This window comes from Oceanicaulis sp. (assembly GCF_965284345.1).
Taxonomy (GTDB): domain Bacteria; phylum Pseudomonadota; class Alphaproteobacteria; order Caulobacterales; family Maricaulaceae; genus Oceanicaulis; species Oceanicaulis alexandrii_A.
In genome coordinates this window covers 1,729,670-1,785,563 of record NZ_OZ260073.1, presented here as the reverse complement: position 1 = coordinate 1,785,563, position 55,894 = coordinate 1,729,670, and the positions used below count along the sequence as shown (strand labels likewise).

Below are 55,894 nucleotides of genomic sequence, written 5' to 3'. Positions count from 1 at the left end.
GGCGTTGAGCCGCCCCGCATCAGGTTCTTCAGATCATATGGACGGCGGCTGAACATTTTAGCCGATCTCCTACCCCGCTCAACATGTGAGCATGGGCGGAAAACTGGCCCTCACGCCAGCGAATCCGGGCGTGAGGGTTAACGGCGCAATAAGCCCGTCAGTCCCCGTGTTCAGGCAGAAAGATCTCGCGCTTGCCGGCATGATCGGCCGGGCCGATCATGCCCTCATCCTCCATACGCTCGATCAAGGTCGCAGCGCGGTTATAGCCAATCTGAAGGCGGCGCTGGATATAGCTGGTGGACGCCTTGCGATCACGCGCGACCACGGCGACGGCCTGATCAAACAAATCATCGCCCGACCCGCCGCCCACCAGATCGAGCGCGCCCTCGCCGCCCTCTTCATCGAGATCCTCGGTGACCGCGTCGAGATATTCCGGCGTGCCCTGGGATTTGAGGAAATTGGCCACATCCTCAACCTCGCGATCGGAGACGAACGGGCCGTGCAGGCGCCGGATGCGGCCCCCGCCCGCCATGTAGAGAAGATCCCCCATGCCCAGAAGCTGCTCGGCGCCCTGCTCGCCCAGAATGGTGCGCGAGTCGATCTTGGAGGTGACCTGATAGCTGATCCGGGTGGGGAAATTCGCCTTGATGGTGCCGGTGATCACGTCCACGGACGGACGCTGGGTCGCCATGATCAAATGGATGCCCGCCGCCCGCGCCATCTGCGCCAGGCGCTGGATGGCGCCCTCGATATCCTTGCCGGCGACCATCATCAGGTCCGCCATTTCGTCGATCACCACGACGATATAAGGCATGGCGTCAGGCTCGATGATCTCGGTCTCATAGACCGGCTCGCCGCTTTCCTTGTCAAAGCCGGTCTGGACGGTGCGGCTGAGCACGTCATTGTCTTCACGCGCCTGCCGGGCCTTCTCATTGAAGCCCTTCATATTGCGCACGCCGACCTTGGACATCTTCAGATAGCGCGACTCCATTTCGCGCACGGTCCATTTCAGCGCCGCCACCGCCTTTTTGGGATCGATCACCACCGGGCTGAGCAAATGCGGAATGCCGTCATAGACCGACAATTCCAGCATTTTGGGGTCGATCATGATCATCCGGCACTCTTCAGGCGGCAGCCGGTACAAAAGCGACAGGATCATCGCATTCACACCCACCGATTTACCCGACCCGGTGGTGCCCGCGATCAGAAGGTGGGGCATTTTGGCGAGATCGGCGGTGAAGGGTTCGCCGCCAATGGTCTCCCCTAGCGCCATGGGCAGCTCCGCCTTGGCGGCCTCGAAAGGCTTGGAGGCTAACAGCGCGCGCAGGAACACCGTCTCGCGATGCTGGTTGGGCAGCTCGATGCCGATGGCGTTGCGCCCCGGCACGACCGACACCCGGCAGGCCACCGCCGCCATGGAGCGGGCGATATCATCGGCCAGATTGATCACGCGGCTGGTTTTCACGCCGGGGGCGGGCTCCAGTTCATACAGCGTCACCACCGGGCCGGGGCGCACCTGAACCACTTCACCCTTCACGCCGAAATCCGCCAGCACGCCGGTCAGAAGCTCGGCGTTCTGGGCCAGGGCGTCTGCATCCACCGTGTCGGCCCGCGGCGGCGCCGGCGACAACAAATCCAGACGCGGCAGCTCAAACCCGGACGAATCGCCGCTGAACGGCAAGGCGCCCTGAGCCTCACGGGCTTCGCGATCTGATTCGCGCACGCTTTTCTTGCGCGCCACCTTCACAGGGCTTGGACGCGCCGGTGCGCCCGTGCTGGGCATGGCCGCATCGTCATACCCGTCATCATCGTCTTCAGACACAGGCTCGCGATTAATGCGCGGCGCAGCTGTGTCTGCCTTGCGCGCACGCTTGAGAAACGCCGGCGCAGTTTCCGCGCGGCCATCCGGCGAAGCGGGGGTCTGCACCTCGACCTCGCCGCGGCCCCAGGCGCGCGGAATGGCGCCCAGAACCTGATCGATCCAGACCCGGACTGTCGCCCAGACCAGCTCAGCGGCGTCGCGCGCCGCGGTCAGGTCACGCACGGTCAGGCCAAAGCAGAAAAACACGCCGAACACCGCCAGCGTCAAACCCAGACCGCCTGCGATCACCCGTCCGCCCGGCGCACTGACCTCTTGGGTCAGCGCCTGGATCAAGCCCAGCAACCCGTCGCCGATCAAGCCGCCCAGACCGGTGGCGAACGGCCAGTTCGCGGGCATGGGCAAAGCTGAAACCGCCATGGCGAACCCGCATACGCCCAGAAGACCCGAGATGATCCGGAAGGCTGAGACCGTCTTGGTGCGGCCTCGCGGACCCCGAACCAGCAAGATCAAGCCCCAGCCCATCAACGCCAGCGCCGCCGCAGCGCCCGCCCAGCCTGACACCTGCAAGACAAGATCAGACGCCACTGCGCCCGGTCCGCCAAGCCAGTTGGTCGCCGCACGATCGGTCGCCGCGTTCAAGCTGGGATCCAGGGGATTATGGCTCAGCATGGACACGATCACGAACACGCCCAGAGCGGTCATGACAGCGCCGATCAATGCGGTGCGGACACGCGCGATCAGCCCCGGTCTGCGTCGCACCGGGGTTTCAGACTCCAAAGAGGGATCAGCCGCCATGGTCATGGCCTCCAGACTGCCTCAAAGAGTCTTCCCGACGGGTTAATCGGCGTTAACCGACGACAGTTTTTACGGGATCGGAAGCGCCAGGATCACCGGAGACCGCCGCGGTCCGTCCGGCGCCGCGCCATCGGCCGGAAACTGGTCCCAGGGCGCATCCGCATTCACAAACAGACGATCATCCGCGATCCGCGCCGTGGTCGGCTCGCCCAGACGTTCATCCCCGGTCAAAACCGGCTCAAGCCCGACCAGCTGGTTTGCGTCATCAAACACCAGCTCAAAGACACCAAAAGGCGCTGCGCCATTGCGCACCACGAACAGGCGCCCCAGCCGGTCCGCCACCAGACCGTCCATACCGATCAGGCTGGCGCCGTCGGGGCTGGGTTGCAGATGCGCGACCCGGCTGACCGGATCAATGCGCCACAATCCCACTGCATAATCGACGACCCACAACGCCCCGCGCGCCTGAGCCAGACCTTGCAGAGACGCAAAGCGCTCATCCTGCGCATAAAGCTCCAGCTCGGCGCGGGGACCGTTGAGGCGGTAAATGCGCCCAGCCTCTGCATCTGAGACGAACACCACCCCGTCGCGCACGGTCAGATCGCCCATGCGCGCGGCGCCCTCGATCGTATGGCGCGCAATCAGCTCCCCGGTCTCAAGGTCCAGCACCAGCAAGGCCGTGCCAGACGGCTCTCCCGGGGCGAGCGGGGTCTGGTCCACCACGCCCTCAACCGCATAGAGCCGGCCATGGCGTCGGTCTGCGGCGAGCCCGAAGATGGAGCCGATGGGCTCATCCTCGCCCGCGAACACTTCAAACTCATCGGGCGCAAACGGTTCGACCCGATAGATGCGGCGCTCGGCGACCCCGCCCAGATACAGACGCTCGGTTTCGTTATCGACCGCCAGCGCTTCGATCAGTGCATGGGGCAAGGGCGGCGTGGCCACTGCGACCGACTGGCCCACAGGCGCGGCGTTTTCAACAAGCGCCGCGCGAATGGCGTTTAATCGCTCAGGATCAGCGGCTTCAAGCTGCGCCAGATTGCGAACCGCTGCATCCAGATCATATCTGAGGCCAGCACGCGCGATGGTTTCAAGCGCTTCGAACTGATGCTCTGTCTGCCCGGCCATGGCGCCCAGCAGCACCGCATTGTTCAGTAATCCCGGATGGCCGGGCTGGAGCTCCAACGCCGCCGCATTCATGCGATGCGCAGTTTCGAAATCCTCGATCTGAGCGGCGGCCCGCATCTCTTCACGCAGCAAGCGTGACAGGTCGAGCGCAGATTGCGATTGAGCCGGAGCGGAGGCCGAAGCGCCCAGAATAAGGGCGATTGCGGCGAGAGAAGAGGTTAGCGCTTTCATCACACCAGTTTGCCCAATCTTGAAAGGCGCTAGCAAGGCGGCAAAACGGCAAGAGGGTGCAAAACTGTCGCCTGCAATCTTGCAGCATCTCTAAACTGTCTTGATTATCAAGACTTCAAGCGCCTTGCGGCCCTCTTCGGGGATGGGCGAAGGCTTTTTCCCATCCGTGTTCACCAGAACAGATTCGCTGGCGCCGATGCACCGCCCGTTCTGAAACAGACCCTGGCCGATCGTGTAGCTGGACCCGCCGATGCGCAATATCCCGGACCCGACCACCAGATCGTCAGGATAAAACGCCTCATCCAGATAGGCGATGTGAACATCCGCAATCACCATGCGCATCTTGTTGGCCTTGCGCAGATCAAGCGGAAACGCCTTGCGGTTCAGCGCGCCGCGCGCTTCTTCATAAAAGGCGCCGATCGCCACATTGTTGATATGGCCCAAAGGGTCGAGATCCTGAAACCGGCTGGGGACGGACACCACCAAGGGATAAGTCTCGAGTTTGAGGCGATACGCGTCAGGCTTCATGTTGATCTACCGGGAACTGAGTGTGCTGCAGTGCGTTATGCCGCTCTGGCGACAGATTGAAAAGGTGCAGGACTTGCCTGCGCTCAACGAGAAGGCTATCGCCAAACCATGACCCAAGCGCCAAAGCCTCGTAAAAAACCCGTCAAACGCCGCCCGCCCGGACTGAACAAAGAGCAGGCAGAGGAAATCTTCGCACGTCTGGCCGAGGATCGCCCCGAGCCAGAGACCGAGCTCAATTACTCAAACCCGTTCACCCTTGTGGTCGCCGTAGCGCTGTCTGCTCAGGCCACCGACGTAGGCGTGAACAAGGCCACCGACAAGCTGTTCAAGGTCGCGGACACGCCCGAAAAAATGTTGGCTCTGGGCGAAGAGGGCGTGCGCGAGCACATCAAGACGATCGGCCTGTTTCGCAACAAGGCCAAGAACGTCATCGCCCTGTCGAAAATGATCCTGGAGGAGTTTGACGGCGACGTGCCGCAAACCCGTGACGAATTGATCCGCCTGCCCGGCGTCGGGCGCAAGACAGCCAATGTGGTGCTCAACGAAGCCTTCGGCCAGCACACCATCGCGGTGGACACCCATATCTTTCGGGTCAGCAACCGCACCCGTCTGGCGCCGGGCAAGACGCCCGACGAGGTGGAGGAGCGTCTGGAACGCATCACCCCGCCGCACTATCTCAAGGGCGCCCATCACTGGCTGATCCTGCACGGGCGCTATGTGTGCAAGGCGCGCAAGCCCGAATGCTGGCGCTGCGCCATCGCCGACATCTGCAAGTTCAAGGACAAAACGCCCGCGCCTTGAGTGAGTAGGAAGCCTGTCGGCTTCCGATTACGGGGGGTTTTCTGTTCTCTCTCGCTCCGCTCGGTCGATCCTCGCTTCGCTGCGGGCGCAGGATTGTTTCTGTTCTCCCTCGCCTCCGCTCGGTCGATCCTCGCTGCGCTGCGGACGCGCATTCGCGCTTGCGAACCTTCGGTTCGGGGAGGAAACTTGTCCATGCTCTCGCCCACGAGCCCTTAGGGCTCGCAAAGCCAAAGGCCGCCCGCAGCGCAGCGAGGATCGACCGAGCGGAGCGAGGGAGCACAGAAAAAGTCCCGCTTTATTCCGCCGCCAGCGCTTCGGGCTTGGTCTGGCGGCCGCCGCTCCAGCTTTCGTGACGCAGCGCGCGGCCCAGGGGCGTCCGGCCTGCTGCAGGGGTGAAATCGCCCTGCGCGTAAACCGGCTCGCCCGCCACCAGCACTGTCGTCACCACCCCGTCAGAGCGATTGACCATCTGCTCGTGGCCGTAATCCTCGCGCCAGATAAACCGGCTGCCGGCTTCTGAATCATAGCGCGCCAACGCCTCGGGATTGACGACGGTCACATCGGCGCAATCGCCGAGTTCGATCCGGCCCGCCTTGACGCCCAGAAAGTCCGCCGGCTCTCGCGTCAAACGCCGGATCTGGCTCGCCACGCGCTCCAGACCTTCCTCTTGCGCCAGCTTGAGCGCCCGCAGATTGCCGTCATAAAAGGCCATATTGGTGATGTGAGCGCCGGAATCGTTGAAGCCCGGCAAGGTCAGGGGGTGGTTGATCAGCTCCCGGATCGTCTCGGGATCGCGATTGGCGGACACCGTCCACCAGCGCAGCCCCAGATCAAATTCTTCAAACAAGGCCAACACAAAGCCGGCTTCGGTCGCAGCGGTGTCGGGCAGGCGCTCAAACACGCCTTGTTCCGCATGGGTGCGGGCGAAAGCCGGATCGACGCGCCAGGCGCGATAGCGATCAAAGACCTGCTGGAAGCTCTCGCCCGTCCAGATTTCCGGACCGCCAGAGTGAAAGATCATCTGCTCGAAATCGCGGTCGAACGCCAGGCTCTCCATCTTCATCATGCGCTTGAAACGGGCGGGTCCGAACCCGGTCTTGCCCGTCATCCACATCTTCGAGAAGCGCGCCTGGAAGGCCGTGTCTTTCAACAGCGCCTTGCGCCCGTCCACGTCCTCAAGATCCAACTCGTTAAGCTCACGCAGGGCCGGCACTTCTTCGGCCAGAGGATTGATGGGCCCGTCCCAGAACACCTTGAAGGGCGCAGCCAGGGCCTGAAACCGAAAATGCCCCTTCAAAAGCTGGGAGTTGAACAGATGGCTGAGGATCATAGCCAGTTTCTTCAGCGACCGGTTCGCCGCCACGTCCAGCGCCGCCACCGCTGTCACTTTCAACGGACGGCCATGCAAGCGCCCTGAGGTCAGAAGGAAATTCCGGAACACAGCCAGCGGCTTATCCTTGGGCGGAGTGGCCTGCCAGATACGGTCATTGCGCCGCAAGATCGCGGTCAGGCGCTTGAGCTCTTTATACTGACCAAACTGGGACGGGATCTTCACCCGGCGATTGGGGTCTTCAGACAGGAAGTGGAAGGGCAGGGAATCGGTTGAAAAACCGGCATACCCCTCGGTCATCGCCTGTTCGAGCAGCTCTTCCATGCCGCGCAAATCCGCCTCGCCGGCGGTACGGCTGACCGAGCCGTTCAGCCCCATCACCTGGGCGCGCAGCATGGAATGCGGGATGAGCGGGATGACATTGCAGCCCAGCGGCAGATCATCCAGATGAGAGAAATAGCCCGCTGAGGTCGTCCAGCTGGCGCGCTCGGCGACCTTGCGCAGGACCGGCTTGGGCATGTTCTCGACCCGGGCGAAGCAATCCACCAGCGGATCTTCGCCATTGCGGCGCTGATTGCCGTAAGCGAGGCCGAGCGAGCAATTGGACATCAGAACAGTGGTCGTGCCATGGCGCACCACTTCGCGCAGGGCCGGATCAAACTCCACTTCCAGATCGAGATGGGTATGGATGTCGAGCAAGCCCGGCATCACCCATTCGCCATGCGCCTCGATGACCGTTTCCGCCTGTGTGCGATCCAGATCAGGCCCGCGCGCCGCAATACGGCCGTCCTTGATGGCGATGTCCTCGACTGCCGGAGGCGCTCCGGTTCCATCAAACACAAGCCCGCCGACAATCACCCTGTCCCATGGATGGGTCATGGCGCTCCTCCCAATTGAAGGGCCCTGTTATCGAGCCTTGGGCATAGCGGACTGGAAATTCATAAATCCGTCAAGCACGGCCTTGGGGTCTTCCCAATGCGGATAGTGGCCCACATGAGGCAGGACGAGAGTATCCGCATTCGGAACAAGCGCGCGATAGCGCTCCACCATGTGTGCACCGGAGACCGGATCCAGGCCGCCATCGATCACTTTCATCGGCAGGGTCGAATTGACGAGCGCGCCCACCCAGCGCTCGCGATGCTGGCGGCGTTCTGTGATATAGCCCAATAGCTTATGGCCGATGCGCGGCATGCCGCCCTTTTCCTGCGCAAGCGCCCAGAAGGCGTCCATGTCTTCAGGGTCAGGCTGGGTGTCAGGGCCGAAGACCTCACTCAGCCCTTTGGCGAATTTATCCCGCGTCATCAGGCGCGCCAGAAACGGGCCGAGCGGCGAATGGAGCAGTTTCTGCGTCAGTGTGGCGCGATGCTGTTCGGGGAACAGGCCGCCATTGAGAAAACAGATCGACTGCAGCGTCACCGCCGACGCATCCCCTTGCTCGAGATGCCGCGCCAGCAATTCCTGCGCGACCGTGTCGCCATAATCATGGACAAAGAGATGGCAGGCCTTGATCTCGAGATGCGCAAAAAAGGCGTCATGCAAATCTGCCTGATCCATGATTGAATACGCGTATCGGACCGGTTTGTCGGAATAGCCGAAACCGATCATGTCCAGAACGGCGACCCGGTAATCCCTACACAGATCATCCCAGAGCTGCACCCAGTCCCAGCTGGCGGTGGGAAAGCCATGGATCAGAACCAGAACCGGCTTGGAATCCTCGGACCAATCCCCGCCTGTGCGATAAAAAATGTCGTGGCCGCGATACTTGAAAAACGCGCCCGCGGCGCGCCAGGCTTGCAAACTCGCCTGTGCCTGCATGATATCTCCCCTTGTGCGAACCGCTTTGTTTCCGGCGGCTTGTCTGGGAAGAGCATGGGGCGCAGACGCGCCTTGTTCAATAAAAACCCCGCCGCAATGGCCTGCGGCGGGGTTGTTTGACCGTCAGAACGCCGAGTGCGGCTAGCGCATGACGGCGAGCGACGCCTGCGTAGACGCCGTGTTCAGCTCGGCCCGGTTCATCGGATAGCTGTCTTGCGGCGCGGCGCTGGGATAGGCCTGAGCCAGCAAAGCCAGAGCGTCGCGAATGCGCGCCGCACCTTCAGGCAGCTCTGCGTCGATCATGGCTTCATGGCCCTCAAACGCAGTCTTGCCGGCGATGTAGAAGCCATAACCATCCAGATACGGGCCATAGGCCGGATTGTCCTGGGCGATCCGATACATATCCACTGCGCGGTCGATCTGGTCTGCGGCGACGCCAGCCGCGATCCGGGCCTGAGACGTGCCGTCATCGGGCGCCTGGGTCATCGCCTGGCGCAAGGTCGCGATGATAGCGTCCGTGCGCGCAACGATCTCGTCATGGCTGGCGTCATTGAAGACCGCCGCTGACGCATCCAGAAACTGGCCTTCAAACGGTTCGACGCCCAATTGCTGGAAGGTGTCTTCCATATCAAACAGCACTTCGCTGGCCGGGTGCGCGAACATCTCGCCCGCCGCGTCGATCTCACCCATGGCGTGAGCGTCGCGGGCGGCGATCACATGAGCTTCGGCTACGGCCAGAGCCGCGCCATAGACCACTGGATCAGTGGCGGCGTCTTCCACCACAACCCCGCCTTCGCCCTCGCCGGTCATACCAGGCGGCGTTGCAGAGGGCTCAGGGGAAGCAGCGGCGTGTGCGTCATCAGGCGCGGACTGGGTGGCGGGAGCTTGAGCGCCAGTCTCAGAGGCGGGCTCGCATGCAGCGACGAGGCCGCCGGTCAGCACAAGGCCCAGGCCCATGGCGGTGACGCGTTTGAACTGCTGTTTCATGGGAACCCCTGTTCACCCCGAAATTGGAAGGATAAAGTAGAAACTGCAAATCGTTCGCAGGAAGTCAACATGCATCTGACAATCGGTAGCATCTTGAGTGCAGAGAGTTTGGCGGAGGCCCGCGCCCTGATGGACCAGCTGCGCTGGAGCGACGGCGCCAAAACCGCCGGCCCGACCGCACGCCGGGTCAAACGCAATCGACAAGCGGATTTGAGCTCCAACACCGGCGCCAGACTTAAAACCCTGCTTGAATCCGCGCTCGCCGCACACGTTACATTCAACGCGGCCACACGTCCAAAGCGCTTTTCAAAACTTCTGGTCACCGAGACGTCAGATGGCGGCGAGTATGGCGCGCATGTGGACAATCCCTTCATGGGACGCGGCGAGGCGCGCATTCGCACCGATGTGTCGTTCACCCTCTTTCTGTCGGATCCGGACAGCTATGAAGGCGGCGAGCTGGTCATCGACCAGGCGGGCGCCACCCAATCGGTCAAAGGTCAGGCCGGAGACGTTTTCGTTTATCCCTCGACCTATCTGCATGCGGTGTCGCCCGTCACGTCGGGCGTGCGCCGGGTCTGTGTGGGATGGATTGAGAGCGATATTCCGGACGCTGGGGATAGAGAGTTATTGTTCGACCTTGAAAACCTGCACGCCAGCTTGAGCCGTCAGCATACGCCACACTCACCGGAAATGCTCACCGTGACGAAGCTGTTCGCCAATCTCAGCCGACGCCTCTCGCGCTGATCAGGCGGGCACGCGGAAGCGCCGCAAGCCGTCTACGCTCTCTGGCAAGCGGCCGCAGCACGGCTCGGGCTCGAGCGTCTGCGCCAGGGCCTGAGCCTCTGTTAACGCGGCCTGCATCATCGCCTTGCCGCCCGTCAGCGAAGCCAGACCCGTCTCTTCCCCCTGTCGCCGGTTACGCCAGGCGCCGGTCTCAGCGTCAAAGCTATAAAGCGGCAGGAATTTCGCCCCCTGCTCGGCGATGAACAGCACCGCCGCGATCAGATAGTCGATCTCGGCCTTATCCATAACCCAGTGCAGGCTGAGCCGGCACCATCCCGGACGCAGGCCGGTATAACCTGACAGGACAGCGCTGCGATGTTCGCTTGTGGTCTGTTCATCCAGATCCAGCAAATGATGCGCATACGGCCCGGCGCAGGAACAACCCGCCCGCGCCTGAACGCCAAACAGATCATTGAGCAAGGTCGCCACAAACCGGGGATGCAGCATTTCGCCGTCCCGGGATCCGATATTGAACGAGACAATGCCGATGCGCCGGTCTGGATCGCGAGACCCCAGAATGTTGATCGCAGGGTGTGCGCGCCAGGCGTCGAACGCCCGTTTCAGGGCCGCGTGTTCACGATGCTCTATGCGCTCATAACCCAATGCGCCCAGCGCGTTCAGCGACAGCGCCGCGCGCATCATCTGCATCACGCCCGGCGTGCCGGCCCTCTCACGCGCGGCGATGTCGGTGATGAAATCATGGCTGTCCGGCGTGACATAGGTGACGGTCCCGCCCCCGGGCAAAGTCGGCGGCAAGTCGCTGCGATAGAGCCTCGCCTTGAACGCCAGAATCCCGCACGCGCCGGGCCCGCCAATCAATTTGTGGGGCGAGAAGTAGACCGCATCCGGCGCTGACTCAGGCTCCCCCTCAGGATTCATGTCGATTGGCAGATACGGCGCGCTCGCCGCGCAATCGAGACACAAGATCGCGTCATGGGCGTGCAGCAGTCGCGCCAGTCGCGACACGTCCGTGCGCATTCCGGTGACATTGGAGGCCGCTGAAAACGCGCCAATCTTTCTCCGATCCGCATAAGCGGGGTCCGACAGAGCACGGGCCAGATGGTCGAAATCCACGCCGCCCTCGGCATCCAGCCCGATGCGGACGATCTCGACCTGCGCCTCACGCCAGGTCAGCTCGTTGGAATGGTGCTCATAGGGCCCCACGAACACGACCGGCGCGCGCGCGTTCAGCTCAGCCTGAACGCGCTCGGCTTCAGCCTGACCCAGGATCTCGACCAGCGCCTGTTGGCGCGCGGCTTTTGTGGCGGGCGCTTCAATAACACCCAAAATCTGTTGCAAACGCTCAATGGCGCCCGTAGCGCCAGAACCGCACGCGATCACCACATCGTGGTCGCCCGCATTGATCGCGGTCTTTAACAGGGCTTCGGCGCGATGAAGCCAGGCCGTCGCCTCACGCCCGGTCGCGCTGTCATCACTGTGCGGGTTCGCATACAGAGGCTGCAGCGCAACTAGCTGGTCTTCAATGCGTTGATCGCCCCGCCCTGAAGCCGCGTAGTCGGCATAGACCAGAGGCTTGAGCCCGAAAGGCGTGCGCAAGACGGCGTCCCCGCCGATCAAGGCGTCGCGTGCCGCGTCAATCGGATCCGGGGTGAGCGCATGAGTCATGACAGGGCCTTTCCGCTGCCCCCATGAAACACTCCTTCCCTGAGTGATAATCGCTCAATTCTCTACTATATTGCCCCGCACGTAGAGAAATTCACTCCGAAAGGCGAATCTGATGACGCTTGACGACTATGACAAAAAGCTGCTGCGTCTGATGCAGGATGACTCAGACCGCACCGTGCAGGATTATGCGGACGCCATCGGGCTGAGCGCCACGCCCACCGCGCGCCGGATGAAACGGCTGAGCGACGCCGGCGTGATCCGCAAGCAGGTCAGCCTGCTGGATCCGGACGCCTTGGGCCTGAAAACCACCTTATTCGTCTTTATCCGGACGAGCCGACATGACGGCGACTGGCTGGACGCGTTTTCCAAAGGCGTCAAACGCATGCCCGAAGTGGTGGAGTTCTATCGCATGGGCGGGGACGTGGATTACCTGCTGAAGATCATGCTGCCGGAAATCTCGGACTATGACGCGGTCTATAAACGCCTGATCGCGATCGCGCCCCTGTCAGACGTCTCCGCCTCCTTCGCCATGGAAGCGCTCAAGAACACGACGGAATTACCGCTCTGAACATCACATGAAATACCAAGGACGGGCGCCTGGGCCCGCCCTTGCTGCATGCGATCCTTACTGTCCCAGGCTGAGCGGGAAGCGCACATTGAAGCGGGCTGAGTTCGCTTCAAAATCCGATTGTCCGATTCCGGACATGCCCACAGAGACCTGCAAAATGGCGCCATTGCCCAAGATGGCTGAAACTCCGAGCTCGCCGTCCGCGCGGAAATCTGAACCCTCGTCAGTGAACAATCCGCTTTCGGTCAGAAGATCCGCCGGCTGGTAATCCCAAACCGCCCTCACACGCGAGCTCAGCTCCCAGCGGGCGCCATTGCTGCGCTCATGCCGCCAGATCAGCTCAGGTCCAGCGGACAGACGCCCCAGCTGGACGCTCTGACCCGGTATCGTGATCCCCAGGCTGTCGGTGTAGGCATCCTGGTTTTCTTCAAAATGGGTGAGCGTCGCCTGCGGCCGCACCATCCAGGGACCGCGCGCGTACTGGCCGGTCAGGTTGGCGCGCACCATCCAGCGGTCTGTCTCGAACTCATCCTCGTAAAGCCCTAGAGGATTGACGGTGTTCGAACTGGTCCCATACATCGCCAGACCATCAAAGATGACCCGGTCAGCCATGCGCCAGACCATATAGGGTCCGGCCATCCAGCCTTCGCCGTCAACGCGTGCGCCGGCTATGGCGCCCGCCTCTTCAAAGACCTCCCGAGCGGTTTCATCCATCCAGTCAAACTGGACCATCGCCCCGATCAACACATCATCGGACAGAGCCCAGTCAGCACCGAGCTGCGCCACACCGAAATCACTCTCTGCGCGCTCACCGGCGCGATCATCGGTGACGCCGGAAACCTCCGCCGACAGCCAGACGTCCAGTCGTCCCTCATCATCTCGCACATGCGAGGGCATGCCCGGCGCGTCCGCGTGACGGGACTTGGCCTGATTGCGCGCGCCTGCGAGCGACGCCGTCAGGCTCATATTATACCGCCCACGATCCACATCGGCGGAATACAATCCCGCCCCGGTTTCACGCCGCGCCCCCAGCCGCGTCGACAGATCGGGCGCCGCATCAATGATGCGGTCGGCCCGTCGCAGCATGAAATTGCGGATGGCGCGCTGTGTGGCGAGCCTGACCACATCCTCGTCACGCGCATTCTCGAAGGTGCACACAAGGGTTTCACCCGGATCAAGATCAAGGGTCAGAACGCCATTGGCCAGATCGGCTGTGGAGCCGCCATCCAGATCGCCCGCGCAGCTGATCGCTTCAACACGCCATCCCGCCGGAGCGCTTTGGCGGACCTCGTATACACCCTCATCAAGCTCGATCGACGCGCTTTGCGCCTGACCGTTCGCCGTCGACAGCTGCAAGCCGTCAAATGCGGCGATGCTGGAGGCATACACGAAGTCTGCATCCCCCGAGACGCCCGCCGGCGTCGTTGAAATCAGCTGGACTGCGCCCTTGCGGGTGGTCAGCACCAGAGTGATGGGGAACCGCGCCAGCACCACCTCTTCAACCGCCTGCGCGCGGGACGCCCCCGCAGAAGCGGCTGAGGCCGGACCGCTGACCGCTTCACGCACAATCGTCACGGTGCCGGTATAGGAGCCAGCATTGAGCGCCGCCGCCTGGTCATTCACTGCGACCGAGAAATCGATGTCAGACTGCGCCGGGATCACGCCTTCCAGAGGTGTGACGGTCAGCCACTCCACATCGACGCTGGCGCGGAACCGAACCAGCTCGGTGCCTGGATTGGTGACCCTGGCGGTCGCCGCGACGCCCACGGGATCATTCTGATCGATATCGACCTCAACCTCGACCTCGACATCCTCAGCCACCGCGTCAACGCGAAGATCAGAAGCCGTGCTCGAATTGCCCGCGTCATCGACACTTGCGCCAGCCGCCAGTGAAAGGGCGATCTCGCCATAGGTTTGCGGTACAATGCGCACTGTATACGTCTGGGCGTCTATCTGCGTCAGAGTCGACGCGGCGCCGTTCTCGACGCTCAAAGCGCTCAGATCCGGTGTTGTAACCGCCTCGTTGAACGCCAGGGTCAGATCAAAAGGCCCGGTCACTTCAGGGGAATCCGTCGTCAGCTCCGCAATCGGCGCCGTGTTATCGAAGCGAATGGTGGATTCATCTGTTCCCGTCGGCCCCTCACCCTCATAGGCAAAGCCGGACAAGTCCTTGATCGAGCTCGAGGCGTTGATTGACAAACGCACCGCGCCATCGAGATCCGGCAGCCCGCCGCCCGACGCGATAACCTGATAGTTCGCCCCCGAGCCAGACACCGACACGACCGCGCCCCCAGCGCCCGACAGTGAGAAACTGGATGCGCTGACGCCTGTCACAGCTTCATTGAATTCAACACTCCAGCGCACTGAATCGGCATTAGTGACGAGCCCGGTTTCAGCCGTAATGTGCGTCACAACAGGTGGGCTTTCATCCACTTGAAACGACAAGACGTCAGACGCCAGGTTTGGATTGCCCAAGCTGTCCGTCACCGTATCGGGCAGCAAAGCAATGCTCAGATCCCCAGATGCGGGCGGTGTGATCAGGACCGTAAAGCTAGTCTCCGATTGCGTGACCAAAGGTCCGCTGGACGCGTTCACGATCGCCAGATCCGACAGGTCAAACCCGGTCACCGCTTCATCAAAGCTGATGGTGACGGTAAAGGGTTCAAACACTTCGGTGACAGGACTGGCCAGGGTTGCGACCGGGCCCGCATTATCAAGCAAATACGTCTCCGCCCCTGACGGTGTGCCGCCTGTCAGAGGATTGGCGGCGGCATCTTCAATGCTGGCGCCGCCAGAAAGCGCCAGCCCGACCGTGCCGTCCAGTTGGTCCAGGTCACCGCCAGACGCGGTCACCTGATACGCGGCGCCGGATCCCGTAACGCTCGCCACACTCGCGGTCGTTCCGGACAGGGTGAAATCCTCCGCCCCGACATTGACCACATCCTCGCTGAACGCGACGCGCCAGATCAGCGTGTCTGAATTGGTCAGCGCTTCAGCAGGCGTCAGACGGGTGATCGCGTTGAGCACAGGTCTCGTGGTGTCGACCACAGCTGAATCATCTGTGGTGATCGTCCCCGTCGCCGTTGCATCGCTTATTGTGGCGTTGCTTGGATTGGACAAGGTCAGCACCAGCGTTTCGTCCGGTTCGATCACGGCGTCGCCAGCAACTGTGACAGTGACCGTTTTGGTGGTTTCCGAAGGCGCAAAGGTCAGCGTTCCGGTGGCCGCCGTGTAATCGCTGGCGCTGAGCGCCGTGCCGTCAGAGGTCGCGTAATCCACCGTGATGGTCAGGGGCGAAGCCGGGGCCAAGGTCACGGTGAAGTCCAGGTTCGCTGTGCCGGCATCGCCTTCAACAACGCTTGCGTCACTCACGCTCAGCACAGGCTGGGACACCGTCAAACTGGCCGAAGCCGTACCGGAATTTCCCAGATTGGACGTCAGAGCGCCCGTTGTGTTCGCATAGGTGTTCACGCTCGCTGAACTGACATCCACCTGCACGGTGCAGCTGGCGCCTGTATTCACAGACCCGCCCGAATAACTGATGGTTCCCGCCCCCGCCACAGCGGTCACACTGCCCCCGGTACATGTGGTGCTGGCGTTGGGGGGCGTGGATATAGCCAGCCCCGCTGGAAGCGTATGGGAAAACGCCAAAGACGATGCGGAAACCAGACCCGCATTATTATCAATCGTGTAGGTGAGCGTTGACGCCTGCCCCGCAAGCGTCGTCGCGGGCGAGAACGCCATCGAGAATGCGGGAGGCGTGGCCGATTTGGTCACGGTTGCGGCTGCGGTCTGGTTGGTGACGTTCCCTCCCGCATCCGTCAGCGTGGCGGTCAGCGTCAGGGTTCCGTTCGCAAGCCCGGAGACATCAATCGTCACGTCTTGAGTGGCGGTGGTGATGGCCGCACTGCCGGTCACCGTCGCTGCAGCGCTGTCGGTCACCGTGTAGGCATAGGTCGTCCCGACCTCCGCCGTTGTAAAGCGGATATCCGTGGCCGCCTGATTGGTGGCGGTGATCAACGCGTCCTGCCAGGCGACGCCGAAGGCCGCCGGCGCTACACTGTCCACGGTGTGAACCGCGCCGGACGTATAGGCGTTCGGACCGGAATTGCCGGACGCGTCCTGAATATCGGTCGCTGCGTCCAGATCCAGCCGGATCGTGCCGGCGCCGGAAATTGAATTCACCGTGACAGTGACGCTGGTCCCGCTGGATGAAGAGACAGAGGCGATCGTGCCCGCCGCCGAACCGGTCGTCGTCAGCGAGAAGTCGTCAGTCGTGATATTGGAGGCAGCTTCAGTAAAGGCGACGGTGAATGTCACGCTTGTGGCATTGCCGGCGGGAGACCCGGCCAGCGTGATCGAATTGATCTGCGGCGCTTGCGCTTCCTTGGTCGTGGTGTCGGTGGCGGCGCTGCCGGTATTCCCGGCCGGGTCGGTGAGCGTCACAGAGAGGGTGAGCGTGCCGTCGGGTAATCCGGACACATCAATGCCGGTGATCTGATCGGTCGCGGTCGCAATGGTTCCTGTATTGGACACCGAGCCCGCCCCGCCGGACGAGGTGATGGTATAGCTGTACCCGGCCCCCACTTCCGCACTCGCAAAGGTGAACGACGCCGCCCCCTGATTGCCGGAATTCACAGGGTCCTGGTCGAGCGTCGCCGAGTAGCCGGACGGCGCAGTATTATCGAGCGTGTAGGTCTCTTCAGACCCTGGCGTGGTGTTGCTGAGCGCATTGCCGGCCGTATCGGTGATGTCCTGACCGCCAGCGAAGCCGAGATCCACGGTTGCGTTCAGGCTCGCCATGTCGCCGCCGGAAATTGTGACGTCGTAGATGAGCGCGGATGCCGCACTCACGCCGATGGAGGCGCCGCTTGGACCGCTGACACTGAAGTCCGCCGCCCCGACAGCGGTTACGGCCTCGGCGAACGTCACCCGGAATACGACACTGTCGGCGTTGGTGTTTTGACCCGCCGGGGTCTGACGCACGATAGACGTGATCGTCGGCGCGGCGACATCAATTGAGATGACCAGACCGCCGGATGCGGACGAGACATTGCCGGACTCGTCTGTGGCCGTGGCGGTGATCGTGTGCGACCCCGAGGAAAGCGCCCCGGAGGTGTATGTCCAGTTGCCGGAGCCGTCACTTGTGGTCACGCCCAAAGTCCCGTCTGCGGACGAGATCACCGTCACTGTCGCATTAGCTTCCGAGGTTCCCGTGAAGGTCGGCGTGGTGTCCGATGTCAAATTGTCCGTATCGCTCGAGCCCAGATCCGAGGCGGCGGTCATGTCCGGTGCTGAGGGAGCGGACGGGGCCGAGGAATCGATCGTGATGGAGAGGCCCGAAGACGCTGACGACACATTCCCCGCCGCGTCAGTTGCGGTCGCAGTGATCGTCTGAGCGCCAGCTGGCAAAGCTCCGCCAGGGGTGAAGCTCCAATTGCCCGCCCCATTCGCCGTGGTTGTTCCCAGCGAGCCGCTGACGGATGAGCTCACGGTGATGGTTGCGTTCGCCTCTGACGTGCCCGTAAAGGTCGGCGTCGTGTCGCTTGTGAGGTTGTCAGTATTACTGGTCCCTGTATCCGTCCCCGCCGTCATGTCGGGGGTGGAGGGGGCGCTGGGGGCGTCGCGGTCGACCGTATGCGTCGCGCCGGAGGTGAACGCGGAAGGACCGGAATTGCCTGACGCGTCAGAGATATTGGTGCTGCCGTTCAGGTCCAGCCGGATCACGCCCGTGCCGGTGATGCTGTTCACAGTCACGCTGATCGGATCACCGCTGGAGGCGGAGACGCTGGCGATGGTTCCGGTGGCGGAGCCCGACACCGTCGTCAGAGTGAAGTCGTCCGTGCTGACATTATTGGCCGTCTCGTCAAAATCGACCGAGAACGTCACGCTCGTCGCGCCCGCCCCGGGAGAGCCGGATCGGGTGATCGATTGCACAGCCGGCGCCGTGGTGTCGGGCGCCACGGGAACACCAAAGGCGAAGGTGTCCAGAACCCCGGAATTAAACCCTGCACTCGCCTGAATGATGACGTGATCGACGGAATTGAAATCCGAATCCGTCATCGTCAGCGTGCTGGCGCCGGTATAGCTGTTGAAGGTGTCCCGAGCGACTTCAGTTCCAGAGCTGTTATGGCCGGTGACGGTGATGTTCGTCGCGCCCCCCTGATTGTCATACCAGAAGGAATTAAAATCGAAGTTGTCGCCGGAATAGTCGATGCGGATGGTTTCATTCGGCGTGTCGTCAAATCCGAAAATACCAGAGGTGCCGCCTTCGCCTCCTCCGCTGTCGCTCGCGAAGGTTCCTCCGCTGTAGGTAAAGGAAAAGCTGCTATCAGTATAAGGGTTTGCGATCGCGCCAGTAGAGCCGAAGCTGAACGTTACGGTTGTTGGCGAGCCCAGATCCTGCGCCTGAGCCGCCGTGACGGAGATCGCCGTCAACGCCGCGAAAAACGCACTCCGAGCGTAAGTCTTTATTATAGCAAGCATCTGATCCCCCCCAGGCACACAAATATCGCACGCCACGACCCAAAATTGAGCACCGACAGGATAATAGGCGAGCGCAGAAAGTAAATTCCCCCTTTGGGAGATTTTACCGTGCCAGTGACTTGTCTGGCAGATCGTTCAAGAGCCCGCACGCGTTCCGGCCTGATAGATGGACGCACGCCGTCTCGCCGCTAATCCACGCCGAGATCGATATCGTCATCGCCGTCTTCGCGACGCTGGCGTTGTTGCTCGAGCCCCATGCCGACCGCGACACCTGCCCCCGCAGCGTCCTGCACGTCTTGCCTCGGTCGCGACTGGCGCATCAGAAAACGGTACAACACCACGGGGACGAGCACTGCGCCCGCGGCGAACATCGCAAACACGATCCAGCCGCCCGGTCCGACCGGCTCAATCTGCAAGAGCACCGCCAGCAGAACGATCAAGATTGCGCCAGACAGGACCAGCGCCAAGAGTCGTGTGAAAAACCGTTTCATGGTCTCATGATAACGCGGTTAACGCCCGAAAGCTCCCGAATTTTATGACGCTCAGGCGGTTTTCGCTTCGTCCGCCTGATAGGTCAGCGCCAGGAAGACGTCTTCCAGGTCCGGCTCTTCAGTGCGCAAATCGGCGATGCGGGCGCCCGAGGCGCGATAGGTCTCGATCATGTCCGCCACCGACGCTTCGCCAAACTTGTAGGTGATGGCGAGCGAGCCGTCAGGACGGATGATCGCGTCCTGCGCCTCGAACCCGGCCGGAATGGCGGACAACGGCTCGACCGGTTCGATCACCAGGGTCTTGGAATCCAGACGCTTGAGCAAATCCGCCTTGGGCTCGCAGGCGACCACTTCACCATGATTGACGATGGCGATCTGGTCGCACAGCTCTTGCGCCTCTTCGAGATAGTGCGTGGTCAGAACGATGGTGACGCCCTGCTTGTTGAGCTCCAGCACATATTCCCAGAGCTGGCGGCGCAGTTCGATATCCACGCCGGCGGTGGGCTCGTCGAGCACCAGAACCGGCGGATTATGCACCAGCGCCTTGCCCACCAGCAGGCGGCGCTTCATTCCGCCTGACAGCTGACGCACATAGGCGTCGCGCTTGTCGTCCAGCCCCAGCGCGGTGAGAATCTCTTGTGTGCGACGCTCGGCTTTGGGCACGCCGTAAAAGCCCGCCATCAATTCCAGCGTCTCAGACGGCGTGAAGAACACGTCCATATTCAGCTCTTGCGGCACCACGCCGATAGCGGCGCGAGCGCGGCGCGGATCCTTGTCGATATCCACGCCCCAGATCTTCGCCGTGCCTTCAGACTTGGTCACAAGGCCCGCAAAGATATTGATGAAGGTGGATTTCCCCGCCCCGTTCGGACCCAGCAGCCCGAAGATCGAACCGCGCGGGATCTGCAGGTCCACACCCTTGAGCGCCTCTTTGGCGGGCGAACCCTTGCCGCCGGGATAGGTCTTTTTCAGACCATAGGCTTCAAGGGCGAATTCAGGCTGGCTCTCTGACATGGAGGGGCTCATGATCTGCAAGCGAAGAGGGCGGGCCGCGCGTGCGCAATTGACGCCTGCACGCCGCGCGCCTTAAGACAGAGCGGACCCTAGCGGCGTGCGCGAGCCTCGTCCACGCCGCACCGCTGTCTATCTTCTTTCACCGGACCCTCTCACAGACCGGCAGAGCACATCATGACCGATACCGCAAACGCCTCCTCCCTGCCCGCCCCCGAAGTGATCGTGGTCGACCAGAAGCGCGTCATGTGCGATGGCGGCGGCGGCGCGCTGGGCCATCCGCGCACCTGGTATGAAATGGGCGATGAAGACTTCGTCGAGTGCGGCTATTGCGACCGCCGTTTCGTGCTGCGCGGCTCGAAAGCCGACCCCAAGGCCTAAGCGCCTTCCCCAAAAGACATTGAATTATTCCGGTTTCGATTGATCGCGGAAACGCTGTCCCTATACCTGTTTGAAACAACAGACGGGGGAGCGCGATGAGCCAGGCCAATGCGTCGGCGATGCGTCAGCGTATCGGATTGATCACCGGATTGGTGATCGCGGTTGGACTGCAAGTCCTGCCTGTGCCCGAAGGCCTCGACCGCTCCGCCTGGCTGTTGGCCTCCTTCGCCTTGATGATGGCGTGCTGGTGGGCGACCGAAGCCATTCCCATCGCAGCCACCGCGCTCGTCCCTCTCGCCCTGTTTCCCGTGGTCGGCATCCTCAGCATGCGGGCGGCGTCTGCGCCCTATGCCGATCCCATCGTTATGCTGCTCTTGGGCGGCTTTATTGTCGCGCTCGCCATCGAGCGGTGGAATCTGCACACCCGGATCGCGCTCAACATCGTCGCCGCCTTCGGCTCGCGCCCCGCCTTGATGATGCTGGGTTTCATGACGGCGACCGCCGTTTTGTCCATGTGGATCTCCAACACCGCGACCACGCTGATGATGATCCCCATCGCGCTGAAAGTCGCCGATGCGCTGAAAGACGAAGGTGTGGACGCCCGCCAGTTCGCGCCCGCTCTGGCGCTGGCCGTCGCTTATTCCGCGTCTGTGGGCGGCATCGCCACGCCGGTGGGTACACCGACGAACCTGATCGCCATGGGCTTTATGGAGCGCGAATACGGCGCGGTGATCAGCTTTCCCCAATGGATGATGATCGGCCTGCCCGCCGCCGCGCTGATCATACCCACCATGTGGCTGATCCTGACCAAATGGGTGTTCAAGGTGGACGGCCATGCGCCCAATGAGGCGGGCCGCGAGATCATCTTGGCGCAAAAGGCCGAGCTTGGGTCCATGACCACGCCGGAGTTTCGCGTGGCGCTGGCGTTCGGGACTGTCGCGCTGTTGTGGATGGGCCGGACCCTGCCCGGCTTCCTGATCGGCCAGCCCGAGCTCACCTTTGGCTGGAACCCGCTGCTGGCCTGGATCAGCGCCCAGCTCGAGCTGCCGATCATCCTGAGCCTCGGCAACGCCCAGATCGCCATGGCGGGCGCGCTCGCCATGTTCCTGATCCCGGCCGGCGGCAAAGCCGGCAAGGGTCAGGCGCTGATGGATTGGGAGACCGCCAAGCGCATTCCCTGGGAAGTGATCTTGCTGTTCGGCGGCGGGTTGTCGCTGGCGGCGGCCATTCAGGCGACCGGGCTCGCGGGCTGGATCGGCGGGCATCTGAACTGGGTCTCAACCCTGCCTCTGCCGCTGACCGTGCTGATCCTCGCCTTCATCGTGGTGTTCCTGACCGAGCTGACCTCGAACGTCGCCACGGTGTCGGGCTTCCTGCCGGTACTGGGCGCCGTCGCGGTCTCCGCCGGGGTGCCGCCCGAGCATCTGATCGTACCCGTGGCCCTGTCGGCCAGCTGCGCCTTCATGCTGCCCGTCGCCACAGCTCCCAACGCCATCGTCTATGCGTCTGGCGCGGCGAGCATGACCCAGATGATCAAGGCGGGTTTCCGCATTAACTTGGTGGCCGCGCCGCTGATCGCGTTGGTCAGCAGTCTGATCAGTTCGGTGGCGTTTCCGGGTTAGGAACGGCGCACTTCGATCAGGGTTTCACCGGCTTCAAGCGCGGAGATTATCGCGGGCCAGACCATTGGCCATCGCGCTGACAATGCCGCGTGAGTCGTATTGCCCATGCGGACCCAGATTACGGACACGCCCGGCCCCGGCGGCCTTGAGAAATCGGCATCTTTTGTAATGAGAACCGCACTCCGACGCTGGGCTTCCGCCGCAATCTCAGCATCCGGAGCAGACGAGAGCCCGATCCGCCGGACATGCTCGGCCTCTTCGCCTTGATCAGATATCCAGTCAGCGAGCCAGACCGGCAGCATCTGATCGACGAGAAACCTCATTCCGCCGCGATCACCGGATGGTTCAGCGCCTGACTGGCATAGGCCAGCGCAGCAGAGATATCTGCATCCTCAAGGTCTTCATAACTTTCAAGGATGTCGACCCGACTGGCGCCGTCAGCGAGCATGTCGAGGATATCCACGACGCTGATCCGCAAACCGCGCACACAGGGGCGCCCGCCCAGCACGCCGGGCGTGATCGTGATGCGGGACAGAAGCGTCTTATCAGTCATGAACGCAAAATACTGCGAATTGGCCTCCGGTTCACGTCTTTTCCGATACGCCCCCAACGCACCCGCCCGATTGCCCCCTCACCCGACGCCGCATAGGGTGGCGCTCCCTCGCCCAATTGCCGCCGGAGCGCTTGTTATGGCCGTTACTCGTCCTGTTGATTCATCCAGCCATGTCTATCTGGTGGACGGGTCGGGCTATATCTTTCGCGCCTATCACGCCCTGCCGCCGCTGACCCGGTCGGACGGCACGCCCGTGGGCGCGGTGCAGGGCTTTTGCAACATGCTGTGGAAGCTGCTCGAAGACCTCAAGGGCGAGGACCAGCCGACCCATCTGGCGGTGATTTTCGACCATTCATCCAAGACCTTCCGCAATGAGCTTTACGACCAGTACAAGGCGAACCGGCCCGAGCCGCCCGAAGACCTGGTGCCGCAGTTCAAACTGATCCGCGAAGCCACCCAGGCGTTCGAGCTGCCCTGTATCGAGATGGAAGGGTTTGAAGCCGACGATCTGATCGCGACCTATGCCCGCCTCGCCGCCGAGAAGGGCGCGCGCGTCACTGTAGCCAGCTCTGACAAGGACCTGATGCAACTGGTCAATGACCAGGTGACCATGCTCGATCCGATGAAGTCCAAGCGCATCGGCCATGACGAGGTGGTCGAGAAGTTCGGCGTTGCGCCGGACCGGGTGATCGACGTGCAATCTTTGGCGGGCGACAGCGTCGATAATGTGCCGGGCGTTCCGGGCATCGGCATCAAGACCGCCGCCCAGCTGATCAATGAATATGGCGATCTGGATGCGCTGCTGGAGCGCGCGGGAGAAATTAAACAGCCCAAGCGCCGGGAAAAGCTGATCGAGCATGCCGAGGACGCCCGCATCTCGCTGAAACTTGTCACCTTGGAACCTAACGTTCCAATCACGGATGAGCTCGACGTGTTCGGCGCGGCGGAGCCGGATGCTGAGAAGCTCGTCGACTTTCTTAAATCCATGGAGTTCCGCACCCTGACCCGCCGGGTCGAGGAAGGGTTGGGCGGCCCGGTCGCCGATGAAACCGGCGACGCCACCGCGCCCATCGACCGTTCCAAATACGAAACCGTGCAGACCGTCGAGGCGCTCGAGCGCTGGATCGAGAAATCCAAACGCGCCCGCGTCATCGCCGTGGATGTAGAGACGGACGCCCTCTCCGCCGTCGCCTCGCGACTGGTGGGCGTGTCGCTCGCCACCGCCCCGGGCGAAGCGTGCTACATTCCGCTCGGCCATGAAGGCGGCGATCTGGCCGATGGCGGCGGCAAGCCCGAACAGATTGACGAGGGCGAGGCGCTGGGCCGCTTGAAAGCGATCCTGGAAAACGACGCCATTCTGAAAGTGGGTCAGAACTTCAAATACGATCTGGCGGTGTTCCAGCGCTATGGCGTCCGCGTCGCGCCTTATGACGACACCATGCTGATCAGCTATGTGCAGGCGGCGGGCCTTCATAATCACGGTATGGATGAGCTGTCAGAGCGTTATCTTGGCCATAAATGCATTTCGTTCAAAGAAGTCTGCGGGTCCGGCAAATCGCAAAAACGCTTTTCCGAAATCGATCTCAAAACCGCGACCGAATACGCTGCCGAAGACGCCGATGTGACGCTGCGCCTGTGGGAGCTGTTGAAAGCCGGGCTCGCCGGCAAGGGCCTGTCCACCGTCTATGAAACCCTCGAACGCCCGCTGCCGCAGGTTCTGACCGATATGGAGCTGGCGGGGGTGAAAGTTGACGTCGCCCAGCTGTCGCGCCTGTCATCGGACTTCGCGCAGAAAATGGCCGAGGCCGAAGAGACCGCCCACGGTCTGGCGGGCCATAAATTCAATCTCGGCAGCCCCAAGCAGATCGGCGAAATCCTGTTTGGCGAGATGGGCCTGCCCGGCGGCAAGAAGACCAAATCCGGCGCCTGGTCTACGGACGCCGCCGTGCTGGATGAGCTGGCCGAGCAAGGTCATGACCTGCCGCGCGCACTTCTGACCTGGCGACAATTCGCCAAGCTCAAATCCACCTATTCGGACGCCCTCAAAGACGCGATCAATCCCAATACGGGCCGGGTTCACACCAGCTTCTCGCTGGCCGCGACCACGACCGGGCGCTTGTCGAGCTCGGACCCGAACCTGCAAAACATCCCCATACGGACAGAAGAAGGCCGCAAGATCCGCGAGGCCTTCACCGCCGAGCCCGGTCATGTGATCGTCGCGGCGGACTATTCCCAGATCGAACTGCGTCTGCTGGCCCATATCGCTGATGTGGAGGCCCTGAAGCAGGCCTTCCGCGAAGGCCAGGACATTCACGCCCTGACGGCGTCTGAAATGTTCGGCGTGCCGCTTGAGGACATGGACCCAGGCACCCGCCGCAACGCCAAGGCGATCAATTTCGGCATTATCTACGGTATTTCCGCCTTTGGCCTCGCCAATAATCTCGGCATCGGGCGCGATGAGGCCAAGCGCTATATCGACAGCTATTTCGAAAAATTCCCCGGCATAAAGGCCTATATGGACGCGATGAAGGAGGAGGCGAAGGCGAAGGGCTGCGTCAACACCATCTTCGGTCGCCGCATCCATTTGCCAGGCATCAAGGACAAGAATCCCTCAGTCCGTCAGTTCACGGAACGCCAGGCGATCAACGCGCCGATCCAGGGCGCCGCCGCCGACATCATTCGCCGCGCGATGGTGCGCATGCCCGCCGCCCTGGCCGATGCGGGGCTGAAAACTCGCATGCTGCTGCAAGTGCATGATGAACTGGTGTTTGAAGCGCCGGAAAGCGAAGCCGATCAGGTGATCAAGCTGGTCACCGAGGTGATGATGGGCGCCGCTGCGCCGGCTCAGTCCCTGTCCGTGCCGTTGGAAGTCGAAGCCAAGGCTGCGAGCACCTGGGGCCAGGCGCACTAGCCATTGCCGTCCCCCACAGTCGAGCGTAGCGTGTCATATCGTTATAACCTGCACTGGGGAACACTATGCTGGCACTTTCAATCGTCGCGCTGTTGATGGCTCACCCCATGCATGCCGAAGTTCGTCATGCGGACAATCTGGACGATCTCGGCTTTCCAATCCATCAGACTGTCAAACTCGCCGCCCGCGCGGACACCGAGAGCGGCGTGTCGGTTTTCGAATTCGTCCAGCCGCCCATGAGCTTGGGAGCGCCGCCGCACCAGCACCTGCATGAAGACGAATTTTTCTATATTCTGGAAGGCGAACTCACCACGCTGCTCGGCGACGAAACTGTCGCGGTCGGCCCAGGCTCCTTGTTGGTCCTGCCGCGAGGGGCGCCGCATGGGTTCTGGAACGTCGGCGATGAGCCCGCTCGGGTTCTGCTGGTCGTCAGCGGATCAGACTTCGACGGCTTTTTCGAGGCCGTGGCTGCGGAGTTGGCGCAAGCTGGGGCTAACGCCAATCCCGGCGCGGTGATGAACGCCGTCGCTGCCGACTATGATATCGAAATGATGCCTCACCTCATTCCAGAAGACGCTTTGTCATTGCTGCCACCGCGGCCGCAGGATGACTAGCTCAACGGATCGAGCGCGCCGCCCACGCTGGCGTTCACCCGGAACCAGCCCGGTATGGCGTAGCGCACGGCGTGCGACAGGCGCACCTCGTGCGGGATGGCTTCTGAGAGCATCAGCACCAGGCCTCCGCCTGAAGGCTGCAGCTCGGCGGCAGGAGGCAGGGCGTCCAGTCGGCTGAGCTCAGGGCGGCCTGTCTCATCCAGGGGCGTCGTCTCCCACACCGCCAATTGACCGCCATCAGCGTCTGACCAATCCTCATTGAGATAGGCGACGAGGGACACGACCCGCGTTCGTTCCGCTTTCCGCCCCGACAGAGACCCCGCGCTGGCGCTCGGCCGGGTGAACGCGTCCAGATGACGCGCGTAAAAGCCGCCGGGAGGATAAACTGCAAAATGCGCTTCGAACTCAAAAAGCCCCAGAAACAAGCCTTGATTCATCGCAATACGCAGAGCTTCCGCGCCTGCCATGAACCGCTTCTGGGCCGGGCTGGCGCCGTCGAGCCAGGCGATACGGGTTTTACGCACCGACAGCGCCTGGGTTTCATGATGCGCGCGACCGACGCGGCCGTCATAGGTCTCCCCCGCCTGTTCCAGCGCCTTTGCTTCGTTGCGCAAGGCCGCAACCAGCTCAGGGTCCAGCGCATCGGGCGCATGAGCCCAGCCGCGCGCCTCAAGATCAACGATCAGGGACGCGGTGAGATTGTCAGAAAAGAACGGCTGCGGGCAGACATCCATGTCCACGAAAGCATCTCCGGCCAAAGGGTGGGCGCTTTTGAACCCGGCGCACCACTTTGGCAAGACAATTCGCGATAACCCGGCTTCAGCCTAAAATCATCTTGCGCAAGGCGTCGACGCTATCGGCGAAGGCCGGCGCCTTGGCGCGCACCGGCGCACGCGCCGTCACGCCGCCAAACCCGATAAAGCTGTCCGCCGCGCCCTTTTCGAACGCTTCGTAATCAGTCATGCCGTCGCCGATCATGATCGCCAGCGGCTTGCCGGTCAGGGTTTTGAGAGACGCCACGACCGGCGCTTTACCGCCAGAGCGTGACAGCGGGTTCTGACGATCGAACCCGGTGACCGCATCGCCCTCAAAGACAAAGCGATTGGCGCGCATCTCACCCTTGTCAAAGCCCAGATCGATCAAAGCCGGCTCGATCAGGTCCTGAAACCCGCCCGAGACCGCCGCCACATCATTGCCGCGAGACCGCAAACGCTCGATCAGGTCGGCCATGCCATCGGTGAGCTGACTGCGCAGGATGTCTCGCGCCGTCTCGACGGCGTTTCGCGTCAGCCCGGCGATAGCCAGCCGTTCTTCCAGCGAACGCCGGAAGTCGAGCTTGCCGGACATGCCCTGATCAGTCAGCGCCTTCAGACGCGCGGTCCGCTCGGGCCCATCGGGCGCCTGCATCAAGGCATGCTCGACCGCGAAGTCGAGGCTTTCGACTTTCAACAGTGTGGAATCCACATCAAAGACGATTAGCCGACTCATCAGGTCCTCATGCTTGCTGGGCCGTGCATGTACGTCACCTGTGACAGCCTTGGCTATAGGGATTTGCAACAGAGCGGTGGACGAACACCGCGCAATCTCGTCGCATCGGCCCCGGACATGGCCTATGAAGGCCCCATCATGACACAAGAACGCTTTGACATCTTCCTCACCTGCCCTCCAGGGCTAGAAGCCGCCCTGGCCAGTGAACTGGCGGAAAACGGCTTCGCCAAATGCCGCCCTGGACAGGGCGGCGTCACCATCAAGGGCGGGTGGAGCGATGTCTGGCGCGCCAATCTGCAGATCCGGGGCGCCACCCGGGTTCTGGCGGTGGTGGACCAGTTCAAGACCCAGCATCTCAACCAGCTTGGGCAGCACGCCCGGCAAACGCCCTGGCAAACACTCTTCCACCCCGCAACACCGGTGAAGGTGGAGGCGACCTGCCGCAAGTCGCGCATCTATCATGACGGCGCCGCCGCGGAGCGTGTGAGCGACGCCATCGCCCGCACGGCCCTGGCGGAGATCAGCGACGACGCCGAGATCACCGTCCGCGTCCGGATCGATCATGATGAAGTCACCCTCAGCCTGGACACGTCCGGGGAGCCGCTGCACAAGCGCGGTTACAAGCAAGCCGTGGCGAAGGCTCCCTTGCGCGAAACCCTCGCCGCGTTGGTGCTGCGTGAGATCGGATATGACGGGCGCGCGCCATTGCTCGACCCCATGTGCGGATCGGGCACCTTCGTCATCGAAGCCGCTCAGCTGGCGGCGGGGCTGGCGCCAGGGCGCGCCCGCAGTTTCGCCTTCGAGCGCCTCGCCACTTTTGACCGCAACGCCTTCATGACCCTGCGCAACCAACCGGCCCATGCCCGTTCGCAGGCGATCTGTCTGGGGTTTGATCGCGATCCGGGCGCCATCCGTATGAGCGGTGAGAACGCCGAGCGCGCCGAGGTCTCAGACCTCACCCAATTTAGTGAAGGGGCGCTCAAGGATCTGGCTCGCCCCGATGGCGCGCCGGGCTGGGTGGTGACCAACCCGCCCTATGGCGCTCGGATCGGCGACAAATCAGCCGTCTTCAGCGCGTACAAGGCATTTGGCGAGGTGATGCGCGAGCGCTTCAGCGGCTGGCGGGCGGCGCTGATCACCACAGACGACAAGATGGCCAAAGCCACGGGGCTCGCCTTTGACACAATCAGCGCCCCCATCGATCACGGGGGTCTGAAGATCCGTATTTACGTCACGGGCGCACTGAAATAGCGCCTTATTGCGCGGCGTAAACCGACCGCGCCAGTGCGCTGGATACGATGGGATGCAGCGCCTGCGCCAGGGCTTCATAGCCACTGACAGACGACGGTTTCTGGATCAGGCACGCCACGTTTGAAAACGTGTCCAGCTCCGGATGCTCTGAGCGGTCACCGCTAAAGACGATGACCGGAATGTCCTTGAGGGCGTCCTGCGCCAGCATCCACTCGATCAGCGTCGCGCCGGACCCGTCCGTCAGTTTGAGATCCACCAGCACGCAGGCGATGTCTGTAGCGGCATTCAGGCGGGCTTGCGCCTCCTGAATACGGGTGACGGACACAACCTCACCGCCATATGGCAGGTCAGACAGGTGCCGACGGACAAGAAAGGAATCCTGCGGGTCATCCTCCACAAGCAGAACTCGAGGCGTGAAAGACATCATCATCACCCCTTCTTCCTGACCCCAAACGGGTAATAGAGGACAACACTCACATTGCGCGCATACGGATTTATCTCTGTCAACATTTGATTAATATGTGTAAATCGGATTCAGTTGACGGGCTCATCCAAACGCCACACCGGCTGCGCTGTCGCAATTGAATTTGAGCGCATTGCAAGCTACACACACCCTGGTCCGCACCCATAGCTCAGCTGGATAGAGCGCTGCCCTCCGAAGGCAGAGGTCTCAGGTTCGAATCCTGATGGGTGCACCATCTCTTTTTCTCCTTGTTTAAAACCCTCTAAGGCCTTGAAAGGCAACGATAAATTGGCGGTTCGAAAACCCAGATTCCGGTCATATGAAATCTGGTCCGAAAACGTCAATTTTAGCACAGCGCGCTTGTCTTCCAGGCGATCAGAACGCCATAGAATCAATGGGTTAGACAGAAACCGCATGGCGGTTCGAAAAGTACGCTCGAAGGTGGTCTGGGGCTGGCCGATTTGACCCTGTTTTTCGGCCAAAACCAGCTTCCTGGTCTCCAGATCGCTCAGGCGTTCCTCATATCGCTTGGCCAGCGTTCTATTCGTTGTCTCAAGTGTGCGATCGACCAGGCGCTCGATGTCGCGCTCGATATCCACCAATTCCTTCTTCACGGCCTCAACGAGCGCCACGCCACGCGCTGCCTGGGCATCCCAGAGGTCTTTCAGCATCGCGTGCAGAAGGTGGAAGAGTTCCTTGCTGGGCCGCATCGTCGCAAGCAGCTCTTCAAAGTCGCCTTCCATATCGGCTTTCTTGATCGACTTACGGTGTGATGGGCAGGCCTTGTTATGGCACTCGTAGTACACGTAATACTTGGCCCGGCCCTTTACGCGGCTGCCTGTCAGCGGGCGATCGCAATCTCCGCATTTCACGAAACCGCGCAGGGGCATCAACTCATTCAAATTGAGCTTTGATGGTGCCTTGGCGACTTTGCCGTCGAGCCGCTCCTGAATTTTCTCGAAGGTTTCGAGCGAGATCAGTGGTTCGTGGTGGCCCTTGGTCCGCTCAATACCCCATTCCTTCCGCTCGACATAACCGGTGTAGAGAAGCTGCGTCAGCAGAGGGCGTATCCTCTGGATACGAACCTCTCCCTCCTTGGTGTCACGGGGATACTCCGGAAACGACTCCAGGAAGCGCTTCACCTCAGCAATGGTCTCAAGCCGCCCAGAGGCGAAACCCTCGAAAGCTTCTTTTAGGATCGATGCTGCGGGTTCGTCACGAACCAGTAGCTTTCCGTGCCCAGCAACCTTCTCAAACCTATAGCCACGCGGGGCCTGGAACACCCAGTAGCCGTTCTTGAGACGGCCCCACATACGGTTTTTTGTCTGTTCGGCATTCTTTAGGCGCTGATACTCAGCCACATTGACGAGCATCATCTCGACCATACGGTCATCCGCACCTTCGCCGAATTTCTGCGTCGGTGACTCGAACCGCGCTCCAATCGCCTTCAGTTTTTCGCGGAACATCAGGTGGACTTCGAGCGACCGCGAAATCCGATTGATGTCATCGACGATCACAATGTGGGATTCAGCCTTCTGCGCCTCCAAAAAGGCGAGCATCTCAACAAACCGGGGACGATCCGCGATACCGCCGGACGCATCATCCTTGAAGACCTGGACGATCTCATAGCCGCATCGCTGCGCGTAATCGATACACCGCACCTCCTGGCTATCCAGCCCATGGCCTTCAAGCTTTTGCTTGGTATCCGATACGCGACAATAGATGACAGCTTTTTCGCCCATTATTTCGGCCCTTCGTCGAGGTTGCTTCTGTTTTTATGAGGCAGCTCTAAGTATAAGGAATCTGTGGGTTTTCCGCTAGAGTCTGCGATCCGCTTTTGAACAGAAATCTGAGCAGAATCGATATTATAAGCGCGGTCAACGAAGCTCTGAGCAATCCGCCAGACGGATTTCAGAAGCTCTCTCTTATGTTCATCCGAAATATCGAATGAGCTGACGAGAGGCATATATTTATCAAGGTCATGCCTACTCATAACTAAAAACTCAAAATATTCAGTGCGTTACAATTATATTTTACCACATTTGCTGGTATGCCCGTCAAATGTTCAACATGCTGCAACGCAAGCAATTGCAAGGGTTTGCGGCGTTTTAAATCCTTAAGCCATTGATTCAGCTTAATTTCAGCTGAACTCCTGAAAGAGCCTGTTTTTATGGGGCTTTGGCGATTTTTCATGGCCAACCTCACTATTTCGGGGGGTTTTGAGCCTTGGAACATGCCCGTGAGATTGCCATTGAGCCCCGGTCTGGTAGTACCGGGGTCAAGAGAAGATTCCGGAATATTACAAAGAAATCTAACCTTTATGAGCTTCGATCCTGGCAAATTCGGGCTTTTGAGCCATTATTCGCCGGACGCGCAGCAGCGCATTCGGCGGCTTATGCTCGAAGATTGGAAAGCGTCTGGTGTGAAATTGCCCACCTATATGAAGCTGGTGGCGCGCTTCATCACCTCAACCGGTGTTTCGGAAGCCTGGCTGGCAAAGCTGTCCCACCAGACGATGGATAAGATGCTCAAATCTGTCTCAACGCCGAGATACGAGTTCTGGGCGTGCCTGCATCTCTATCTGATCCGGAAATACGGCCCGCAGGATATCAGCCCGGAGCTGACCGATGCCGATATCCTTGGGCTGGCTATCTGCCGGTTTGGGTCGATCATCGATGCCCCTGGTCCAGGCGAGTATAAGATTGATGGGCTCTATATTGTCATTGAAGCCGAGGAAGGTCGCCCTTACGCGCTTGCGCAAAGCGTCGAAACCCAGAAGGGGGCAGAGCCTTTCTGCGTTGACATCGAGCATAAGCACCACGGTGTCGCGGTTGCCCAAGATGGTCGCTTGACCGCGATTCTACGTGACGCTCTTTCACTCCAGATCACGACGATCGAGCTGGAGACCGGCTCATGACCGACAGCAGCGACGATCGGCTCAAACAGCTAGAAGCCTATGTGCAGAGCCTTCCAGAGAACGAGCGCCGTGATCTGGGCGTAGCCGCGCACCAAAGCGAGCACGGTGTTTTTGATCTTGTAAAGAGTGGGGATGCCGCCGGTCTTTACGCCGCTTTGAAGCGGGAGCCGGGCTTGGCGGAGCGTCAGGACCAGAATGGTATGACGCCGCTGCACTGGTCCGGAGCCGATAAATCCGGCCTGCTATTTGAGGTGCTGACTCAAGAGCCCAGTGCCGCGCCCTGGACACGGGACAAGGCCGGGCGAATTCCGCTCGATGTGATGAGACAGGCGGGACAACATGGCATTGCCGACAAGGCCGAGCGCGTGACCTATCCGCAGCTATTTCAGGCCGAGCAGAGCGGCCCCGTTTCACCGAAGAAAGTGGCTGCGTTCAGCGCAAAATATGAGGCCCTGGGAAGGCCGGATACACGGCCCAGCGATGCCCGCGATATGGAGCCCTTGGTGAAGGTGCCCGAACGAAGCGCCAAGGGTAAAGATCGGGACGATAGGGAGCACTAATCCGCAGTTTTAGCCGCTTATTCTGCGCGCAAGATGTGTGTGGTAGTACCACACATCTTGCCAAAGGGGCGCTGCACCCCCTGTTGGATACCCCAGCCGTGGTGCTTCCCAGGCATTTAGCCCGTTCAGCACCATACAATCGTATCGCCGATTGATCCCTCATCAGAGGGTGAGAATGACCTCTCCCCTCCGACACCTCCCCATGTCCGAACGTGCAGCCGTTCGATCACAGATCAGGAGAGCCTCCAAGCTCCCCCGATACCCCCATGGCCATGTCATGGAGACACTGTCTGTGGACGCCTCAGCGGGACGATTTCATCGAGGTCGACGATGGGAATTGACTTAGAAGCCTACGGGCTTCGCTGAACATCTCAGCGGATCCAGCAGGCAGCGGCGCAATTCTAAAAGCGTATTGAATTTCATATAGATATATTTAAAATGGCTATTATGGCTCTAATGGATCATCGAACAATGAAATCAATACCCGCGAAATCGGCAAAAAATCGATTTGGCTATCTTATCGACACTGCGCGACAAGAACCTGTCCTAATCGAAAAGCATGGTCGGCCCGTTGTCGTTGTCATTAGCATCGAGCGTTACCAGCGTTTGATTTCTGACCCTTCTCAAACCAATTCTGAAGAGGCCGGTTAATGCAAGCGAAGACCTATCCTCTAGTTGACGTCTTTGCGGGGCCCGGTGGCCTTGGAGAGGGTTTTTCCTCGCTGGTCCGTGAGGAATCTGACGCAAACTTTAGAAGCGTGGTGTCTATCGAACGAGATGAATTTGCGCACAAAACGCTTCTGCTCCGGCACTTTGTTAAAGCCTTCCAAGGAAATGAGATTCCTGATGACTATTATCGGTATCTGAAAGGCGATATTTCCATAGAAGAATTGTATCGATTGCACCCAAACGAGAAGGCACACGCAGAGAGGTCAGCGATTAGGATATCTCTTGGAGCTGACAACCACGAGTACGTGCGTAAGGTAATTGCCAGCAGAGTCCAAAGAACAAAGAAGTGGGCGCTAGTCGGGGGGCCACCTTGTCAGGCATACTCACTTGTCGGCAGGTCACGCATGATGGGTGATCCAGAATTTGAAAAAGACGAGAGGCACTTTCTTTATCGCGAATACTTAAAGATTATTATTGATCACGCTCCACCGGTTTTCGTTATGGAGAATGTTAAAGGGCTCTTGTCGGCACGTGTTAAAGGCGAACTCGTCATCAATCGAATTTTATCCGATTTGTCGGCACCCAAAAGCGCTCTGGGAATGTCGTCAAACGGTCTTGCTTACAAACTCTATTCTCTAACTGACGATGAAGTTCCGGGAATGGAAGTCGACCCCCGGGTATTTTTGGTTCATGCAGAAAAATATGGAGTTCCACAAGCGCGGCACCGAATGTTTCTTGTTGGTATTAGGAGTGATATCGATGTTCGACCGGGGCAGCTTAAGTCCCATAAACCACCGACCCTTGAACAGACGATTGGTGACCTGCCTAAGATACGGAGTGGTATTTCAAAAGGCGGCGACAGCTATGAAAAGTGGCGTCGCGAAATCTTAAAGCTTGATCCAACGCCAGTTCGAAAGGAACTAAATGGACACAGCTACACGAAGGAACTTGTAGAGCTTTTAGGGAGAAATTTTGAGGAGCTAACCAATCCGCTAGAAAAGCTTTCGACAAAGTATCCAGCGCGGCCAGTCTATTCGCACGATGTGTTGGACAGCATATATGACCCCGAACTTTCAGTCCTAAATGGCCACGCTTCTCGCTCGCATATGCCGTCTGACCTTCGGCGCTACAGCTATGCCGCGTGTTTTTCTAAGGTTACAGGAAAAAGTCCCAAACTCGCAGATTTCCCGATCAGTTTGTTGCCCAACCATGCAAATGTTGAAGATGGTCGAGCAGGAAAAATGTTTTCGGACCGCTTCCGCGTCCAGCTGCCCGACCAGCCATCGACAACCATAACTTCTCATATTTCAAAAGACGGTCATTACTTCATCCACTACGATCCTAAGCAGTGTCGTAGTCTCACAGTTAGGGAAGCAGCACGTCTACAGACGTTTCCTGATAACTATCGTTTCGAAGGACCAAGAACGTCTCAGTACCACCAAGTAGGGAATGCCGTACCGCCATATCTCGCTCGCCAGATTGCCGCGATAATCGCTGATGTACTCGACAGAGCTGGGGAGATTGGATGATGGCTGATCGTATCTCGGTAGAGCACAGAAGTTGGAATATGTCTCGTATTCGAGGCAAAGACACGAAACCGGAAATCGTGCTGCGCTCGCTGATGCATCGCGCCGGTTTTCGATATCGACTGCATGACAAGAAGCTTCCCGGAAAGCCGGACCTTGTTCTGCCGAAACACAAAACGGCTATCTTTGTGAACGGCTGCTACTGGCATCGCCACGAGGGGTGCCCGAAGGCGACCACACCAAAAACAAACACTGCGTTCTGGACAAAGAAGTTCGAGGAGACCGTCGAGCGTGATGCGCGCAAGAGTTCCGAACTGATAGAGAGCGGTTGGCATGTTGTTACCGTTTGGGAATGTGAGCTGGAGAATGATGCGGTCGGCCTTGTCGAAGGTTTGCGCAGTCAGTTGAAAGGGGGGCGCGATGGCTAGAGAGCATCGTCTGCCTCCAAGTGCTTCATCCTTGTCCGCATCGATGCGCGACCTTGGCTATTCGCTCGAAACAGCGATTGCTGATCTCGTTGATAACAGCATTTCTGCAGACGCAACCTCGGTCGATATCTTCTGTGATCTGACTCAGCAGAACCCGACTCTTGGCATCATCGACAATGGCCATGGCATGGACGAAGCAGGCATCATCGATGCCCTGCGTCACGGCTCGAAGAACCCATCAGAAACCCGTTCACCGAAGGACCTTGGTCGTTTTGGTCTGGGACTCAAGACCGCCTCATTCTCACAGTGTGAAAGGCTTACCGTGATCAGCAACGATGGCGGTGGTCTGCATGCAGCGGAATGGAACCTTGCCACAGTTCACGAGAAGGATGACTGGGTTATCGCCATCCTTGAACCTGAAGAGATCGCAGAACTTCCGTTTCAGGAACTGCTCACGGGTAAGGGAACAGCAGTCGTATGGCGCAACCTTGATCGACTCTTTGAGGATGAGACCGGAGCCAAGCGCGACGAGATCGTCAACGAGAAGCTCGATGTTGTTGAGAGACATCTGGCGCTGGTGTTCCATCGATTTCTGAGCGGCGAAGTGCGTGGCGGGAAGAAACTCTCACTTTCCCTCAATGGTCACCCCATCGAGCCTTTCGATCCGTTCTGCCGGAAGAATTCAGCGACGCAGATGCTGCCGGAAGAGGTTGTTAGAATTGAAGGCGTAGCAGTTCACATGCAGCCCTACATCCTTCCTCACCACAGTAAACTGAGCGCAAAAGAGTACGACTTCTATCAGAACCGCAGCGACTTCATCTCCAACCAGGGCGCCTATGTTTATCGGGGCGGTCGGCTTATGGCCTGGGGCGACTGGTTCCGACTTATTCCCAAGGGTGAAGCCACGAAGCTGGCCCGTGTGCAGATCGACTTCCCCAATAGTCTCGATGAGATGTGGACGATTGACATCAAGAAATCACGAGCGCGCCCTCCAGCTCCGGTCAGAGCCCGGCTGCGCCAGATCATTGATAAGGTCTCCACACGCAGCACAACAGTGCATCGTGGCAGAGGGAAAAAGCTCTTCGATGAGATAAAAGCGCCAGTCTGGGAAAGATACGCTGATCAGGGAAACATCCGATATGCGCTGAACAAGGAACATCCCTTGATCGAGGCGCTTCGCTCGGAACTGAGTGATGAGAATGATCGCCGACTTACGACGCTCGTCGAAGCAATCTCATCTTCTCTTCCGGTAGAAATGATCTACTCGGATTTCTCGACCCATCCGCGCGATATCCATCAGAACAAGACCTCGCAGGAAGAGATCAATGAGCGCCTAAGCGCCTTGAAGGAATGCCTTTTTGGGGATGGTGAAGTTGACGTCGAGAGCTTCAGAGAAGTCATGCGTTCAACAAGGTTCTTCGTAGGCTTCGAAGATGCGGCGGAAGAATACATTACGAAAGAGCTGAAGAAATGAATTTCAATAAGGTCGAAAGTCAGAAGAATTTCACGAGCGCGCTTATTTCAGCGCTATCGCTGCTGCCGGAGACGCCAACGCGCGAGGAAGTTGGGGAGCGAGCAAAACAGCTTGCTGCTGCATTCGGCTATGATGGCCCGCTGGAAACCGTCATCGAAGATGCCCTCATCGCCGTGGACTCGCGCATGGGCGCTGGTGTTTCCCTTGTCGATGTCGAAGCTGACCACGACGATGAGTGGGTGTACAAGCGTGACGATATCACCTGGACATATTCTGATGCCTACGAGGAGTATCTGAAGAAGGAACAGATGCATCCAACCGTTGTGCGCTCTCTTAGCGATGTCGGAACCAAAATTCTTGGTCATTTGCAGGACCCGACGAGCGAAGGAAAGTGGGATCGTCGCGGTCTTGTTATTGGACACGTGCAGTCAGGTAAGACCGCAAACTACATGGGCGTAATCGCCAAGGCTGCTGACGCCGGATACAAGTTCATCATCGTTATTGCAGGTATTCACAACAACCTGAGAAAGCAGACCCAGGAGCGCATTGACGAAGGTTTTGTTGGACGCTCCAGCGATCCGGAAAACCGCAAGAGAGTTGGCGTCGGCTTAACCCGCGACTACCCGCATCCTGCAACGCTCACAAACATCAATGATGACTTCAGCAAGAAGACAGCCAACCAGAGTGGATGGAAAATCAATGATCTAAACAAGCCGACTGTCCTTGTCATCAAGAAGAACGTCAGCACACTGAAAGCTCTTCATGTCTGGCTTAAGGAGATGAACGCGCAGGCGGACGGCGTGATTGCCGATGTTCCAATGCTTATGATCGACGATGAGGCTGACAACGCCTCGATCAATACCAATAAGCCCGAGCTCGATCCCACCAAAACGAATGCGATGCTTCGGAAGATCCTCGGGCTCTTCGCGAAGTCATGCTATGTGGGTTACACCGCCACACCGTTCGCCAACATCTTCATCAATCCGGATTCCTATGATGAGGAAGCCTATGAAGAGCTATTTCCGCGTGATTTCATTGTCAGCCTTGATGCGCCAAACACCTACTTCGGGCCGGATAAAGTTTTCCTCGATGATATCAGTAGCGCAAGGATTTTGAGGCCGATCTGGGATTGTGAAGACTACCTTCCCTTCTCTCATAAGAAGGATGATCCGGTCCCGGAGCTTCCGCCCAGTCTATATGAAGCTATTGATCAGTTCATTGTTGCAAGAGCGATCCGCAATCTAAGGGGGCAGGTCAATAAACACTGCTCAATGATGATAAACGTTTCAAGATTTGTAGCGACGCAGAACACTGTCCGCAATTTTGTGAGCCTCTATGAGAAAAAAGTCAGAGAGGCCGTAAAAGCAAATTACGCGATGCCGGATTCGATATCGCAAAAGAACGAGGTCATGATCTCATTAAAGGCATGCCTTGATAAAGAGTTCTCTGATTGCGGCTTCGCATGGTCCGACATCAAAGTCGCCCTGAACGATATCTTCGACAATCTTCGCATCTTCGTAGTGAACAGTAAGTCCGACGAAGCACTCGACTACAAGAAGTACGAACGTGACGGGAACAGCCTTACCGCCATCGCTATTGGCGGACTGAGCCTCTCGCGTGGCCTGACCATCGAAGGCCTTACTGTGAGCTACATGTACCGCAACACGCGCATGTACGACACGCTCATGCAGATGGGGCGTTGGTTTGGTTACAGACCCGGCTTTGAAGACGTTTGCCGGGTCCATTTGTCGCCGGATTCCATCAACTGGTACGGGCACATAGCAGAAGCCTCAGAAGAGCTCCGACAGCAGATTAAGAGAATGCGACGCGACAGAATGAGCCCGAAGCAGTTCGGCCTGTATGTGAAAGCTCATCCTGACCGGCTGCTAATTACTGCCGCCAACAAAATGAGAGCCGGCGAGAAGATCATCGTCAACCAGAACTTCAGCGGGCGCATTGTTGAGAGTTATCTCCTGCCGTTCGACAAAAAGATCAATGAAGAAAATGAAGCACTGATCGCTCAGTACTGGAAGAGGAAATTCGGCTGTGCCGCATTGGAAGAGACCGGGAAAGGTTGGCTCGCAAGAGATGCAAAACTCTCGGAGATAGAAGAGTTACTCACTAAGTTTCGCAGCCACCCCGACTTTGCAGATCGGAAGGCAGCTGCTCTGAGTTACCTCCGTGCTCTTTCAGACAAGTATGGTGCTGGGGATGTCCTGCTGATCTCGGTTTCCGCCAAGGGTGAGGACGCGGACAAGTACGTGCTCGGAACTCAGGAACGTACCAGTGCCCGGCGTGATGGTGATGCTTGGCGAACGAGCAAGGATCGCGTCGCCAGCCGTGGAGATGAAAAACTAGGGTTATCCGACCTGCAAAAGGATGAAGCAGCGAAGCTTGCCCGCGAGGATGGCGAGGACAAGAAGCCATCGGACTTCCATTTCCGCTCAGCACGCAAAAAGCCTCTGTTAATGCTCCACGTTCTTGGGCCGGTCGGGAAAGATGCCGATGCGCGTGTGCCTGCGTTCGGCCTCAGTTTCCCGCCAGGCCATTACCAGACCGAAGTTGAAGTTGTTGCTAACCAGGTGTGGATCGAACGTATGCAGGGCGGATCGTTCGATACGCCCGACGAAGAGGAAGATTATGACGAGTAGCAAGGCACCGTGGGATGAAATGAAGACCCCGGACAGTGATTACACCGTCCGGTATTTGACCGCCCCGGGCGACGTTACCCTGTGCTGGGGGAAAGACGTGCTGGGGCAGTGTCTGTTCATAGTTCAGCTTGAGGGCGATCACACGGAGCAGTTCCGAAAGAACGCCACCACAGTGAACGGTATTGAAGTCGATCTGCGCCAGTTGCCGGAACCCGGCAAACAGGGCCTGATCCTTACTCTCGAAAAACATGTTGATCGCGATCTTTTTCACGGCCTTTGCAACACGCTGATCGGGAATCTCGATGGGGTTTCTGATCCTGCCGCTGCCTTGGGTGTCGCACTGAACCACATCAAGCGTTGGAAGGCTTTCCTTGCAGGCAAGCGAACGCGAGTTCTGTCGGCGGAAGAGGTGCGAGGTCTTTTTGCAGAGCTGAGCTTTCTCCGGCTTCTCAAGGAAAAACACCTGGACGATGCTAAAGCGGTTGAAGCCTGGTGCGGGCCTGATCGCATACATCAGGACTTCATCTTTGGTAATAAAGCAGTCGAAGTGAAGTCGATCAGTGGTCGGGATCGGAGCAAAGTGCGTGTCTCGTCTGAAGATCAGCTGGAGACGGTCTCCGAACACCTCTTTCTCAAAGTCTACCGCCTGACTGAGGCACCTGACGGAACGCCCGCCCAGTCGCTTAACGAGCTGGTTTCGGTTGTCGGACATGAATTGAGTGACGCCAACGCAATCGAAGACTACTGGCGAAAACTAGCGACCTACGGATACGTGGAAATGAGGGAATATGATAACCCAAAGTTTCTTGTGAACGGTTCGAACGCCTACCGCGTTGTTGATGGCTTTCCACGGCTGGTGAGATCAGAACTGCCGGACGGCGTTGTTGATGTGAAGTACAATCTCCAGCTGGAGAAGATTGCGACGTTCGAGTGTAACCAGAATGAAATCTGGAGGAGCTGATGGAACAAACGACCCCCGAATTTTTTCATGATTTTCGTCAGGAGCTAATGGCAGGAGCCGAGGCTCACGGAGCATTTCAGCTCTCCGAATTCATGGAGGCCTTCTCAACCGAGTTGATCGAAACCGGATTCATCGAGGGCTTCGAGCTATGTCACTATCGGGCGCAGCGAGGAATGCGCGTTGACGGATACTGGTTCAATGATGAAGGTGCACTTGATCTGTTCGTCGCAGACTTCGACAGTCGCGATGAGCTCCAGTCGCTGACGCAGACAGATGTGAACGCCGCGTTCAAGAGGGTAGAGAATTTCTTCGAAGCAAGTCTCTCAAAGCGTCTCTTTGATGACCTTGATGAAACCACTCCGGAATACGGACTGTCCCGGCAGATATCGGATCGCAAGGCCCTCATTCGTAAGGTCAACTTCTTCCTCGTATCCGAGCGCGCGCTGAGCGACCGCATGCAGAGCATCGAAGGTCGGCAAGTCTCCGACATCGAGGCGACATATCACATTTGGGATATCTCGCGCCTTCAACGGCAGCGCAGTTCGCGCGGTCATAAAGAAGCGCTGGATATCGACTTCAAGGAAGAATTCGGGAGCGGGTTGAACAGCCTGCCAGCGCACCTCGGTTCCGGTGCCTATCAGTCATACCTCATCGTCATGCCCGGAGAGGTGCTTGCTACGTTGTACGGTAAGCACGGAGCACGCCTTCTCGAACAGAACGTACGCTCATTCCTCCAGGCACGCGGAAAAGTGAACAAAGGTATCCGCACCACAATACTAAACGAGCCGGGGATGTTCTTTGCTTACAACAACGGCATCACGGCTACAGCTCAGGAAGTGGAAGTAGAGCAAGGCGACGAAGGACTGGAAATCGTTCGCATCAAAGACCTTCAGATCGTGAACGGCGGACAGACCACAGCCTCGCTCTTTCATACCAAGAGACGTGACAAGGCCGCCTTGGATGGCGTGTTCGTTCAGATGAAGCTCTCGGTCATCAGCCCCGAAGACAGTGAGATCGTTGTCCCGAGGATTTCGGAATATGCCAACACACAGAACCGCGTGAATGCAGCTGACTTCTTCTCCAACCACCCATTCCATGTTCGGATGGAAGAGTTCTCACGGCGCATCTGGGCACCGGCCCACAGTGGCGCTATGCGTGAAACCAAGTGGTTCTATGAGCGAGCAAGAGGGCAGTATGCTGACGCTCAGTCCAAGTTGTCTCAAGGCGAGCAAAAACGCTTCAAGGCTGAGTATCCGAAGCCGCAGATGTTCACCAAGACTGACATCGCAAAGTTTGAAAATGTCTGGGACGATCATCCAAAGTGGGTCAACCTCGGCGCCCAGAAGAACTTCGCGCGCTATGCCGCTCGGATAGGCAAAGGCTGGGCTAAAAATCAGGACAACTTCAACGAACTCTACTTCAGACGCGCTATATCCCGGGCGATTATATTCAGGTGGACCGAGAAAATGGTCTCAGGAGAGCCTTGGTACAACGGCGGCTACCGCGCCAACATCGTAGCGTACGCCATCGCCGCCATTGAAGAAATCTGCAAGCGAGCCGACAAGGTTGTCGACTTTGGGCGATGCTGGAACGCTCAAGAAGTATACCCCGAACTTGAAGAGGCGCTGCGCAAGGCTGCTAAGTTCGTGAATGACGATATCTCGCAGCCACCTCAAGGGATCTCGAACATATCTGAATGGTGCAAGAAAGATTCCTGCTGGGATCGGATTCGGGAAAAGATTGACCAGCTGGAGAGTGATATCGACTTAAGCTTTTTCAAAAGTCTCGTCAGCATTGATGAGCAGAAAATTAAGCAGAAGCAGGCAAAAAAAACACAGAAGGTTGATGATGGCATTGATGCTCAAAAGAAAGTGCTCGAAGTCCCGGCGCAGAAGTGGACTAAAATAAGACAAATCGGCATTCATAGGCGAATTTTTTCCGAAAAAGAAGTCGAAATCATTAAGATTGCAGAGCAAATTCCACAGAAAATTCCAACCGAAAAGCAAAGCGGCATTCTTCTGGGAGTCATTGAAAAGGCGAATAATGAAGGGATTATGTAGATATAATACAATGTTATTCTCAGTGTTTATTTTATAATCATTTATTTAATTTTAGAAGGCTTTGCGTTGTTGAACGGGATTTGGGTGGGGTGTTCGTTATGCAGTGGGGTGCCCTAATCGGGTGCGATCGTATACTGCCTTCTTAGCTTGGGCATTTAAGAAGTAAGCAGGCTCCGGTTGACCCTTTCCTCCCGCTTTGAGTTACCCGCATCATTAGCGGCTGCCGTGTCAGCCACAACAGACCTTCCGCGCCACGGCCTGACGGCCCCGTGAAGGCTATTGTGCCCGCCACTTTTCGCACCCGCTGTTCCTTTGCGCGTTCAAAGCAAAGGAGGAACACATGACCAACATTTATCACGCTACACCTTACGACATTTCAGCCGCTGGCTTCTATTTCAGCACTTATGAGGATTATCTCGAAAAATCTGCGTCTCACCGCAACGAATACGGTGATCCTGTCGAGGAATATGAAATCCAGTTCATCGACGGCGAAAATTGCGCACTTTTCTCAGCGATCGGCGTCAATCAGGCCAACCTCAAGTTCTGGTTCGAAGCGTTCGAGGACCTCGACGAAGACGATGCCGTGAAGGCGATCTATCTCGCGGAGCATCTCAGCTGCTCCGCTGACGAAGTTCTGGGCCATCTCGATGATGTCTATCTATTCGAGGGCACGCCGCTCGAATATGCTGAGAGTTATATCGAGGACACCGGTCTCCTGAACGAAATCCCTGAGCACTTGCGCTACTACTTCGATACGGAAAGCTTTGCGCGGGACATGATCCTCGGCGGCGATATCACGCAAGTCGAGATCATGGGGCGCACCTGGATCGCTCAGCCCCTTTAAGGGGCTGGGTTTATCCAGCCGAAGCGCTTGGCGATCCGGCGCTTAAACTCAATTCGGATCGCATCCAGCAGATCGAGCGCTTTTGTGCGCTCAACGCTGTCCGGTTTGGTCTCGGAGAGCTGGTTTCGGATATAGGCGAAGAGGGCGTTCAGCTCGTCATCACTCAATGCGCAAAGCTCACATGGTTTGAAGTCAGGTATCATCATGGCCTCCCTGGGCTTTCAGGCCAGACCCATTTCTGACCCTTTCAGGGAGTGGCCGCGCCATTGGGCGCTCACGATTGCACCTCTACCCAGGCCGCGCGCAGCTTAGGAGCTGACCTCAGCTTGCAATCCAGTGGCTTGCCAATGGCCAAATGACTCTCAAGAAGGGCGGAAGGGGATGGCCGCGCCGCAAGGGCTGGCCAGCATGACCTGACCACCATTGAGCCGCGCAGGCGAGGATGCGGTAACGCCTCTTTGAAAATGGCTAAAAAAGTTATCTCAGAGCGAACAATTTTGAGGAATACTAAAGAGAATTCTCGACATTTCTTTGAAAATATGCGAAATTGTTCGTCATGAGCGAACAAAAAGAGAAAAAAATAAAGAGCCTTCTCTCGTCCGTGCCGCCTGGCGGGCTCGTCGATGCAGGATGGCTCGCGCGCCATGATGTGGCCCGGCCAACGGTCAATGGATATGTGAAGAACGGCTGGCTAAAGCGCCTGGCGCACGGCGTCTATTTAAGACCGGCGAGCACCTACGATGCGGATCAGCCTTTGAGCTGGCAGGCCGTTGTTGTGTCTATGGACGCAACGATGAACATACAATTCCATGTTGGCGGCATGACTGCGCTCAGCCTTCATGGCCATGGCCACTATGCACAGATGAGTGGGGAAGAGCGGGTCACGCTTTACGCGCAGAAGCTTCCCGGCTGGCTCTCCAAGATCAAGGTCAACGCCCGCTTCGAGGAGCGGAGCTTGAACCTCTTCTCTGATCCAAATCTTGGTGTTGAGCTTCTCAAGAATACTGGCTTCAGCTTTGGCGGTGATGCGTCCTTTTTACTTTCAAGTCCGGAGCGTGCGGTTCTTGAAACCCTCGACGAACTGCCGGATGGCGCAGGCTTCGATCAGCTCGATATGGTGTTCCAGGGACTGACGAGCTTAAGCCCGCGCAAGCTTATGGCCCTTCTGACAGACTGCCGGAAGGTAAAAGTCGTGCGCCTGTTCTTCGTGTTCGCAGATCGCCATGGCCATGCCTGGCTGAAGCATCTCGATAAGAGCAAGCTCGATTTCGGCAAAGGCGATCGCCAGCTGGTCAAAGGCGGCAAGATACACCCGACATACCGGATCACGGTCCCGGCCTCTTTTGTGACCACTGGGCGGGAGGGCGACGATGCGTGAGCGTTATGCCGCCCAGGTACGCTTGCTGGTCCGCCTCATTCCCTTTGTCGCTGAAGAAACCGATTTTGCCCTTAAAGGCGGCACGGCCATCAATCTCTTCTACCGCGATCTGCCGCGCTATTCCGTTGATATCGACCTCATCTATCTACCGCTCAAAGATCGGGCTGAGAGCTTGGATGCGATCGCGGGCGCGCTGGACCGTCTGGCCAAGAGGATCGAGAACGCTATCGCCGGAGCGCGGGCCACAATTGTGCCGGGCGGCGGCAATCAGGAAACGCGCATCATCGTCGCCACCCCAGAGGCCCAGGTGAAAATCGAAGTCTCGCCGGTCATGCGGGGGACATTGTTTCCGCCGCAGCCGATGATCGTGCACGAAACCGTCGAAGAGAAATTCGGCTTTGCCGAGATGCAAGTCATCTCATTTGAGGAACTCTTCGCAGGCAAAATCATCGCTGCACTCGATCGCGCGCACCCGCGTGACCTTTTTGATGTTCATCATCTTCTTGATGGAGAGGGCATATCAAAGGCGCTCTTTCAGGCGATACTGATTTATCTGATCAGCTCAGGCAGGCCGATGCATGAATTGCTCGATCCCGGCCCGATTGATCTTGCCGATATATACGCCCGCGAATTTGAAGGGATGACGGCCAAGCCGTTGCCACTTGAAGCGCTATACGCCGCCCGTGAGCGGCTGGTTTCTGAGCTACGCAGCAAATTGACCGCCGATGCGGCTGCCTTTCTTGAAAGCGTTCACATCTGTGAGCCCGACTTTGATTTAATCGGCTTGCCCCAGGCCGCAGACCTGCCAGCCGTCCGCTGGAAGCTTCTCAATCTGGCGAAGTTCAAGGCCGATGACCCCAAGCGCCACGCCGACCAACTCGATGCCCTGCGGGCGCTATTCACGGATCACGACTGATCCTTTAGTGCCTTTGGTTTTCTCTTTCGATCGGTCTGAACAAGGCATGAGCGCCGAACCTGGCCGATGTCTGTTTGACCACATCCATCCGCTCAATTCCGGTCAATACGCGGCTCGCGCCAGCCATCGCGCGCGATGGCCCGTATTGCTCATGACCCTGAGCGGGCTGGTGTGGTGCTGCTCTGCCATCAGGTTCGGCAATCAGGCAGGACCACCAAACGAAAGGACAACCCATGCCTCAGATACAATCAGCCCAAACCGGCGCGAGACCTAGCTTCCGGGTCTATCTGGTTCAGGACGGCGTAGGAGATGACGCCAAAGCCAGCTGGACTGAAATCGGCGCAATCTGGCCGCACAAGGACGGCCAGGGCGGCAGCCTCAGCCTCAAAGCAACGCCGATGGAATTGCTCCAAGGCAAAGGCCGGATCGTCTATCGCGCTGTCAAAGAAAAGGCCTCTTCATGAGGCCTTTTCGGTTCAATCATCATCTTCGAGGGTGTCGAGGATCGACTTGGTGAACATGTCGTCGCGGTTTGGAATTTCCCCGTCCAAGGACGCGCCCATAGAGTTGACCGAAAACTCAATCGCTGCCTGATCGAAATACAGAGATATCCGGTGCTCACCGGCGTTGGATTTTTTGCCGTCACCGGTTGCCTTCACCAGGCGAAGCTCCTCCGTCTCACCAGGCAGCAGAACCCCGAACGAACGCCGCAGGCGGTCAGTAATGATCCCGTCCGATTTGATTTTGGCGACGAACTTCAATGGGAGCAGTTCCTCGCTCGTGAGGTTGCGCGCCCGTAGCAGGATAATGCGCCCTGTTGGAAGCCCAATTTTAGTGAGTGAAAGCGCCCATTTGCCGTCAAGATTATACACGTTACGCTCCATTTCTCGGCTGCTATCAGATAGATATCCATTACACTGATTGGGCGACGATAACAGGACGATTACAATCGATTGAAAGGGCGCGATGTCGCACAACACTGATCTTCTAATCGCGCGCTTACTTGATCACGTCGATGCAAAGTTCGACGCCAAGCTTGGCGGGTATCAGTTCGATATAAAACACAAGCGTATGCGGGGAGCCGCACTCGAAAAGGTCGAGGCTTCGATTTATCGCGAGATTGCCGCAATGAACCCGAGCGAGCGAGAGATGCTGCGTCTGTTCGAGTACTTCGTCGCCACCGGCGTTGCATCTCACACCGATCGGATATTCGGCGCGTTGATCTGGGCAGACGGCAAGGCGGAAATATTAGAATACAATTATTATTTTGAAGACGGTGCCAGTCTTGGCATTCGGGACGGTCGCAGCTGCCTGCAATGGTTTTTCGCAGCGCACGATATCACGCTTGATAGCGAAATCAGTGCATTCCTTCGTTTCATCGAGAAATACGCGAAAAAGGACCCAGACTCTATGCTCTCAAAGCGTGTTCAGGCCCGGCTTCGCGGCGGCGGGGCCTGGGCCACCTCCAGTGATCTGACAGGGGACTTCGACCCGCATTCAAACGGCTTGTTACTCGGCACCCTTGACGGCAGTGACACGCCGGTCCGGTTTTCCGGCGAAGGCTCACTGATCACAATCGCCTCACCCGGTACGGGTAAGACCCAGGCACAGGTTCTCCCAAACCTTCTTGAATGGCAGGGCGCAGCGATCGTTCTCGACGTCAAAGGCGAAATCTTCGAAGCCACAGCCCGGTGGCGTGTTGAGAATGGCTTCCCGGTCTATCGGTTCGCGCCGCTCGATCCCGATGAAAGCCATGCCTTCAATCCGTTAAGAACGATCCGGAACAATGATGATTTTCTCTGGGAAGACTCCCGGTTCCTGGCTTCCATGCTTCTGGTTCCGAATAAGAAATCCAATGATCCTTTCTGGGAGACCAAAGCCCAGGACCTGATAACCGCCTCTGTTGCAGCCGTTTGCGCGCTGGCCGAGCCGGATGACCGCAGCATGGGGCAGGTTCTTGATTATCTATATCGTGTGGACTGGGAGGAGTTCATCGCGATCCTGAAATCCTCTTCGATCCGCGCGATGATGCGCGCCGGACATTCGATTGAGAACATGACCGAGAAGACGCTTGATAGCGTTCTTCAAACCGCCCAGTCCGCACTTTCGGCCTGGGAAGGCCCACGTGTCGAGCGCGTTATCACCGGCAATGACTGGGAAGTTTCAGACTTCCAACACACTGAGCACCCGCCAACGCTTTACATCACGCTTCGCCCTGGCGAAATCGATCCATATCGCTCGCTATTGCGGGTCATGGTCGCGCAGCACCTGCGCGGCCTGATGCAACAGGTCCCCGACGGTAAAGCGCCGCCAGTTCTCTTTATGCTTGATGAGGTTCCGCGCCTTGGGAATATGCCGCCGATCGAGGAAGCCCTTGAAGTCGGTCGCCAATACGGCATCAAGCTCTGGATGTTCGCTCAAAGCCTTGGCCAGCTCAGAAACATCTATCCCAATGCCGATGGCATGATCGGGAATTGCCGGGTGCAGTGCTACATGAACCCAGCACTCCATGACGGCACGGCGGACCATCTCTCCAAGTCACTGGGCATGTTTGAAAGCCCGCTGGACGGATCGCGCCAGCGTGTGGTTGAGCCGCAGGCGCTAGCTGGGCCGGAATTCAAGGACCTGATCGTCGGGTTCTCTCAGTCCATGCGGCCCTTCAAAATGAGGAAGCAAATGGCGTTTAGTACGGAGCCATACCGCTCCAGGCTACCTTAACAGTCTTAGCCGTGCCCGACATGTTGTTTGTCCCAATAGTGCTTGCGCGCACGATTCCAGAGCAACTGAAATGTCAGCTCATTATCGTCTGGAATGTGAAATTCAGGCAGCTCTATGTCATGCGCCTCGGCAAGCTCGTGTGTCGCGTCGTCTAGCACATTTACAATGTCTTCTGAGTAGAGGTCGGCTAGTTTCTCAGCTTTAGCCACAAGTTCTGGTTCAAGCGCGACCTTATGGTGAAGCAAGTAAAACATTCTTGAGTAGGCGAAATACTCAAGCTGCCCCCAATAAATCCTACCGGATTTTGATCTCAGAAAAAATTCCCAGTAACTTTCATACTCTTCATTATCATCGTCGTCCATTCTGAATTATATATCAAAACAGACACTTATATCTATTGTTATCTTTCTCGATCGTACGGACGCGCACCGCTTGCCCGATTGAAATCAGCCTTCGGCTCAGGCTTTGATTTGCTATTTCGTTGAGCCTTAGGTTTCGGCATACCCAACGCGTCACGGAGTTTTTCCGCCCGATCTTCCAACTTCTGCAAGTGCTTGCGCGTCTCTGCGTTTTGCACCTGGGTCGCTTGCCTTCGCATGGAGCCGCCTGGAGCAGGTGCCATGTGCGGCGGTTTTGGCGCTCTAAGCTTGTTTATCTGGGCATTAAGCTCATCGAGCTCCTTCTTGGTCGGAGGAGGAGACTTGCTCATGAGGTAGCTCCCAAGATCAGCGCCCGCATGGGGCAACGGCGTCTAGGGCTATAGCACACGCCAGCGTGGTGGCCTATCGCTCCATATCCCGGTCAGTAGGCGTTTTGGGCTTTTGTCTTTGATTGGAGTCCAGATATTCCTTCAGGCGCTCGCGGTTCCTTTCAGCCTGAGTCATTTCCGAATGCCCCTTCATGCCAAGAACCTGACCGATCATTCGATCCAGCTTGGTTCTCTCAATGATCTGGGCCTTGCGCAGTTCGACAACCCGGCTCTGAAGCACCTGACGTTCCTTCAGCTGATCCAGGATCAGCCGGTCTTTCTGAAGCTGATCGCGCTTAAGGGCTTCCCATGCCTCGATAGCGTTTGCATTTCGGACCGCTTTTGCTTTTCCGGTGACGAGATCAAACAGACCTTTGAGGCCGGACCGGTAGCGGGCCTGTCGCTCAGCAGCTTCCTTTTCCCATCGCTTCTCCTGTTGGACCTGAAGCCGTTCACGCTCTCGCTTTTGGGCTTTTGCCAGTTGCCTGGCCTCATCTTTAAGCGGACGGCGCTCATCGGTCTGCTTCTCCTGCATCCGGTCTGAGAATTCTTTCAGGCGTGGCGTAAGGCGGTCACGAAGTGCCGCCTTGGTATCTTCAACGCTATTCAGTTGTGCCGGATCACCCAGTCGCTTGCGAACCTCTTTCGCACGCACATCGGCATATTTGGCAATCGAATAGATTTCGCCCGTGTAATCGATTGCAACATGCCCACGCCGATCACCGCGTGCGACCACAAATCCGTTTTCCATGAGTGCAGCGCCAAACGCTTTTGCACTATCCGACCTTTTCCAGGCCTGCTTGAAAACCTGCTTAACTTCTCGTGGATCACGGCCAGCCCGCATGGCCTGTTGCCATTCGTCCTGACTGAAGCTCAACGGGTCCCGCATATGCCGGTTGCGTAAGCCGTCCGGCAAATCCCACCCGTGTTCGAGATATAATTCCTTCGATAGCTCTGTGAGCTTACGCTTGTAGTGCGGCAGGTTGATCGCGCGCATGGTCTCAGAATCAATTCTTGACCAGACAACATGGGCGTGACGACGGCCTTCTTTTTCATGAAAAACGAGCGCACGAGGCTGGCCTTCAAGCCCAAGGCGCTCTTCAGCTGCATCAGCTGCACGCTCGAATGCTTGCGTTGAAACACGCTCACTGGGCGGTGGGTTGAGGCTCAGCGAGAATAGAAATTGCTGACACCTGGTGCCCTTGGCGATCGCATGAGCTTCGTTGAATGCTCCATGCAGATCATCCGAAACAAACCCACGCATCTGATGGATTTCGACATGTTCATTCTCAGCTTTGAGCAGATGAGTGGCCAGCTGGATCGCACCGCCTCGCTGTGAACCTTTCAGGATCATGGCCGCAGCTCCCGCGTATCGAGTGTCGAACGCATGAAGCTCTGCGACGCTGATTCACGGCTCGTTGCGTCATCGTCGGTTTTCATGCCGAGCGCACGCATCAGGATTGATCGCATGGCCTGCACGTCACCGCAGGCCTGTCTGAGATCGCGCTCCACGTCATAGGCGAGAGGCAGGTTGCCGGTGTTCACAGCTTTCGCGAGTTGATTGAGGTTCTGCGAAAGCCGTGAGCGACCAAGCGCAGCAAGGACCTGCCCAAGCAGGATGTGATCCTTCACCGGTGCTTTGCCGCGTTTGGTTGGCGGCGCAGCATTCCTCCGGCCTTCCTCGGTGAATACGTGGCGCTTGATGAAGGATGAAAGGCTCTCACCAGCTGCGAGCCGTTCCAGGTTTGCGCGCTCTTCAAATGAAAGGCGCAGCGAGAAAGGGGCCTGGCGCTTTGTCGGGCGATCAGTCATGACCGCCTCCAAGCACCTCTTTTAAGGCCTCGTCGGCATCAGGCTGATCATTCGCAGGATCATCGAATTCGGCCAGATTATCGACCGAAACGTCCTTGAGAATTTCATTCCAGTCAGAAAGTTCAGCGAAAAGGCGGTTCGAATCTGCTACGCTTACGCGCGCCATTTTTTCAAAGACATTCTCGCTAAAGCTGCGGACGGGCGGTCGCCCTTGCGAACCCTGCGGTTTGAAGTTGGCCCGCTAAGGCGCGCCAACTTTTCTTATTCTCTTTCGCGTCCGCTCAGTCGATCCTCGCTCACGCTTCGGGCGGGCGGTCGCCCTAGCGAACCCTGCGGGTTCGAAGTTGGCCCGCTCAGGCGCGCCCTTTTCCCCATGACGTCTCTTGCCCATTCAGTCGATCCTCGGAGACGCTGCGAACGCGCCTTGGCGATGCGCACGATCAACAACACCGTGCGAGGAATACGGTGCGAGGCTGACGCGTCTATTCGCCTGTCATCGCCAGGATCAGACGCCTCGAGCGTCTTTTTGATGGTCTAGATACCATACATAGGCATCCTTGAGACCGTCCACCAGCGAGATGGAGGGCGACCAGCCCAGACTGCGCAGCTTGTCCGCGCTCATCAGCTTGCGCGGCGTGCCGTCCGGTTTGGAGAGGTCATGCGTCAAAGTTCCCTCGAACCCCACCACGTCCATGATCTTTTCAGCCAGCTCCCGGATCGGCAAATCCTCGCCCGAGCCCACATTTACGTGTTCGTCGCTGGAATAGACCTTCATCAAATGAACCAGGGCGTCAGCGCAATCGTCCGCATGCAGAAATTCGCGGCGCGGTTCGCCCGTCCCCCAGATCTCAATGCTGTCGGCGCCCGCCAGTTTGGCGTCATGCGCCTTGCGGATCAGGGCGGGGATGACGTGGGAGGCCTTGAGGTCGTAATTGTCGCCCGGCCCGTAAAGATTGGTGGGCATGGCCGAGATGAAGTCCGCGCCATGCTGCTTTCGATAGGCCTGGCACAGTTTGATGCCCGCGATCTTGGCGATGGCGTACCATTCGTTTGTGGGCTCAAGCGCACCCGTCAGCAGCGCGCTTTCGGTGATCGGCTGCTCTGCAAATTTGGGGTAAATGCACGACGAGCCCAGAAAAAGGAGCTTCTCGACGCCAACCTCATGCGCGGCGTGAATGCAGTTCGCTGCAATCATCAGATTGTCGTAGAGGAAGTCGGCTGGATATGTGTCATTGGCCAGGATGCCGCCGACTTTCGCGGCCGGCACGAAAACGGCGTCAGGCCGAGCACTATTTTTTAATCAATCAAAACGCAGCATTTATTTAGATTTATGAAAATATACATAATCCTAAATAATATAAATAAAATATAGTAATCATTTTAACAATTTACAATATATGCACGAATCTTTAATAAGGCGCGCTAAATTGTTGATAATATTCTTAATTTGTTGAAAAACTATTTTATGTCGAAATTCCTAACCATCATGTTAAAAGCACCACTGTCTCCATCTTTATTCTGAGCAATATAAATTCTACTGAATATGGCTACAGGCTCACTACTTTCTGAACTCACGCCATCCCCTACTGATAATTTTTGACCGTGTAACCCCCAGCTCAACATACACACAAACGGCTCTCTTACCGTATCTAATGTCGTGTAGCTGATTAAAACACTCTCCCCATTATACGTGCCGATCTGGGTGTCGCTATTGCCGACGAAGTTCAGCAGGGAAGCGCCATTGGGGCCGTCCGTGCCGATGATGCGGGCGGCGACGCGGCCGCGCCGATGTTCGCCCAGCTCAACCCGCAAAGACCCTTCGTCGAGATTCAGACCCAGCGCAGCCCTGGGAAAGCTGATCTGATCGCGCGTCCGCACCCCCGCAGCGCCATCGGTGGGGATATAGCTGCTGGCCCAGTCGCCGGTCTCCAGTTGCGGGCACGCCACCCACACCGCCTCGCCGGGGGCGGCCTCCACCCATAACAAATCATTGGTCGACCGTGCGCCCGCAGCGAGGCCATCTGACTGCAAGGCGGTGACGCGCCGATACCCCTCGGACGCGGTGAAGCCGCCGGTCTGAAGATCGGTAAAGGCCGTGCGCAACCGCCCCGCCCCGCCCCTCACATAGGCGGACAAGGCCAGCGGCTGGTCGTCGGGTGAGGCGCCCTGGATCTGGAGGCGGGCCGGGGTCGTTCCCGCCCGATTGTCGAGCTTGTAGGCGCGCCCGCCGGTGATCGCATCCAGCCCCGCCGCCTCAAGGGCCGCCCCGTCCTCTTCCAGCGTCAGGGCAGCGGGGCCGGAGCCGCCCGCAATGCGCAAGCTGACCCTGGCCAGATCCACAGGCGCGGCATAGGCGGTCACCCAGTTGGTGCGTGGATCCTCTATCAGCAGGCCTGTGTCGCCGACCCGGGGCGCATCGGCTGGCGTCAGCCGCCCGCCCCGACGGGTCGAACCGCCCGCGCCGGACACGGTCCCGGCCTGAAAGAACTCCGCCTCATTGACCCAACGCCCGTTCAGGCGATAGGCCCGGCGCAGGAAGTCCGCCTGGGTGCGCGCCCGGACCGGGCGCGTTTGATTACGGGCGGACAGCCCCAGACCCAGCGCGCCCATCAGACCAGCCCCACAAGGCCGGTCGCCGTGGTGCCAGTAGCGCGCACGGCGCGCGCGCGGATCGCATATTGCACCCCCGGCGCCAGGCTGGGCAGAACCCCGCTGGCCCCGGACAGCGTCACCAGTGCGACGTCGCCGCCCGTCGTGACCATCAAGCCGCGGATGGATTGGGGCAGGTCCGCACTCTCGTCCGGGACGATGTTGAAAAGCCCGATGGGCGGGCTGTCGAGCCCGGACGCGCGGTCGTGAAAATCGGTCATGTGGGTCTCCTGTTGAAGGTGCGCCAAGGCTAAGCCCTGCGCACCACCGGGGGAGAAATCCGGCCGAAAAAGTCTTGTCAGGCGAAAGTCCGCCGTAAACAGAAAGGCTTCGCCTCTGCACGCCCGACGCCGCCCGGGGATAGGCCATGCTGCGCTGCACGGCTGGTCGCCGAGACGAAAACAGTGTTCTCGCAGATCTGTGCAATCAGTCGAGGGGCCATCGCCATGCCGTGCAATGGGGGCCTCTGGTTGAACAAGATGTGCGCGATGTCGGCGCCGTCTCTGAAGCCCTTACAGAGCATGACATAGACGCTGTCATGCATTTCGCCGCGAACATTGAAGTGGGCGAAGGCCAGCGTGAGCCTCTGGCATTCTGGGACAATAACGTCGCCGGAGTCGTGTCGCTGCTCAATGCGATGGAGCGCTCGAACGTTCGACACCTGGTCTTCTCTTCGACCTGCGCCGTCTATGGCGAGCCGCAATCACTGCCCATCACAGAGGATGAGCCCCGCACGCCGGTCAACGTCTATGGCCAGACGAAGCATGTGGTCGAGCTTACGCCCGATGGCACCTGCGTCCGCGATTTCATCCATGTGATGGATCTCGCCCAAGCCCATCTCAGGGCGCTTGATCGCTTGCGGGAGGGCTCTGCATCGTTTGCCTGCAATCTGGGCACAGGAACAGGGATTTCCGTGAAAGAAATCCTCGACGCCGTCGAGAGCGTCACTGGGCGGCCGGTTCCCCATACGATCTCTCCCCGCAGGGCCGGAGACGCCGCGCAACTGGTCTCAGACACCCGATTGGCGCGAGACCTGCTCGACTTTGCGCCCGCCTATTCGGACGCCAGAACCATCATTGAACACGCCTGGGCGTTTCATGCGCCCCGATGGGGCGTCTCGCATGATTGACTATTCGCGCTCCTTGGCTGCGCCGCCTCAGGCGACACGAAGCCGTATGCTGGCGTTTATATTTCAGGGGATTACAGGCTGACATAGTCTTCAGACGGACCGATACTGCACCAGCAGGCCGCGATGTCAGGCGAGCTCTATTTTTTTGGAGGCCTGCGAACACCGTTGAAAGGCGATCCTGGCTCATGGCCGACTTCAAACGCTATTTTCCGATCTTTGACTGGGGCCGCACCTATGACAGGCGCGCGCTGGGGCATGATCTGACAGCGGCGGTGATCGTCACCTTGATGCTGATCCCGCAGTCACTGGCGTATGCGCTTCTGGCGGGCCTGCCGCCTGAGGCTGGGATCTACGCCTCGATCGTTCCCATCCTTTTATACGCCCTGTTCGGCACCAGCCGGGCGCTGGCGGTGGGACCCGTCGCCGTAGTGTCTTTGCTGACCGCCTCCACCATTGGACAGGTGGCCGAAGCCGGAACCGCCAGTTACGCCGCGGCGGCGCTGACGCTCGCCTTCCTCTCAGGCGGATTTCTGGTGATGCTCGGCCTATTCAGGCTGGGGTTCCTGGCGAACTTTCTCAGCCATCCCGTCATCGCGGGCTTCATCACCGCCTCCGGCGTTCTGATCGCCGCAAGCCAGCTCAAGCATGTGTTGGGCGTGCCGGCCGACGGCCATACGCTAATCGAGATGATCCTCTCGCTCGTCACCCATGCCGGCGATATTCATGTGCTAACGGCCGCCATTGGATTTGGTGTGATCGCCGCCCTGTT

The 55,894-nt window shown here is 58.7% G+C and carries 51 protein-coding genes, 1 tRNA gene and 2 pseudogenes (2 of these 54 cut by a window edge); 26 read left to right on the top strand and 28 right to left on the bottom strand.

What is annotated here, in order from left to right; genetic code table 11:
• The 4 genes from ACQ66J_RS08790 to ACQ66J_RS08775 all read right to left on the bottom strand — a co-directional run.
• A protein-coding gene (locus tag ACQ66J_RS08790) for a hypothetical protein (RefSeq protein WP_430431317.1) crosses the window boundary here: on the bottom strand, positions 1–56 show its beginning. The gene continues 1,078 nt to the left of window position 1, outside the view; the window shows 56 of its 1,134 coding nt (coding positions 1–56); it begins with the start codon at positions 54–56; the stop codon falls past the left edge of the window.
• 101 nt (positions 57–157) lie between these two features.
• On the bottom strand, positions 158–2,623 hold the full coding sequence (locus ACQ66J_RS08785) for a DNA translocase FtsK 4TM domain-containing protein (protein ID WP_430431316.1): 2,466 nt from the start codon (positions 2,621–2,623) through the stop codon (positions 158–160).
• Positions 2,624–2,686: 63 nt separating this feature from the next.
• Positions 2,687–3,976 (bottom strand): hypothetical protein, encoded by a 1,290-nt coding sequence (locus ACQ66J_RS08780; protein WP_430431315.1) that lies wholly within the window; start codon positions 3,974–3,976, stop codon positions 2,687–2,689.
• A gap of 90 nt (positions 3,977–4,066) precedes the next feature.
• The gene (locus tag ACQ66J_RS08775) at positions 4,067–4,504 is read right to left on the bottom strand and encodes an acyl-CoA thioesterase (protein WP_430431314.1); all 438 of its coding nucleotides are present in this window, start codon (positions 4,502–4,504) and stop codon (positions 4,067–4,069) included.
• Between the two features lie 108 nt (positions 4,505–4,612).
• Between ACQ66J_RS08775 and nth the strand changes: the two genes are divergently transcribed.
• Positions 4,613–5,305 carry an endonuclease III gene (gene nth, locus ACQ66J_RS08770; RefSeq protein WP_430431313.1) on the top strand — a complete coding sequence of 231 codons (693 nt, stop codon included), beginning with the start codon at positions 4,613–4,615 and terminating at the stop codon, positions 5,303–5,305.
• 295 nt (positions 5,306–5,600) lie between these two features.
• Here nth and ACQ66J_RS08765 read toward each other — a convergent pair whose 3' ends face one another.
• The 3 genes from ACQ66J_RS08765 to ACQ66J_RS08755 form a co-directional block, all read right to left on the bottom strand.
• The gene (locus tag ACQ66J_RS08765; protein ID WP_430431312.1) at positions 5,601–7,514 is read right to left on the bottom strand and encodes an N-acyl-D-amino-acid deacylase family protein; all 1,914 of its coding nucleotides are present in this window, start codon (positions 7,512–7,514) and stop codon (positions 5,601–5,603) included.
• A gap of 27 nt (positions 7,515–7,541) precedes the next feature.
• Positions 7,542–8,450, bottom strand: a complete 909-nt coding sequence (locus ACQ66J_RS08760) for an alpha/beta fold hydrolase (RefSeq protein WP_430431311.1) — start codon at positions 8,448–8,450, stop codon at positions 7,542–7,544.
• Positions 8,451–8,591: 141 nt separating this feature from the next.
• Positions 8,592–9,437 carry a hypothetical protein gene (locus tag ACQ66J_RS08755; protein WP_430431310.1) on the bottom strand — a complete coding sequence of 282 codons (846 nt, stop codon included), beginning with the start codon at positions 9,435–9,437 and terminating at the stop codon, positions 8,592–8,594.
• 69 nt (positions 9,438–9,506) lie between these two features.
• On the opposite strand from ACQ66J_RS08755, the gene ACQ66J_RS08750 reads away from it, so the two are divergent.
• A complete protein-coding gene (locus ACQ66J_RS08750; RefSeq protein ID WP_430431309.1) occupies positions 9,507–10,181 on the top strand; it encodes a Fe2+-dependent dioxygenase in 675 nt (224 codons plus the stop codon).
• On the opposite strand, the gene ACQ66J_RS08745 is transcribed toward ACQ66J_RS08750, so the two are convergent.
• Positions 10,182–11,846, bottom strand: a complete 1,665-nt coding sequence (locus ACQ66J_RS08745; protein ID WP_430431308.1) for an aminotransferase class V-fold PLP-dependent enzyme — start codon at positions 11,844–11,846, stop codon at positions 10,182–10,184.
• Positions 11,847–11,955: 109 nt separating this feature from the next.
• Between ACQ66J_RS08745 and ACQ66J_RS08740 the strand changes: the two genes are divergently transcribed.
• The gene (locus tag ACQ66J_RS08740) at positions 11,956–12,414 is read left to right on the top strand and encodes an Lrp/AsnC family transcriptional regulator (protein ID WP_375550173.1); all 459 of its coding nucleotides are present in this window, start codon (positions 11,956–11,958) and stop codon (positions 12,412–12,414) included.
• 57 nt (positions 12,415–12,471) lie between these two features.
• On the opposite strand, the gene ACQ66J_RS08735 is transcribed toward ACQ66J_RS08740, so the two are convergent.
• The 3 genes from ACQ66J_RS08735 to ACQ66J_RS08725 form a co-directional block, all read right to left on the bottom strand.
• Positions 12,472–18,900, bottom strand: a complete 6,429-nt coding sequence (locus ACQ66J_RS08735; protein ID WP_430431307.1) for an Ig-like domain-containing protein — start codon at positions 18,898–18,900, stop codon at positions 12,472–12,474.
• Between the two features lie 188 nt (positions 18,901–19,088).
• Positions 19,089–19,391: a hypothetical protein gene (locus ACQ66J_RS08730; RefSeq protein ID WP_430431306.1), complete on the bottom strand. Its 303-nt coding sequence runs from the start codon at positions 19,389–19,391 to the stop codon at positions 19,089–19,091.
• Positions 19,392–19,442: 51 nt separating this feature from the next.
• Positions 19,443–20,405 carry an ABC transporter ATP-binding protein gene (locus ACQ66J_RS08725; RefSeq protein ID WP_430431305.1) on the bottom strand — a complete coding sequence of 321 codons (963 nt, stop codon included), beginning with the start codon at positions 20,403–20,405 and terminating at the stop codon, positions 19,443–19,445.
• Between the two features lie 174 nt (positions 20,406–20,579).
• Here ACQ66J_RS08725 and ACQ66J_RS08720 point away from each other — a divergent pair, with 174 nt between their 5' ends.
• Both ACQ66J_RS08720 and ACQ66J_RS08715 read left to right on the top strand, forming a co-directional pair.
• The gene (locus ACQ66J_RS08720; protein WP_375550149.1) at positions 20,580–20,783 is read left to right on the top strand and encodes a zinc-finger domain-containing protein; all 204 of its coding nucleotides are present in this window, start codon (positions 20,580–20,582) and stop codon (positions 20,781–20,783) included.
• Positions 20,784–20,878: 95 nt separating this feature from the next.
• A complete protein-coding gene (locus ACQ66J_RS08715; protein ID WP_430431304.1) occupies positions 20,879–22,405 on the top strand; it encodes an SLC13 family permease in 1,527 nt (508 codons plus the stop codon).
• On the opposite strand, the gene ACQ66J_RS08710 is transcribed toward ACQ66J_RS08715, so the two are convergent.
• A complete protein-coding gene (locus ACQ66J_RS08710; protein ID WP_430431303.1) occupies positions 22,402–22,728 on the bottom strand; it encodes a DUF5615 family PIN-like protein in 327 nt (108 codons plus the stop codon). The two genes, ACQ66J_RS08715 and ACQ66J_RS08710, sit on opposite strands and share 4 nt — an antisense overlap.
• Positions 22,725–22,958, bottom strand: coding sequence for a DUF433 domain-containing protein (locus tag ACQ66J_RS08705; RefSeq protein WP_430431302.1), 234 nt, complete (start codon positions 22,956–22,958; stop codon positions 22,725–22,727). The genes ACQ66J_RS08710 and ACQ66J_RS08705 overlap by 4 nt, the downstream gene beginning before the upstream one ends.
• Positions 22,959–23,094: 136 nt before the next feature.
• Here ACQ66J_RS08705 and polA point away from each other — a divergent pair, with 136 nt between their 5' ends.
• Together polA and ACQ66J_RS08695 are read left to right on the top strand one after the other, a co-directional pair.
• Entirely contained in the window at positions 23,095–25,869 is a 2,775-nt protein-coding gene (gene polA / locus ACQ66J_RS08700; protein ID WP_430431301.1) for a DNA polymerase I, read from the top strand.
• Positions 25,870–25,934: 65 nt separating this feature from the next.
• Positions 25,935–26,483, top strand: a complete 549-nt coding sequence (locus ACQ66J_RS08695) for a cupin domain-containing protein (protein WP_430431300.1) — start codon at positions 25,935–25,937, stop codon at positions 26,481–26,483.
• Here the strand turns inward: ACQ66J_RS08695 and ACQ66J_RS08690 are convergent.
• Together ACQ66J_RS08690 and ACQ66J_RS08685 are read right to left on the bottom strand one after the other, a co-directional pair.
• Complete coding sequence (locus tag ACQ66J_RS08690) at positions 26,480–27,217, bottom strand: 2OG-Fe(II) oxygenase (RefSeq protein ID WP_430432245.1); 738 nt, start codon at positions 27,215–27,217, stop codon at positions 26,480–26,482. The genes ACQ66J_RS08695 and ACQ66J_RS08690 overlap by 4 nt on opposite strands.
• Positions 27,218–27,302: 85 nt before the next feature.
• The gene (locus ACQ66J_RS08685; protein ID WP_375550153.1) at positions 27,303–27,971 is read right to left on the bottom strand and encodes an HAD-IB family phosphatase; all 669 of its coding nucleotides are present in this window, start codon (positions 27,969–27,971) and stop codon (positions 27,303–27,305) included.
• A gap of 138 nt (positions 27,972–28,109) precedes the next feature.
• Here ACQ66J_RS08685 and ACQ66J_RS08680 point away from each other — a divergent pair, with 138 nt between their 5' ends.
• Positions 28,110–29,222: a THUMP domain-containing class I SAM-dependent RNA methyltransferase gene (locus ACQ66J_RS08680; RefSeq protein ID WP_430431299.1), complete on the top strand. Its 1,113-nt coding sequence runs from the start codon at positions 28,110–28,112 to the stop codon at positions 29,220–29,222.
• 4 nt (positions 29,223–29,226) lie between these two features.
• On the opposite strand, the gene ACQ66J_RS08675 is transcribed toward ACQ66J_RS08680, so the two are convergent.
• The gene (locus tag ACQ66J_RS08675; protein WP_430431298.1) at positions 29,227–29,652 is read right to left on the bottom strand and encodes a response regulator; all 426 of its coding nucleotides are present in this window, start codon (positions 29,650–29,652) and stop codon (positions 29,227–29,229) included.
• Between the two features lie 191 nt (positions 29,653–29,843).
• On the opposite strand from ACQ66J_RS08675, the gene ACQ66J_RS08670 reads away from it, so the two are divergent.
• Both ACQ66J_RS08670 and ACQ66J_RS08665 read left to right on the top strand, forming a co-directional pair.
• Positions 29,844–29,920 (top strand) — tRNA-Arg (locus ACQ66J_RS08670).
• Positions 29,921–30,146: 226 nt separating this feature from the next.
• Entirely contained in the window at positions 30,147–30,458 is a 312-nt protein-coding gene (locus ACQ66J_RS08665) for a hypothetical protein (protein WP_430431297.1), read from the top strand.
• A gap of 9 nt (positions 30,459–30,467) precedes the next feature.
• Here the strand turns inward: ACQ66J_RS08665 and ACQ66J_RS08660 are convergent.
• Positions 30,468–31,427: pseudogene (locus tag ACQ66J_RS08660) on the bottom strand (recombinase family protein); the annotation flags it as partial.
• 253 nt (positions 31,428–31,680) lie between these two features.
• A complete protein-coding gene (locus ACQ66J_RS08655) occupies positions 31,681–31,878 on the bottom strand; it encodes a hypothetical protein (RefSeq protein ID WP_430431296.1) in 198 nt (65 codons plus the stop codon).
• Between ACQ66J_RS08655 and ACQ66J_RS08650 the strand changes: the two genes are divergently transcribed.
• The 10 genes from ACQ66J_RS08650 (at position 31,877) to ACQ66J_RS08605 (ending at position 43,775) form a co-directional block, all read left to right on the top strand.
• On the top strand, positions 31,877–32,602 hold the full coding sequence (locus ACQ66J_RS08650; protein ID WP_430431295.1) for a hypothetical protein: 726 nt from the start codon (positions 31,877–31,879) through the stop codon (positions 32,600–32,602). The two genes, ACQ66J_RS08655 and ACQ66J_RS08650, sit on opposite strands and share 2 nt — an antisense overlap.
• Positions 32,599–33,162 carry a hypothetical protein gene (locus ACQ66J_RS08645; RefSeq protein ID WP_430431294.1) on the top strand — a complete coding sequence of 188 codons (564 nt, stop codon included), beginning with the start codon at positions 32,599–32,601 and terminating at the stop codon, positions 33,160–33,162. Before ACQ66J_RS08650 ends, ACQ66J_RS08645 begins: the two co-directional genes overlap by 4 nt.
• Before the next feature lie 438 nt (positions 33,163–33,600).
• Entirely contained in the window at positions 33,601–33,813 is a 213-nt protein-coding gene (locus tag ACQ66J_RS08640; RefSeq protein ID WP_430431293.1) for a type II toxin-antitoxin system Phd/YefM family antitoxin, read from the top strand.
• Entirely contained in the window at positions 33,813–35,360 is a 1,548-nt protein-coding gene (locus tag ACQ66J_RS08635; RefSeq protein WP_430431292.1) for a DNA cytosine methyltransferase, read from the top strand. The genes ACQ66J_RS08640 and ACQ66J_RS08635 overlap by 1 nt, the downstream gene beginning before the upstream one ends.
• A complete protein-coding gene (locus tag ACQ66J_RS08630) occupies positions 35,360–35,785 on the top strand; it encodes a very short patch repair endonuclease (protein ID WP_430431291.1) in 426 nt (141 codons plus the stop codon). Before ACQ66J_RS08635 ends, ACQ66J_RS08630 begins: the two co-directional genes overlap by 1 nt.
• The gene (locus ACQ66J_RS08625) at positions 35,778–37,259 is read left to right on the top strand and encodes an ATP-binding protein (RefSeq protein WP_430431290.1); all 1,482 of its coding nucleotides are present in this window, start codon (positions 35,778–35,780) and stop codon (positions 37,257–37,259) included. Before ACQ66J_RS08630 ends, ACQ66J_RS08625 begins: the two co-directional genes overlap by 8 nt.
• A complete protein-coding gene (locus ACQ66J_RS08620; protein WP_430431289.1) occupies positions 37,256–39,910 on the top strand; it encodes a Z1 domain-containing protein in 2,655 nt (884 codons plus the stop codon). Before ACQ66J_RS08625 ends, ACQ66J_RS08620 begins: the two co-directional genes overlap by 4 nt.
• The gene (locus ACQ66J_RS08615; protein WP_430431288.1) at positions 39,900–40,871 is read left to right on the top strand and encodes a PD-(D/E)XK motif protein; all 972 of its coding nucleotides are present in this window, start codon (positions 39,900–39,902) and stop codon (positions 40,869–40,871) included. Before ACQ66J_RS08620 ends, ACQ66J_RS08615 begins: the two co-directional genes overlap by 11 nt.
• Entirely contained in the window at positions 40,871–42,931 is a 2,061-nt protein-coding gene (locus ACQ66J_RS08610) for an AIPR family protein (protein WP_430431287.1), read from the top strand. Before ACQ66J_RS08615 ends, ACQ66J_RS08610 begins: the two co-directional genes overlap by 1 nt.
• A 340-nt stretch (positions 42,932–43,271) precedes the next feature.
• Entirely contained in the window at positions 43,272–43,775 is a 504-nt protein-coding gene (locus ACQ66J_RS08605) for an antirestriction protein ArdA (RefSeq protein WP_430431286.1), read from the top strand.
• On the opposite strand, the gene ACQ66J_RS08600 is transcribed toward ACQ66J_RS08605, so the two are convergent.
• Positions 43,772–43,981: a hypothetical protein gene (locus ACQ66J_RS08600; RefSeq protein WP_430431285.1), complete on the bottom strand. Its 210-nt coding sequence runs from the start codon at positions 43,979–43,981 to the stop codon at positions 43,772–43,774. The genes ACQ66J_RS08605 and ACQ66J_RS08600 overlap by 4 nt on opposite strands.
• A 350-nt stretch (positions 43,982–44,331) precedes the next feature.
• Here ACQ66J_RS08600 and ACQ66J_RS08595 point away from each other — a divergent pair, with 350 nt between their 5' ends.
• The 3 genes from ACQ66J_RS08595 (at position 44,332) to ACQ66J_RS08585 (ending at position 46,533) form a co-directional block, all read left to right on the top strand.
• The gene (locus ACQ66J_RS08595) at positions 44,332–45,153 is read left to right on the top strand and encodes a type IV toxin-antitoxin system AbiEi family antitoxin domain-containing protein (protein WP_430431284.1); all 822 of its coding nucleotides are present in this window, start codon (positions 44,332–44,334) and stop codon (positions 45,151–45,153) included.
• Entirely contained in the window at positions 45,146–46,069 is a 924-nt protein-coding gene (locus ACQ66J_RS08590; RefSeq protein WP_430431283.1) for a nucleotidyl transferase AbiEii/AbiGii toxin family protein, read from the top strand. The genes ACQ66J_RS08595 and ACQ66J_RS08590 overlap by 8 nt, the downstream gene beginning before the upstream one ends.
• Positions 46,070–46,302: 233 nt before the next feature.
• Positions 46,303–46,533, top strand: coding sequence for a hypothetical protein (locus ACQ66J_RS08585; RefSeq protein ID WP_430431282.1), 231 nt, complete (start codon positions 46,303–46,305; stop codon positions 46,531–46,533).
• 12 nt (positions 46,534–46,545) lie between these two features.
• On the opposite strand, the gene ACQ66J_RS08580 is transcribed toward ACQ66J_RS08585, so the two are convergent.
• Positions 46,546–46,953 carry a hypothetical protein gene (locus ACQ66J_RS08580; protein ID WP_430431281.1) on the bottom strand — a complete coding sequence of 136 codons (408 nt, stop codon included), beginning with the start codon at positions 46,951–46,953 and terminating at the stop codon, positions 46,546–46,548.
• An 82-nt stretch (positions 46,954–47,035) separates the two neighbouring features.
• Between ACQ66J_RS08580 and ACQ66J_RS08575 the strand changes: the two genes are divergently transcribed.
• Positions 47,036–48,787 (top strand): type IV secretory system conjugative DNA transfer family protein, encoded by a 1,752-nt coding sequence (locus ACQ66J_RS08575; RefSeq protein WP_430431280.1) that lies wholly within the window; start codon positions 47,036–47,038, stop codon positions 48,785–48,787.
• A gap of 5 nt (positions 48,788–48,792) precedes the next feature.
• Here the strand turns inward: ACQ66J_RS08575 and ACQ66J_RS08570 are convergent, their stop codons facing one another.
• The 8 genes and pseudogenes from ACQ66J_RS08570 to ACQ66J_RS08535 all read right to left on the bottom strand — a co-directional run bounded on the left by ACQ66J_RS08570 (position 48,793) and on the right by ACQ66J_RS08535 (position 54,217).
• Positions 48,793–49,149, bottom strand: coding sequence for a hypothetical protein (locus ACQ66J_RS08570; RefSeq protein ID WP_430431279.1), 357 nt, complete (start codon positions 49,147–49,149; stop codon positions 48,793–48,795).
• Between the two features lie 38 nt (positions 49,150–49,187).
• Positions 49,188–49,496, bottom strand: a complete 309-nt coding sequence (locus ACQ66J_RS08565; protein WP_430431278.1) for a hypothetical protein — start codon at positions 49,494–49,496, stop codon at positions 49,188–49,190.
• A gap of 73 nt (positions 49,497–49,569) precedes the next feature.
• Positions 49,570–50,889 carry a relaxase/mobilization nuclease domain-containing protein gene (locus ACQ66J_RS08560; RefSeq protein ID WP_430431277.1) on the bottom strand — a complete coding sequence of 440 codons (1,320 nt, stop codon included), beginning with the start codon at positions 50,887–50,889 and terminating at the stop codon, positions 49,570–49,572.
• Positions 50,886–51,347: a hypothetical protein gene (locus ACQ66J_RS08555; protein ID WP_430431276.1), complete on the bottom strand. Its 462-nt coding sequence runs from the start codon at positions 51,345–51,347 to the stop codon at positions 50,886–50,888. The genes ACQ66J_RS08560 and ACQ66J_RS08555 overlap by 4 nt, the downstream gene beginning before the upstream one ends.
• Positions 51,340–51,513 carry a hypothetical protein gene (locus ACQ66J_RS08550; protein ID WP_430431275.1) on the bottom strand — a complete coding sequence of 58 codons (174 nt, stop codon included), beginning with the start codon at positions 51,511–51,513 and terminating at the stop codon, positions 51,340–51,342. Before ACQ66J_RS08550 ends, ACQ66J_RS08555 begins: the two co-directional genes overlap by 8 nt.
• A gap of 339 nt (positions 51,514–51,852) precedes the next feature.
• Positions 51,853–52,632, bottom strand: a pseudogene (locus ACQ66J_RS08545) (GDP-L-fucose synthase family protein); the annotation flags it as partial.
• Between the two features lie 173 nt (positions 52,633–52,805).
• Positions 52,806–53,957: a phage head spike fiber domain-containing protein gene (locus ACQ66J_RS08540; protein WP_430431274.1), complete on the bottom strand. Its 1,152-nt coding sequence runs from the start codon at positions 53,955–53,957 to the stop codon at positions 52,806–52,808.
• Positions 53,957–54,217, bottom strand: a complete 261-nt coding sequence (locus ACQ66J_RS08535) for a spike base protein, RCAP_Rcc01079 family (protein WP_430431273.1) — start codon at positions 54,215–54,217, stop codon at positions 53,957–53,959. The genes ACQ66J_RS08540 and ACQ66J_RS08535 overlap by 1 nt, the downstream gene beginning before the upstream one ends.
• Before the next feature lie 146 nt (positions 54,218–54,363).
• Between ACQ66J_RS08535 and ACQ66J_RS08530 the strand changes: the two genes are divergently transcribed.
• Together ACQ66J_RS08530 and ACQ66J_RS08525 are read left to right on the top strand one after the other, a co-directional pair.
• Positions 54,364–55,125, top strand: coding sequence for an NAD-dependent epimerase/dehydratase family protein (locus tag ACQ66J_RS08530; protein ID WP_430431272.1), 762 nt, complete (start codon positions 54,364–54,366; stop codon positions 55,123–55,125).
• 185 nt (positions 55,126–55,310) lie between these two features.
• Positions 55,311–55,894: the 5' portion of a SulP family inorganic anion transporter gene (locus ACQ66J_RS08525; RefSeq protein WP_430431271.1), read on the top strand. The gene runs 1,153 nt beyond the window's last position; the window shows 584 of its 1,737 coding nt (coding positions 1–584); it begins with the start codon at positions 55,311–55,313; the stop codon falls past the right edge of the window.

Excerpts from the sequence above, each read along its gene's own strand:
- ACQ66J_RS08550 (WP_430431275.1), bottom strand. The coding sequence starts at position 51,513 with ATGGCGCGCGTAAGCGTAGCAGATTCGAACCGCCTTTTCGCTGAACTT.
- ACQ66J_RS08645 (WP_430431294.1), top strand. The coding sequence starts at position 32,599 with ATGACCGACAGCAGCGACGATCGGCTCAAACAGCTAGAAGCCTATGTG.
- ACQ66J_RS08570 (WP_430431279.1), bottom strand. The coding sequence starts at position 49,149 with ATGGACGACGATGATAATGAAGAGTATGAAAGTTACTGGGAATTTTTT.
- ACQ66J_RS08725 (WP_430431305.1), bottom strand. The coding sequence starts at position 20,405 with ATGTCAGAGAGCCAGCCTGAATTCGCCCTTGAAGCCTATGGTCTGAAA.
- ACQ66J_RS08710 (WP_430431303.1), bottom strand. The coding sequence starts at position 22,728 with ATGAGGTTTCTCGTCGATCAGATGCTGCCGGTCTGGCTCGCTGACTGG.
- ACQ66J_RS08650 (WP_430431295.1), top strand. The coding sequence starts at position 31,877 with ATGGCCAACCTCACTATTTCGGGGGGTTTTGAGCCTTGGAACATGCCC.
- ACQ66J_RS08765 (WP_430431312.1), bottom strand. The coding sequence starts at position 7,514 with ATGACCCATCCATGGGACAGGGTGATTGTCGGCGGGCTTGTGTTTGAT.
- ACQ66J_RS08595 (WP_430431284.1), top strand. The coding sequence starts at position 44,332 with ATGAGCGAACAAAAAGAGAAAAAAATAAAGAGCCTTCTCTCGTCCGTG.
- ACQ66J_RS08785 (WP_430431316.1), bottom strand. The coding sequence starts at position 2,623 with ATGACCATGGCGGCTGATCCCTCTTTGGAGTCTGAAACCCCGGTGCGA.
- ACQ66J_RS08635 (WP_430431292.1), top strand. The coding sequence starts at position 33,813 with ATGCAAGCGAAGACCTATCCTCTAGTTGACGTCTTTGCGGGGCCCGGT.
- ACQ66J_RS08675 (WP_430431298.1), bottom strand. The coding sequence starts at position 29,652 with ATGATGATGTCTTTCACGCCTCGAGTTCTGCTTGTGGAGGATGACCCG.
- ACQ66J_RS08775 (WP_430431314.1), bottom strand. The coding sequence starts at position 4,504 with ATGAAGCCTGACGCGTATCGCCTCAAACTCGAGACTTATCCCTTGGTG.
- ACQ66J_RS08565 (WP_430431278.1), bottom strand. The coding sequence starts at position 49,496 with ATGAGCAAGTCTCCTCCTCCGACCAAGAAGGAGCTCGATGAGCTTAAT.
- ACQ66J_RS08680 (WP_430431299.1), top strand. The coding sequence starts at position 28,110 with ATGACACAAGAACGCTTTGACATCTTCCTCACCTGCCCTCCAGGGCTA.
- ACQ66J_RS08630 (WP_430431291.1), top strand. The coding sequence starts at position 35,360 with ATGGCTGATCGTATCTCGGTAGAGCACAGAAGTTGGAATATGTCTCGT.
- ACQ66J_RS08715 (WP_430431304.1), top strand. The coding sequence starts at position 20,879 with ATGAGCCAGGCCAATGCGTCGGCGATGCGTCAGCGTATCGGATTGATC.
- ACQ66J_RS08540 (WP_430431274.1), bottom strand. The coding sequence starts at position 53,957 with ATGGGCGCGCTGGGTCTGGGGCTGTCCGCCCGTAATCAAACGCGCCCG.
- ACQ66J_RS08760 (WP_430431311.1), bottom strand. The coding sequence starts at position 8,450 with ATGCAGGCACAGGCGAGTTTGCAAGCCTGGCGCGCCGCGGGCGCGTTT.
- nth (WP_430431313.1), top strand. The coding sequence starts at position 4,613 with ATGACCCAAGCGCCAAAGCCTCGTAAAAAACCCGTCAAACGCCGCCCG.
- ACQ66J_RS08780 (WP_430431315.1), bottom strand. The coding sequence starts at position 3,976 with ATGAAAGCGCTAACCTCTTCTCTCGCCGCAATCGCCCTTATTCTGGGC.
- ACQ66J_RS08605 (WP_430431286.1), top strand. The coding sequence starts at position 43,272 with ATGACCAACATTTATCACGCTACACCTTACGACATTTCAGCCGCTGGC.
- ACQ66J_RS08625 (WP_430431290.1), top strand. The coding sequence starts at position 35,778 with ATGGCTAGAGAGCATCGTCTGCCTCCAAGTGCTTCATCCTTGTCCGCA.
- ACQ66J_RS08535 (WP_430431273.1), bottom strand. The coding sequence starts at position 54,217 with ATGACCGATTTTCACGACCGCGCGTCCGGGCTCGACAGCCCGCCCATC.
- ACQ66J_RS08640 (WP_430431293.1), top strand. The coding sequence starts at position 33,601 with ATGGCTATTATGGCTCTAATGGATCATCGAACAATGAAATCAATACCC.
- ACQ66J_RS08600 (WP_430431285.1), bottom strand. The coding sequence starts at position 43,981 with ATGATGATACCTGACTTCAAACCATGTGAGCTTTGCGCATTGAGTGAT.
- ACQ66J_RS08615 (WP_430431288.1), top strand. The coding sequence starts at position 39,900 with ATGACGAGTAGCAAGGCACCGTGGGATGAAATGAAGACCCCGGACAGT.
- ACQ66J_RS08590 (WP_430431283.1), top strand. The coding sequence starts at position 45,146 with ATGCGTGAGCGTTATGCCGCCCAGGTACGCTTGCTGGTCCGCCTCATT.
- ACQ66J_RS08655 (WP_430431296.1), bottom strand. The coding sequence starts at position 31,878 with ATGAAAAATCGCCAAAGCCCCATAAAAACAGGCTCTTTCAGGAGTTCA.
- ACQ66J_RS08745 (WP_430431308.1), bottom strand. The coding sequence starts at position 11,846 with ATGACTCATGCGCTCACCCCGGATCCGATTGACGCGGCACGCGACGCC.
- ACQ66J_RS08685 (WP_375550153.1), bottom strand. The coding sequence starts at position 27,971 with ATGAGTCGGCTAATCGTCTTTGATGTGGATTCCACACTGTTGAAAGTC.
- ACQ66J_RS08750 (WP_430431309.1), top strand. The coding sequence starts at position 9,507 with ATGCATCTGACAATCGGTAGCATCTTGAGTGCAGAGAGTTTGGCGGAG.
- ACQ66J_RS08555 (WP_430431276.1), bottom strand. The coding sequence starts at position 51,347 with ATGACTGATCGCCCGACAAAGCGCCAGGCCCCTTTCTCGCTGCGCCTT.
- ACQ66J_RS08705 (WP_430431302.1), bottom strand. The coding sequence starts at position 22,958 with ATGACTGATAAGACGCTTCTGTCCCGCATCACGATCACGCCCGGCGTG.
- ACQ66J_RS08560 (WP_430431277.1), bottom strand. The coding sequence starts at position 50,889 with ATGATCCTGAAAGGTTCACAGCGAGGCGGTGCGATCCAGCTGGCCACT.
- ACQ66J_RS08730 (WP_430431306.1), bottom strand. The coding sequence starts at position 19,391 with ATGAAACGGTTTTTCACACGACTCTTGGCGCTGGTCCTGTCTGGCGCA.
- ACQ66J_RS08755 (WP_430431310.1), bottom strand. The coding sequence starts at position 9,437 with ATGAAACAGCAGTTCAAACGCGTCACCGCCATGGGCCTGGGCCTTGTG.
- ACQ66J_RS08580 (WP_430431281.1), bottom strand. The coding sequence starts at position 46,953 with ATGGAGCGTAACGTGTATAATCTTGACGGCAAATGGGCGCTTTCACTC.
- ACQ66J_RS08610 (WP_430431287.1), top strand. The coding sequence starts at position 40,871 with ATGGAACAAACGACCCCCGAATTTTTTCATGATTTTCGTCAGGAGCTA.
- ACQ66J_RS08620 (WP_430431289.1), top strand. The coding sequence starts at position 37,256 with ATGAATTTCAATAAGGTCGAAAGTCAGAAGAATTTCACGAGCGCGCTT.
- ACQ66J_RS08575 (WP_430431280.1), top strand. The coding sequence starts at position 47,036 with ATGTCGCACAACACTGATCTTCTAATCGCGCGCTTACTTGATCACGTC.
- ACQ66J_RS08695 (WP_430431300.1), top strand. The coding sequence starts at position 25,935 with ATGCTGGCACTTTCAATCGTCGCGCTGTTGATGGCTCACCCCATGCAT.
- ACQ66J_RS08530 (WP_430431272.1), top strand. The coding sequence starts at position 54,364 with ATGCTGCGCTGCACGGCTGGTCGCCGAGACGAAAACAGTGTTCTCGCA.
- ACQ66J_RS08585 (WP_430431282.1), top strand. The coding sequence starts at position 46,303 with ATGCCTCAGATACAATCAGCCCAAACCGGCGCGAGACCTAGCTTCCGG.
- ACQ66J_RS08690 (WP_430432245.1), bottom strand. The coding sequence starts at position 27,217 with ATGGATGTCTGCCCGCAGCCGTTCTTTTCTGACAATCTCACCGCGTCC.
- ACQ66J_RS08735 (WP_430431307.1), bottom strand. The coding sequence starts at position 18,900 with ATGCTTGCTATAATAAAGACTTACGCTCGGAGTGCGTTTTTCGCGGCG.
- polA (WP_430431301.1), top strand. The coding sequence starts at position 23,095 with ATGGCCGTTACTCGTCCTGTTGATTCATCCAGCCATGTCTATCTGGTG.
- ACQ66J_RS08720 (WP_375550149.1), top strand. The coding sequence starts at position 20,580 with ATGACCGATACCGCAAACGCCTCCTCCCTGCCCGCCCCCGAAGTGATC.